Genomic DNA, 46769 nt, shown 5'->3' on the forward strand with positions numbered 1-46769 from the left:
TAATATTTAATTATCCTTACTTTATGGGTTTTGAAAATAATACAATGATTTGATTTTATTAATAAAAATCAAAAACACACAAAATAAAAACATTTTTTACATAAAGGATTTAATTCCCATCTAAGTTTACAATGTTGTACAGTCAGTATCTTTTGAGTTGTTGAATCTAGATGCAATTACCTAAAATCAAAAACACGGTTTACTTCTATGCCATAACACACCTCTTCGAACATAAAGCGATTCATTGTTACCCCTTGAGCTTGGTCTAGATTTACCGCACCATGCTTTTCGTAAAAGCGTCTCGCTTGTTTGTTCTGCTCATAAATCCAGGTATACGCGCTTTGGCAGCCTTGCTCGTAAAGTTTTAATAAACGCGCCTTCAACAGCGCTTGACCCAATCCACGATTTTGATGGCTTGGCAAAATATAACCGCGATATAGTTCACCCGCATTTATTCTCGATACTTTTTGGCTAACTGGATTATACATTCGACGGTAATTACCCGCCGCACCGCAGCCTAATATTTTCCGACCATCAGTTACGAGCAAAGCCGTTTGGGTTGCAGAATTCTTAATGATCTCAGACCAAATTGTTGCGAAAAATTCGACGGTTCCCCCTGCTAGCACTTGCTCTGGTAAAAAGCCACTGAAAGCCGCTTGCCAACTCATTTTGGTCACTAACGCCATTTCCTCTATATCTGCGGTGCTAGCAGTCTTGATGGTAATTTTTTCTGGCAGGTTAAATACGTCAACAAATGCCTTTTCATCTAATTCAGCAATATCCATATAAACACTCAAAATCTACTTTACGTAACAATTAACCCATTATTGTTACAAGTTAAGATTTATACAAATATTTATTCCAACTTTTTGCTGGACTCAGTCGTTATGCAGCGCTTTACTGCACAATCAACAAGCCTTAATTAACATTCATGTCAACTATAAAACCGAAAGCAAATCTCGTTGACTTACCTTACCAAGCTTAAGCTGCTCGTAAGAATGATAAATAGCTTTTTTGCTATCTTGCAGTCGCTGAGTAATATCTTCACCTTCAAGTAACGCGGCTTGCGCAGCTTCTAGCCTATCTTGTGTATCGGTAATAATTGCAGTTAATTTTGCTTTATCTGATCTAATTAGCGTACTGTCTTGCTCAACTTTTTGCTCAAGCATAGTTAACAACTCTGAACGCACTGACACGGTTTTATACTCTTTAAAGTCTAATCCCAGATGATTAAATAACAGCGCTTGATTCATCTCTTCTGGTGCAATTTCTACTTCAATCGGCATCTCTACAATGTTCGTCATCATTTCACGATACATCTCGATGTTATATTCACGGCTGCCTATTTTGTGATTGGAACTCACCAAAGATTCATGGGCTAGCTTTTCAGCGTGCTCAAAATGTTTGGTAAGGTAAGTCGATTGGGTGTTGTTCGGCGTTTTTTCTTGTACAGCCTTTGCGGCTTCCATAAACGAAGGTGTTCCCGAGTGTTTTGCCGCCGAATTAGAAATGTCTTGATCACTCACAACATTATTATTCTTTCGACTATAAAGATCGTTCGAACCATACATTTGTGAATAGGGTGAATTTTGAATGTACATACTCGCTCCTTGTTACATTGACTGTTCTAGTACAGCAATAAGTGCGCCAAGGAAGCGTTATTAACCTGATCTCGGGTTAGTTAGGGTCCAAAGAGTCTTTTAACCACTTTTTTCGATGTAATCGGGTTTTGCCAAACCAAAGTTTGCCGTTCAAGCGCTTAATATTACTGCGCTTGGGGCAAACTTTTTCCGCTATCGATTAATTAACTTTCTCACGCCAACGGATCATCAACATATATACTACGGGTAACACCACTAAGGTAAGTAATAGCGCGCTTGCCATGCCGCCCACCATAGGCGCGGCGATGCGGCTCATCACCTCTGAACCTGTGCCCGAACCATAAAGGATTGGCAATAACCCGATAATAATCGTTGCCACCGTCATCATGACTGGACGAATACGCTTGCCCGCGCCTTCTAAAATGGCATTGTTAATGGCCTCAACTGTCAATGCTTGCGGTTTATCTTTAAGCTCACTAATGGCTTGGTTGAGATACACGAGCATGATCACGCCTATTTCAACCGCAACACCTGCAAGCGCTATAAAACCAACGCCTACCGCGACCGAAAAGTTAAAGCCTTCAAGGTATAGTAACCACAGTCCACCAATCATCGCCATAGGTAACGTCGCCATGATGATTGCCACTTCGCTAAAGCTTCTAAAGTTCAAATAGAGTAAAACGATAATGATCCCAAGCGTGAGCGGCACCACATAAGTCAATTTAGCTTTAGCACGCTCCATATACTCGTATTGACCAGCCCAACTGATGGAGTAACCTGCAGGTAACTCCAGCTGCTCGCTCAGTACTTGTTTAGCGGCTGCCACATAGCTGCCAACATCGACACCGTCTAAATCAATAAAAGTCCAACCATTGATGCGAGCGTTCTCGCTTTTAATGCCCGGTGGCCCGTTTTCAATATAGATAGTTGCCACATCACCTAGGGCAATATTTAATCCCTCGGCGGTGACTATAGGAAGCTTCCGCAGCGCTTCGGGAGAATCGCGTAAGTCTTGCGGGTAGCGCAAACTAACCGGATAGCGCTCTTGTCCTTCAATGGTTTGCGTGACGTCCATTCCACCAATTGCAGTTGCGACCACTTGCTGGACATCAGCAATATTAAGCCCAAATCGCGCGGCTTTATCACGTTGAATATCGACCTTAATATAGCGCCCCCCAGCTACCCGCTCTGAATAGACCGAAGCTGTACCCTCTACCTGACTCAGAATACGTTCAAGATCTTGACCAATCTTTTGGATAGTATCTAAATCTGGACCTGCGACTTTAATTCCAACAGGCGTTTTAATCCCCGTCGCGAGCATATCAATACGCGTTTTGATGGGCATCACCCAAGCGTTGGTTAAGCCCGGAAACTGCACTAGCTTATCGAGCTCTGCTTTGAGCTTTTCAGTGGTCATTCCCTCACGCCACTGATCTTTAGGTTTTAATTGAATAAAGGTCTCAATCATCGTCAACGGGGCAGGATCGGTTGCAGTTTCCGCGCGACCGATTTTACCAAAGACATTTTTTACCTCAGGCACCGTCGCTATCAACTTGTCGGTTTGCTGTAAGATTTCTCTGGCTTTACCAATCGAAATACTTGGATATGTAGTCGGCATATACATCAAATCCCCTTCATCCAAAGGCGGAATAAACTCACTGCCGATTTTATCCATTGGATAAAAGCCAACGACTGTAATAGCTGCAGCGGCTAACAACGTCAGCTTGGGAAAGCGTAATACTTGTTTCAACAAGGGCGTATACGCGCCAACCAACATTCGATTGATTGGGTTTTTATGCTCGGGCACAACTTTACCGCGAATAAAGTACCCCATCAGCACAGGAATAAGCGTAATGGCAAGCCCTGCCGATGCGGCCATCGCATACGTTTTAGTGTATGCCAGTGGTGCAAACATGCGCCCTTCCTGCGCCTCAAGAATAAACACAGGTAAGAAGCTTACGGTAATAATCAACAAACTAAAGAACAGTGCAGGACCAACCTCAGAAGCCGACTTAGCGACGATTTCCCAGCGGTTTTCATCATTGAGTGGCGTTCTTTCCATGTGTTTGTGCATGTTTTCAATCATCACGATTGCACCGTCGGTCATCGCCCCAATAGCAATGGCTATGCCACCAAGGGACATGATATTTGCGTTCACCCCTTGAAAATACATCACGATAAAAGCCACCAGAATGCCAAGTGGCAAAGTGATCACGGCAACCACGGAAGAGCGAATATGAAATAGGAACACCACACACACTAAGGCCACCACCACCAGCTCTTCGAGCAGTTTAGACCAAAGATTATCAATGGCTTTGGTGATAAGCTCGGAGCGATCGTAAACCGTCACCACTTCCACACCTTCAGGTAAGCCTTGTTGTAGCTCAGCAAGTTTTTGCTTTACGCCGTCGATGGTTTTTTGCGCGTTTTCTCCAAAGCGCATGACTACAACACCGCCAACAACTTCTCCTTCGCCGTTAAGCTCAGCAATGCCACGACGCATTTGCGGTCCAATATTGACAGACGCAACATCTGCTATCGTTAATGGCGTGCCTTTGACAGCTTGCCCAAGTGGTATAGCCTCAATATCTTTAACGCTTTGAATATATCCCGTACTTGTCACCATATATTCAGCTTCAGCCATCTCAATCACAGAAGCGCCCGATTCTTGGTTACCGCGTTGCAACGCCTGCTGCACATGCGTAAGCGGAATACCGTAAGCGCGCAGTTTATTGGGATCAACCTGTACTTGATACTGTTTCACCATACCGCCAATCGGCGCGACTTCTGACACACCGGCAACCGATTGCAACTCAAACTTTAAAAACCAATCTTGTAGGCTGCGTAGTTGGCTAATATCGTGTTTGCCGGTTTTATCGACTAATGCATAAAGATACACCCAACCCACCCCAGTGGCATCAGGGCCCAACTGCGGTTTAGCCGCATCAGGTAATTGTGGTGCGACTTGACTTAGATACTCGAGCACACGACTGCGCGCCCAGTAAAGATCCGTTTTATCGTCAAAAATAACGTAAACATAGGAATCCCCAAAGAAAGAATAACCACGTACGGTTTTTGCGCCCGGGACGGAGAGCATTGCCGTGGTCAGCGGAAATGTCACCTGATCTTGCACCACTTGTGGTGCCTGTCCTGGATATGGTGTCTTGACAATGACTTGTACATCAGACAAATCCGGAATGGCATCGACAGGCGTGTTTTTAAGGGTAAATAGCCCAGCCCCCACCAGCATAAGTGTCAGCAGTACCACAAAAAAGCGGTTGTATACTGACCAGCGAATTATTGCTTGGATCATTGCGAACGCTCCTTAGTGGCCTGAGTGCATATTCATCGACATCTCACCTGCAGGTTTGATATCAGTCACCACAAATTCGTCACCCACTTCAAAGGTGAAAGTCACCTTCATTCCTGTCATAAGCTGGCTTAAATCAATGTGCTCAGCTGCAACAAAGTCCATCGTTGTTGCGGGACGGTCCCATTTCTCAATGGCGTCGCGAGAAATATTAAGCACTCGGGTGTCAGGGGTGATGGCGTTTATCACGCCACCCACTGTTGCTGTAGGCAGTGTATTTTCGGTCATACTGCCTTCAGACATAATGTGAATACCTGTCAGTAATACGCTGCCATCATCTTGTTTAGTAGCTTCAAAATGCAAAGTCTGTCCAGCGTTTAATTCTTCAACATCGACACTGTCAGCCACTGAAAAATCCATCACCATTTCAGGCCATTCCCACTCGGGTACAGGTTGATGATCGATATTCACCACTCGACTTTGGTAGTTCACGCTTTGAATTTCTCCTTTAATCCAAACTGACTTAGCCTCTGCAACTGGCGCCATACGCATAAAGTCAGAAGTAATGCTCGATTGAGAATCAATCAGGAATTGGGCTGACGTAACTATCTTGTCTCCTTCGTTAAGGCCATTGAGGATTTCAATGTTTTCATCACCAATTTGACCCAGTTCAACGGCAACCGATTTAAAGCTACCGGGTGCGACTTCAACGACAACACGATTTTGTTTGGCGGTGCGGATCACAGATTCACTCGGCACTTGCAATACGTCATCACGAGAGTCAGCATGAATGTTCACTTGCGCAAACATATTCGGCTTTAACTGCGCATCACTGTTGTCAAACCTGAGCCTTACTCTAAGTGTCCGTGTTTTTTCATTGAGTGAGGGGTAGACGTAATCGACTTGCCCTCGCCACGTTCTGCCGGGTAAAAAGTCTAACCTCATGGAAACGGCTTGCCCCTGAGCGACCAACATAGCATCACGTTCAAATACGTCAGCTTCGACCCAAATTTCGTCTAGTTTGGCGATACTCATTAGCGTTGTGCCTGGCTTTACGTAAAACCCTTCTCGGATCTGGAGTCCATCCAACACCCCAGATTGACGCGCATAAAAGGTAATGCTTTGATGCACTTCACCCGTTTTTTTAAGCGTATTGATAAAGTCATCACTCAGGTGTAATGCCTTGAGCCTTTCGTGCGCTGCGTTTATCAGCGCCTGATTATTACGCTTTCTAGCAATAAGATATTCTTCTTGCGCATTGACCAGTTGCGGCGAATACAAGGTGTACAGAGGTTCGCCTTGTTTCACCGGATCTCCTGCTGCTTTCACGTAGAGCTTTTCAACCCATCCCTCAACTCGAGGGTGAATGTGAACTAAGCTATCTTCGTTATACTGAACATACCCCACAGTACGGATCTGGTGAGACATCGCTTGACGCATGGCCACCGCAGTACGAACGCCCAAGTTGTTTTCAACGTGAGGCGCTATCTCCACAACCCCCTCACCAAATTTTGCATTCGCAGACTCATCTTCGTACACAGGTACAAGGTCCATTCCCATCGGAGACTTACCTGGCTTATCACGACGATAGTTCGGATCCATAGGCGCGACCCAATAAAGTGGCGCTTTCTCAGCGTTTTGCGCTATCGCAGATTCGTTACTTGAAGAGAGGTTCATCCCAACTAGCACGCCTGCCGTTAATGTCGTGACGGCAACCAGCGTCATTTTTAAGTTGTTATTCATGGCTTACACCCTCTTCAATTTGAACCAAATAATAGTTACTGCGTACCACCGCTTTTAACAATGCAATATCAATGGAAAGCGCTGATAACTGCGCATTCAGTTTCGCGATGCGCGCCCTCACTACCTCGGAAAAGTCGCCATCGTCATTGGTATAAGCGGTCAATGCAGCTTCGGCTTGTTCAGCGCTTTGTGCCACAATTGATTTTGCGTATAGCGATTGCCTTTCTTGCAATCGTTGGATAGTTTGAATTTCTCCATTTAAGTTTGAAAACAGCTGCTTTAGCACCAGCAACCGATCGGTTTTACTCGCCTCAACTTGTGCGGTCGCTGCCGCTTTTTGTTGGTCTTGTTTTCCATCTGTGAATAACGGAACGTCGAATGACACACCAACGCTGAAAAAGTCAGTGCGAGACATCTGATCCGGCGCATCATCCCGATATGCGTAACTCGCATTGACGGAAAACTGTGGTTTATATGCCTGCTCAGCTAACTTTACCCCTTGATTGGCGCGGTATGTATCAACGTCGGCGGCAACAACCAACGGATGATGAGTCAAATGTTGTACTACAGCTTGGCTATCAACTGGACGTTGCTGCATCAACTTTGGCGCAATTGAGCGGATCAACGGCAGTGTCACTTCGTTTTGTTCAAGGACACTCAGTGCATTTGAATTAGTGAATGCATCATTTAATAGCCATTGCGAAAGCTTTGCCTTAGCGGTGTTAAGCTGCTGATAAGCCGCGGAACGCTTGTCGTCTAATTGCATCACCTCAAGCTGAGCACGGATCACATCTTGCTGACGTGTTGCACCCAGCGCATTGGAGTAGCTAGCATTGGCTATTTCTACCATTTGGTCGAACAGCACACTATCGCGTTCAATCAGTTCTAACGTCTTTTTGGCTTGCACAATATCAAGCCACACCTGAGAAACATCGCGGCGCACTTGCGCTTTTCTATCCGCTTGTAAAATCGGTTGCTTTTTAGCGTCAAGTGCCAATTGCTGGCTCTTAATTTCGAGGCTATCTCCTCGTGGTAACATCTGCATCACGCCAACTTTAAGCTGAGTCATCCCCTCTTGATTAAACTCCCAACTATCAACAGGCAGATTCATCATACCGATGGACACCTGAGGATCAGGATAGCTTAGCGCTTCGCGGCTCATAGATTGCATCGCAGAACGCTTGTATTGACTAGATTTAAGCCAAGGATCGTTACTGATAGCAGCATCTATCGCTTGCTCTAACGTTGCAATATTGGCCTGTGCTATCTGTGGCAGTATCAGTGTTGCGATAAACAGGGAAACTTTAATTGTCATTAGAATTGCTCCTCATAGCTGTCGATTTCAGCAAAAATCTCATAGCTTCCATCTTTTTTAAGTAGCAATACTTGATAAGGCATAAAACGCTCGCCAACTTCCATACCAGGCGATCCAAGTGGCATAGCCGGCACACTCAAGCCGATATTTTGTGTGTCTTGAGTTAACGTTTCGTTTTGCAAAAACTGTTTAATAAACTTAGCAGGAACATGCCCTTCAAAAATAAAACCATTTTTAGAAACCCCGGTGTGACAAGATTGATAATTTTGCTTAATACCAAACTTACTCTTAAGTGAGCCAAGATAATTTAAATCGGTGGCTTTGTGCGCGATACCTTGCGCAGTTAAATGGTTTAACCACAGCTCACAACAGCCGCAGGTTGGGGATTTAAAGACTTCCAATTCTATATTGGATTTACCGTATGCCACGGCACTCATTAGCCATAGCATCATCACTAAATAAAACTTTTTCATGCTAACCTCGCATGCAATACCAATTACGTTAGTGCAATAGGTATCAATCAATTCGTTGAAAATTACGCCAAAAAAGACGATTAATCGTACAAAACTTTGAAATTAAGGCAGATCCGCCCTGAGGTTAGGCAAGTATTGGGGGTTTATAAAGAGAGCGAGGATAGTCGCTAAGCTGACCACTTGTGAAACTTAATTTATCGTTTTTCAGTACAATAGGCGCTACCCACTCTCTTGGCGAAAACGCTGCAAGATTTGTGGAGCACATATGTGTGGGGCAAGTACAATCGCTGCATTGTGCTGTGTTCTGAGGGTCACAACAATCCATCTCAACCATCATTTCATGGTGATGAGGCTCTGCCGTTTGCACGTTACTTTGAAGCATTTGATGACTTGTTTCATGACTGGTAGCGCCATGCATTTCACATGCTGCCATAGAGGCAGCCGCGTTTTGACCACTTAGTGTAGCCACCACGAACATTGTGATAAGTAAACGTAAGAATACTTGCAAGGCACTTTTCCAAATCAAATAAGCAAAGTAATAATAAAAATCTAACCAAAGAAATGCAAGTAAATAGACCAACCTCGTTATTATTTTCTTTCATCATTGATATACTAAAGCCCAATTCTAAAAAATTATTCCGACTCAAGGATATGAACGTTATGAAATTTGCTTCAGTAGCTACTATTTTGGCGTTAGTTGTTTCGAGCAACGTCAATGCCGCAGACTATGGAGACTATGGAGACTTTGGTGTCTCAATATATGGTGGCAAAACTTACAGCAGTGATATCAAAACTTCGCGCCATCAAAAGTATGAATTAGAAGACGATTCGCACTTTGGATTAAGTATCGATAAATATGTACCTGAAGGCCGTTATGGCTTCTACTACGGAAAAACTGAGACCCAACTTACCGCTTATCCGCTAAATAAAGTGGAAATGGAATATCTATTATTTCAAAGTGCGGTGGTACGCCCTCTCACAGACAACTTAGATGTTTATCTAGGCTTACAGCTTGGTGCGACCTTTGTTGACCCTAATTTTATCGACTCTGATACTTTCTTTGCATCAGGGTTATACACGGGTTTTGAATACAACCTTGGCGCAGGTTTTCATCTCGGTGCTGAAGCACGATGGATTGCAACTATCCTCAACAACAACTCTAAAGTCACTTGCGATGTCGACCCAGAAACCCAAAATACCTGTAGCTGGCACTTCGACAATGAGGTAATGAGTCAATATCAAGCGAGCGCAACATTAAGTTATCGCTTTTCACTGTAATTATTACGAGCGGGTTTTAATATACAGTAAAACTCAACAACCCCTGGTAAGTCGCTTTACAATAAAATCAGCAAAAATACTCACCTTTGCAGGAATATGGCGAGTTGCTGGATATAGCATCCACAGCTCGCCTGAATAGTGAGTCTCAAATTGCCATTCAGGTAATACCTGTATCAACTCCCCTGACGCCAACGCATCTTTAGCTACAAACATAGGTAAGCTTGTGATCCCAAGCCCTTGCAGCGCAGCATCTAACCTCACTCGAGTATGATTTGCTTTATAGCGCCCGTTAACTGGAGTTGTGAGTTTTTGTGTGCCTTTTCTGAATCGCCACTTAGCATCAGCATCCGTTTCCCCCAAGGCAATACAGCTGTGTTGTACTAGTTCTTTAGGGTGAGTAGGAATTGAGTGGGTCGCAAGATATTTTGGTGATGCCGCCACTATATGTTCTATTATCATTACGCTTCTACCGATTAAGCCTTGTGGAGGCTCGTTGGTAATTTTAAATAGAATGTCTATTTCATCACGGATCAAATCCAACGCGTTGTCATCTAGCACCAAATGAACGTCAATATTTGGAAATTCGCCTAGAAACGCCATCACATTTGGGTGAATTAGCGAATGTGCGACCGCTTTTGGCGCTGCGATTTTTACTGTTCCTTGTGCCGTTTGATGATAGCTTTCACAAAGCGAGATGACGTCTTTGGCGGCTTGTTCCAATTGAGTACAGTGCTCATATACAGCCCTTCCTGTTTCGCTCAATCTTAAGCTACGTGTGGTGCGTTGAAGTAAACACACCCCCAATTGCTGTTCAAGTAGTTTTATGGCACGACTCACTGACGACGGCGAGATACCTAATTGCCGAGCACTTTTGGAGAAGCTTCCAGTATTCACTACCGAAACAAAAATCGACATTTCTTGCAGTAGTTCAATATGTTTACTGGTCGTCATAGCTCTCCCATTTGTGCGCTCTACGCAAAAGTTATTTCTATTTTTAGATTATTATCTTCCTAGGAGAATGAAAATACAATGTTCTCAATTATTCAATATTATATTGGGAGCTTATTATGGTGCAGTATTGGCCAGAGTTTGTATCATTAGCCATCATTCATTTTGTTGCAGTCATCTTGCCAGGCCCTGACTTTGTTATTACAGTCAGACAAAGCTTAAAATACGGCAGACTACATGGCGCAATGACAGCCTTGGGAATTGGCGCTGGGCTTAGTGTTCATATCTTATATACCTTACTTGGTGTCGGCGCACTGATGCAGGCCTCACCTTGGGTTTTACAAGTAGCTAAATTAATCGGCGCTGCGTACCTTATCTACATTGCTATTCAACTGCTCAAAAGTGCGGGAACAATTCAACTGGATGCAGAAAATGCCCAGGCTGATGTAAGCTCACAGTCGCTCAAAAAAGCCTTTAGTCTTGGTTTTTTAACTAATGCAACCAACCCAAAAGCAACCCTGTTTTTCTTAGCCGTAGTGACCAATGTCGTCAGCCAAGGAACTCCGTTACATATTCAACTTTTTTACGGCGCTTGGATGTGCAGTGTTAACGCTTTATGGTTTATCTGTGTCAGCTTATTATTCTCAGCCCCATCTTCCCGCGCTTGGTTCTTGAACAAGATGAACCTAGTTGAAAAAGCACTTGCTGTTTTGCTTATGGCCTTCTCATTAAGGCTGTTGATTGCTTAACACATGTAAGCCAAATAAGGGTTTCCGCATCATGCGTTAGCCCTCATTCAATCACTAAGATATGGATATTAGGGCATCAACGCTTCCCACCAGCTGCTACTTGATAGCGTTTCTGATAGCGTCAACACTTCACCTACAACAGGTGTTACCAGTGCCACTTGATTTTGCTCTGCCGCGATTTTCACTCTTGCGAGCGGATCAAACCAAGAGTGAAAAGCCAAGTCAAAAGTACCATTATGAATGGGGATCATATGCGTTCCTCGCAGATCTATATGAGCTTGTACGCTTTGCTCTGGCGTCATGTGAATATCAGACCAATCTTTATCATAGGCGCCAGTCTCTACTAAGGTTAGGTCAAACGGGCCAAGCCGTTCACCTATTTCCTTAAATCCAGCAAAATAACCAGAGTCTCCACTAAAAAAGATATTTTTGTCTGCTGTGCGAATAGCCCACGCTCCCCAAAGGGTTTTATTTGCATCTCCAAGTCCACGTCCAGAAAAATGCTGAGTAGGTGTAAAGGTGAGTGTTAACTCAGCGGTTTCTTCAAACTGCCACCAGTCAAACTGCTTTATTTTCTCGGCGGGAACTCCCCACTTTTGCAAATCACCTTCTACGCCCAAAGGTACATAAAATGCCCCCACTCTGTCTGCTAATCGCTTTACGCTTTCCTTGTCTAGGTGGTCGTAATGGTTATGTGAAATCAACACCTTATCAATTTGAGGCAATGATTCAATAGTAATAGGTGGTTGATGAAAACGCTTTGGACCAATAAATGAAAATGGTGATGCTCGTTCAGCAAAAACGGGGTCAATCAGAAGATATTGCCCTTGCGCTTTAATAAGTACTGATGAATGACCCAGTTTGATAACGTGAGTGTGCGTATCAGAAAGTGCCTTTAAATTCGCCTCGGTGAGCACTTTTACTGGCATATCAACCTTCGGCACCGCATTGACTTTTTGCTCGGTAAAAAAGCGCCAGAAAATTTCCAGCGTCTTACCTAGGCTCGTTTTATTCGTTTCATGAGTATTATGAAATTTACCATCACCATATTGAGTTGATGAATACCCACTTTGATTTACCGCAGCATTTAAATTAGAAGCCATAACTCCTCCCACTCCTATCAGTAAGACCACAATCAAGCCAAACCATGTTCGCTTTTTCATATAACCACCAAAAGTAAACTACACAGTGTAGTTTACACATCAAGAATAGAAAGTAAACTAAGCAGTGTAATTTATTTTAGTTTTGCTAAAATGCGGAGTATCCATTTGTTGATATTCCCTTGCCTGTAATAGATAAAATGAAACAATCAGAAAGAAAGCGACTGCAAATTCTAGAGGCTGCCCAACAGTTATTTGCTCAGCACGGTGCTCAAAATACCAGTATGGATCTCATCGCAAAGCACGCTGAAGTGTCTAAACGAACGATTTATAATCACTTTGAGACTAAAGAGCTACTACTGTATAACGTACTTGAACACATGATGCTTCAAGTTGACCAAGGTGATATTTATCAATATCGACCCGATGTCTCGATTGCAAAACAACTTCAAGAAATCGCTTTACGAGAAGTCAATCTGCTCACCTCTGAATCATTTATCAAAGTGGCTCGCGTGGCATTTATCGAGTTGTTGCAAGACTCTACATTGGCTGCGCATTTCAATAACAGTAAAGTAGGTTGTATGCGTTATTTAGAAACGTTTTTAGCCGATGCTGTCGCTAACAATGCACTGTATATCGAACATCAGGCATTCGCAGCACAACAGTTCTTATATCAACTCAAGTCTTTTATCTTTTACCCACGGCTTTATGGATTTGATCTCACAAATACGGAGGAAACGGACTTTATTGTAGAGCAAAGCGTTGCGCTTTTTATGGCGAGATATGGGACTGAACAACGCGCCCAAGATTAATGATAGGGTATGCTAATACAAGGATTTAAATAAATTTCATACCAGCTTGCATAAGGCTATATTTCAAACAAAAAAGTTCCCTGATATAGTCATCCATGCTAACAAGAGTAAGGAAATCAGATGAGCGAATTAATTGCAATTGGTAAAAACATTTGGATCCACAACGGCCCAGCTGTACCATTCTTTGGCATGCCATACACTACCAGAAGCACCATAGTAAAGCTTTCCTCTGGCGCATTATGGGTGCACTCTCCTGGAAAATTAACGGAAGGATTACTGAGTGAATTGACGCAACTTGGGCAAGTGGCCTACCTAATTTCTCCAAATAAACTTCATCACCTATTTATGGGAGATTGGCAGGAAAAGTTCCCACATGCGATAATGTTTGCTTCTCCAGGTGTCGACAAAAAACGGCCTGATCTTACTTTTCAGCGCCAACTGGGCAACATGGCAGAACCCGAGTGGCAAGGAGATATTGAGCAACTCATTTTTAAAGGCAGCGCGGTGATGGAAGAAGTCGTATTCTTCCACAAAGAGAGCTGTACATTAATTTTGACAGATCTTATCGAGAACTTTCACCCTAACCACTTCTCCGGTTTTAAAAAAGTATTAGCGAAAATCACTGGGATTATTAGCCCTAACGGTAAAACGCCCATAGACTGGCGAACTTCATTTGTGTTTGGGAAGCAGCAGGCCCGAGCCTGTTTTTCAAAGATGGCTGCTTGGCAACCTCAATATATCGTTATTGCCCATGGTGAATGCATTGAAACAGGCGCTGGAGCATTTTTAAACCGCTCATTTTCTTGGCTGGGTATCAATAAAGCCGCGTAAGATGCAGTGCAAAATAACAGAATATAAAAAGCGCTGTCATGTCAATGAACAGCGCTTTTTGTTACTTAATCTAAGATTTAGATCAGGAGTTCATTGCTTTAAGGATCCCCTGAAGTTACATTCCTCAAATTACATTCCAGCTGGATATGCATAGCTTGCTTGTAGACCTAGCGGAATACCAAGCATCCAGTAGATCAATAAGAAGATGCTCCAACCAATCAAAAAGGCAATTGAGTAAGGCAACATCATCGCTATCAATGTACCTATTCCTGTCGACTTAACATATTTCTGGCAATAAACCACAACCAGCGGGAAGTAAGGCATAAGCGGAGTGATTATATTTGAGCCAGAATCACCAACACGATAAGCCGCTTGTGTTAAATCAGGTGAAATACCCAATTGCATTAACATCGGAACAAAAATTGGCCCCAGCAACGCCCACTTCGCAGAGCTTGACCCTACAAATAAGTTTACAAATGCGGTCAAGAAGATAATACCAACTACAGTAACATAGCTTGGCAGCGCCAATGCTTTTAATACTTGAGCCCCTTCAATGGCAAGCAGAGCACCCAAATTTGAATGGCTGAAGGCACTGATGAAAAGTGCACAGAAAAACGCCATAACAATATAGTAAGACATGCTATTCATGGCTTTAGTCATGGCATCAATCATGTCTTTTGAGGTTTTAAACGTACCGACAACGAAACCGTAAACCGCACCAGGGATCCAAAACAGTAGGAAGATAAGTGGTACAATTGATTGCATTAACGGCGCACTAAAATCAGTTAAAGCGCCCGACGGGCTGCGTAGTGCTGAATCTTCACCGCTTGATGCATAAACCAATAATGCAATACCTGCTAACATCACCATAGACGCCACCACAAAGCCCTTTTTTTCTTTGCTTGTGATCTCATCAAACGAAGGCAAGCTCTCTGTATCGCCGTCAATTTCTGTCGCTTTTAGCCTTGGCTCTATGATTTTATCAGTGATATACCAACCTAATAAAATAATGAATAAGCTCGATGCTGAGGTGAAAAACCAGTTGTTTAGTGGGTTAATCGCGATTTCTGGATCGATGATCTGCGCTGCACTTTGGGTAAAGCTTTGTAGCAACGGATCGATACCTGAAGGAATAAAGTTCGCGCTAAATCCGCCGCTTACGCCAGCAAATGCCGCAGCAATACCCGCAAGAGGATGTCTTCCCATCGCATAGAAAATAACACCGGCAAGCGGAATAACTAACACGTATCCAGCATCTGTCGCCGTGTGGCTTACAATTGCAATAAGAATAATAGAAGGAGTTAGTAGTGCTTGAGGCGTGCGTTTAAGCATGATTTTAAGGCCAGTATTAATATAGCCAGAATGTTCGGCAACACCCACACCTAGCATAGCAACTAGCACCACGCCTAATGGTGCAAATCCCGTGAAGGTTTTTACCATCGTTGCCATAAATCCGGCAAGCGCATTTGGGTCTAATAAATTGTGAACGACAATCGCCTGATTGGTTCTTGGATCAATAGCGCTAAATTCTACGCCTGAAAATAACCAAGATAGCAGCCAAATCAGCAACATTGCTGATAAGAAAATGATTGCAGGATCAGGAAGTTTATTCCCCACCCGCTCTATCCCGTTTAAAAACCGGGTGATCGCAGAGTTTTGCGAGTTCGCTTGTTGTGTTTCGTGCATACCATTGCCCTAAGAAAAAAATTGCTTAACCATAACTTAATATTTACATGTTAAGCAAGAAAACGTGCCTATTGACGAGACACTTTGCCGAATTAGTAGTCGACTTGGTATTTTTTTGTCTCAAGTCAGTGTTCAATAAAGAATTTACGCTATGCTTTTTATATGTCTGAAATTAAGGATTTTTAGATGATAGATCTAGACGACAAAGTGTTAGCTGACGTCAAACATGGTTTTAATTTACCACCGAAGCCCGCGCTGATAAGCGAATTGCAAGCCGCCCTTGCTTCGCCGGATCCAGAGTTAAACGATGTCGCCACGATCATCGCTCATGATGTCAGCACCGCAGCTGCAGTGTTAAAAATCATCAACTCGCCCCTATACGGCTTGGCAAGAACGGTAACGGATGTAAAGCAGGCTGTCGTCTTTCTTGGCTTAAACTCTATCAGTAAGCTTGTGACTGGCTTTTTGCTCAAACAAACCTTTGACCAACGTAAATGTTGTATCAGTTTGGAGCGTTTTTGGGATAACGCGTCAGACATCGCAGATAGCATCATGGTGATTGGTAACAAACTGAAATCGCGTGTTCCTATCGAAAACTTGCACTTACTAGGCTTATTTCACGACGCAGGAATTGCCGCTATGGCGGTAAATTACCCCGATTATATGGAAACGCTCATTGCCGCGAACAAAGATTACGACAAGCTGTTAGTCGAGCACGAGGAAGAAAAGTACGAGACAAATCATGCTATTATCGGCTACTTCCTCGCAGCTTCTTGGAATTTACCGCAAAGTATTTGTCAGATGATTTTATGTCATCATGACCCTGAATTTTTGGGAAGCTGTAAAGACGAAGAGCAGAAATTAGCTTTCGCCGCTCTAAAAATGGCGGAAAATTTTGTACATATCAATAAACGTTTTGTTGCCGCGCCTGATTGGCATTTAATGAAAGCAGATGTCTTGAAGGTTTTAAACTTAGATGAAGACGATTATCAGGACATCAAAGAAGACCTAGATGAATACTTTTTAGAACAGGATGAGTAACCGACTAGTTATCCCACACTCAACACCACCTGTGAAATGCGACTCAACGTCATTGTTGCGGCAATTCTTAAAACTTCGTAGACTGGCAGCAAAATTAAAATAACAAAGACTTAAGGAATTTACATTGCCGGCGCTGCTATCTCTTAAAGGCAAATTTGCCATCTTTGGGCCTGGAATATTAATGGCAACTGCTGCTATCGGTGGTTCACATCTCGTTTCGTCAACGCAGGCTGGGGCACTATTTGGTAGTCAATTGATCTGGTTAATTGTTGCTGTTAATTTACTCAAATATCCCTTTTTTAAATATGCAGTAGAGTACACAAGCCACTCTAAGCATAGTGTCGTCGAAGGTTATCACGCACATTACCGCTTCGGATTTAAGGTTTTTGTGCTACTCAATATTTTCGCAGCCATTGTAAATACTGCAGGTGTGCTATTACTTACCGCAAGTCTCTTGAGCTACTCGCTGCCATTTCCAATAAATATTGAATTGTTAAGCTTTATACTTTTGGCTAGCTGCTTAGCAATCTTATTGGTTGGGCATTACAAAATACTTGATGTGACTAGCAAATGGGTAATGATAATTTTGACCATTTCCACAGTTATGGCACTTGCCATTGCGGCTCATAATGGGCCTGCCCATCCGGCCCCCATTGATCCAATATCCCCTTACGACATCGCGCTACTGGGCTTTTTAGTTGCGTTGATGGGTTGGATGCCCGCTCCAATCGAGATTTCAGCCATTAATTCCTCTTGGCTAAAGACGAAGATGGCTAAACAACCGCTAACAAGTAGCCAGATCCTACTGGATTTCAAGGTGGGATATTTTGTTACGCTGGGTCTGGCGGTCGTTTTCTGTTTACTCGGTATGCTAATGCAATATGGTCAAGATAAGCCTGTGGAACTCGCTGGTGTTGCGTTCTCACAGCAGCTCATTGATATGTATGCCAATACGATTGGCGAATGGGCCAGATGGCTAATTGCTGGCGTCGCATTTTTATGTATGTTTGGAACAACCATCACGGTGTTAGATGGCTACTCCCGAGTGCTTAGTGAATCGCTTCAGTTGTTACGACCGAACACAACGAAAAAGAGTTACACACTCATTCTATTGCTACAAGCAGCGCTTGGTATGGCCGTAGTGCTGTTTTTTAAAGCCGACTTAAAGAGCATGCTAATGTTTGCCATGAGCTCAGCGTTTGTCACTACTCCTATCTTTGCTTGGATGAATTTAGGATTAGTGAAAGGTGAAATCTATCGCCGTCAACCAATTTATACCAAGGTTCTAACCGGACTGGGGCTGATTTATTTAGTGGGCTTTGCACTGTTATTCATCTATTGGCGATTTTTGATGTAAAGCCAAAAGAGGCTGAGTAGCAGATGCAAATTAGACTTCTAGGGCCTGTTTATCTTTCAAGTTTGTTTTTGCAGCAGCTTGATTGGTGTTTATACAAGGCAGAGCCTGCGTAGCATAGTTGCTCTATGTAAGTCTGGCGATAACACAGTAGAAATGCCAATCAAGCGCTGCCCTTTGGGTTCACCTGAGTGCGCTCTGTTCATTGTTGCCCAACTTTTGCCTAGATTACTAGGCGGCAAGTCGAGCGTCGCGATCAAAGCACACTCAGGCGAACAAAAATCAAACAGCAAAGGTCAACAGGCCCTAGCATCTGCTACACTCAAGCGAGGTGCATTTATTTTAGATTTTGCACCTGCTCCCAAATAGAAACTACGTGCGCTTTGTCATCGTCATTTAGCTCTCCATTTCGATATGCTTTTACTAAGCTGCTCTCAACTTTGGCATTTAACTCATCAATCGAAAGATCTGCTTCCTCTACTTGTGCATAGCCTACCGCTAAGTCAAAGTGACCGCGTAAATAGCCGCCAGCAAATAGTTCATCATCGCTCGCTCTATCAACAAGCTCATCAAAAAACTGCTGCGCTTTCTCTACATATTCTACTAAAGACATATTTATTCCTAAATTATTCTTGATGGCCTATGGCGTACATTACATGGTCATTGAATCCAGTGATCACTTTAATAAATCCAGCTAAGGACTCATCAAGTTGTTCGTCACCGGTATCAGCAATTAAAGGACGACCATTTAAGGCCTTTAATTTCGATTTTGTAGCGATAAGGATAATATTATCTTTACCGATTTTTTTGATGAGGTTAGGGCTTAGCTGCTGATTACCGCGGCCAAAAATGTGTCCTTGCCCACCAATTAATGTGATCACTAGCTTTGTTTTGTCATCAGCAAGCGACAACAATTGCTGCGCGGTTTGGTCTTGCGCGATCAGCGCTTGGTCCCTTACAACATCAACACCAAGAAGTGTATTATCAAGTCCCATCTCTTCCATCACTGCTGCAACGGTAGAACCAGATCCCATGATATAGGTTTCGTCTTCTTCCATTTCGGCAACCACATAGGCGGCGATATCTGCTAACACTAATTCATCGCTTTCTTTGCCACCGTTTTTCACCGCTTGCACATATCTCAGCTCGGTCGGCACTTGCATTTCACCAAATCGTTTAGCACGCACAGTCCCTTCACGAAATGCAGCTTCATCAATGTCCATCACATCGGCTTCGCCAATGGAGACAAGCTCTCCGGTAACCAAAAGTTCAACAACTCTACCAGCTGCTTTTGGCGTTATCGCGTATACGCCGCTATGAATTTTGCACCCAGCTGGGATCCCAAGTACAGGACATGAATCACCCACCGCGTGGCAAATGTTGCGAGCAGTGCCATCGCCACCAGCAAACAAAATCAAATCGACACCGAGCTGTTGCATCATTTGCGCTGCGGTCTCGGTATCTTCAGGACGAGTTACCATGCTTTGAGTTTGATAAATCACTTGGGTATTAAAACCTAGCTCTTTTGCCGTACGCTCCCCCATCTCACCGTTAACGGTAAATATTTCGATGTTTTGTTGATGTGGAAGCAATTGTGTTAAAGCCGTTTTTGCTCGCTGATTAGCGCGAGGCTCTGCACCTAACGCCAATGCTTGTTGAGCTGTTTCTGCGCCATCGCTACCTTTCAGTGCAACGCTCCCACCAAGCCCAGCCAAAGGATTAATGATAAGTCCAAGCTTAAATTGCATCGTCAAACTCCATGCTTAGCTCTGTCGGGATATCCCAGTTAAATTGCTGCTGGCGTAAAGGCCAAGGTGTATTATAAAAATTGCTTAATGCGTTGAGTAGTTGAGTCGTTCTGGTATTAAATCCGCTTTCTAATAAAGCAAGCACTTGCTGATGCACCCGTTGTTGAAAACTGAAACGGCAAGTTTGTTCACCGTTGAGGTTATCAACGGAAACATTAAATGAAAAACCAGCTGCGACGCTTAACGCCCACTCAATCGCTTGTGGTTTCACTTCCACTTTTTCAAATTCGAGCTGCTGCGCTTTATCTCGTCCATCAGGACAATACCAGTAGCCGTAATCTTCGAGTTGACGACGCGCTTCACCCGCAACAAGCCAGTGCGCAACTTCATGCAAAGCACTAGCATAAAAGCCATGAGCAAAAATAATGCGATGATGAGGGTATGATTCATTTGCAGGTAAATAGATAGGTTCGTCGTCGCCCACTACCAGCTCAGTGTTGAGCGTGTGCAGGAATAACCCATTAAAAACAGCAATGAGGTCTTCTATTTTATGCATCAACATCCGCCACAAGTCTAAACTGGGCGCAAATTGTAAGGTTTTTAGCGGCTAAAGTAAAAGATCTCGTTTTAGACTATGCCTTTTTGTCCAAAGAGCTGCGTGGCGCGATATAAAGCGAAGCACGATCTCGACCTGACTTTTTCGACTCATATAGGGCTAAGTCAGCTTCTTCAAAACATCGTTTGTGATTAAAGCTTTCACCAATAAGCTCATATCCTGCCACGCCAATGCTGAATGTCAGTCCAAAACTGGTGAAACGAGTAAATTCATGTACCAGTCGTTGTGCAAAATTAAGCGCAGCATCCGGTCTAGTCTCGGGGCAGATAATTACAAATTCATCACCGCCCCATCGTCCAATATGGTCGCTTGGACGTGCTTGCTCTCTTAGAAACTGCCCAACTTCCTTCAATGCATTATCACCATCTTGATGTCCTGCGGTGTCATTAAGCTGTTTAAAATGATCAACGTCGATTACCAGTAGCGATAGCGCTCGATGATAACGTATGGCCCGCTGTACTTCTTCTTTCAGCAGCGCTTCAATCTTTCTACGATTCATAACCTGGGTTAAGAAATCCAGTTCAGCCCGGTTCTTCAATTCTTGTTCTTGACGTAAATCTCGGATCACAGCAATAAAAACATCATTTTTAGAGACGGACACCGTGGATAACGCGATATCCACAGGGATCTCTACACCTGATTGGTGCCGCCCTACAATTTTTAGACCATCATGCGTCACCCTACGCATGGTAGAAGTGCCTTGGAACTTCTCTCTGTCCACTACATGTTTACCGGTATACCGCTCTGGAATGAGGTCTTCAACCTGCATACCTAATAGCTCTTGAGGCTGATACCCAAATAAATCTGTACAGGCCTTATTGACCTCTGTAAGCCTACCGTCTTTATCGCAATATAAAATAGCATCAGGAGTAGAGTTGAATAACTTTCGCTTTTCGTTGATAAGTTTAACCACAAAAATGAGCGTAAAAATGTTTAAGCAAGCAAACAACAAGACTATTGGTAGTAGCAACAATACACCGGTGCTACTCAACTCTTGGGTTTGAGCAAGCTTTACCGATTGGTTTTGCTTTGCAAACTCAAATTTCTTTCCAATCGACTTACGCAAATAATTAAATGCAGCTTCTGCGTCCGTGTCATCTACTTTCACTAAACGATCCACAGCCTCAGAGCTCAGCCTTCTCGATGTGAATTTTGACTTAGCAAGCGCAAGCATTTGTGTATATTCATCAAAGGTGTGTTGAATAACGGCTAATGCCTTTGTCTCTTGGCTGCTTAGCGCCGTACTTTGCAATTTTAGGATTGTCGCTTTGGTCGCTTCAACATCAGCTAAAGCCTGTTCGTAATAAACCTCGTCTTGGCGTAGTACATAATTTTTGAAGTGATGAATAAAGCCGTTATAACCAAAGCTACGCTCCAGCTCAGCTAGCAGTTCAGCACGTTTAATTGCAACTTCCGTTTCTGATTGCCATGACTGATGAAATGAAGAAATGGAGTGGTTTAACAAAGTGGACCAATAAAATAGACCACCACTCACCAAAATAGTAAAAATAACTAACCCGCTGATCTGCAAAAAGATACGTTTATTCATATACTCTGCTGTCCAAATTCAGCAAATCCTAGAGCGCAGTAAGCAAAAGAAGAAATTAGAGGCCGTCTAGGTGCTGTAGAATCCATGTCGATGGTACAAAAGTTACATACCATTACAGCTACTAAGTCTAGACCAGAGAACGAAAAAAGCCGCATTACAGCGGCTTACAGATAGGATATTTTCAATTAAGATAAATTGGTATCGTTACTCGTAATAAGCTTTGCCTTCTTCGGCCATAGCAAGTAGCGGCTCCGCAGGTGTAAATACAGGGTTGTCAGCTGCATATGTTGATAGCTCTGAACACACCTTATTGGCGCCTTTTTTGTCCATATAACTAAAAGGGCCGCCCAAGAATGGAGGGAAACCAATACCGAAAATAGCGCCGATATCACCATCTCTCGCATTACGAATAATACCTTCGTCAAGACAGCGCGCAGCCTCATTGAGCATCTGCGCAACGCAGCGGTTCGCAATTTCCTGTTTATTCAACTTAGGAGAAGGCGTGACACCGAGTAACTCATAAACCGACTCGTCCACTTGCTTGCCTTTTTTACCTTCATAGGTATAGAAACCACGACCAGATTTGCGACCTAGACGTTTGCTATCTATCATACGTGCAAAAGCATCCGGCGCCTTAAAGCGAGCACCTAATTCTTTTTCTAGGATTGGCGCTATCTTAGAACCAATGTCTACACCTACTTCATCAAGAAGCGCAAGAGGACCAACTGGGAAACCAAACTCAACCAAGGCTTGATCGATTTTCTCTATCGGCTCACCGGCAAGCAAAAGACTTGCCGCTTCGTTGACATAAGGTGCCAGAATACGGTTTACGTAAAAACCAGCTTTGTCTTTTACGACGATTGGTGTTTTCCCTTGCTTACGAGCAAAAGCCACAGTGCGCGCAATAACCTCATCACTGGTGGTGTCGTGCGGAATGATCTCCACCAGCGGCATTTTTTCTACTGGTGAGAAATAATGCAAACCAATTACGTTTTCAGGACGCGTCGCTTTTGCCGCGATTTGGCCGATTGGTAATGATGAAGTATTACTTGCAAATATCGTACTCTCACTACATTCGCGTTCAATATCCGCCACCATCGACTGTTTAAGGTCTAAGTCTTCAAATACGGCTTCAATCACCATGTCTGTGTGTTTAAAACCAGAGTAATCTGTTGTCCCCGTGATCATATTCAAAGTTGACTGCATCTCTGCCTTTGAAATAATACGACGCTTTTGGCGTTGCGTTAGGATCTTATAGCTGTAATTTAATGCGTTGCTAATGCCCTGATGCGCAACATCTTTAATACGTACCGGAGTGCCTGCTTTAACCGCACTAACATGGGTAATACCTGCGCCCATTAAGCCACCACCTAGCACTGCAACACGCTTCACAGGAGCAAGATCTTCACCTTGGAAATCCTTTTTCATTTCCGTTGTTGCAAAGAAAATCCCACGTAGCGAGCGCGATACTTCAGACATCACTAAATCAGCAAAACCCTCGGCTTCGGTTTTATAACCTTTAAGCTTGTCCAGCTCTACAGATGCACGTACCGCTTTGATGATAGCGAGCGGCGCAGGATAGTGACCACCCGTTTTCTTCTCAACATTTTCTTGTGCTTTTTTGAAAATGATATTGCGTCCGAACGGGTTAGACTCTAGCAATTGGCTAATTTTGTCTAAATTTGGTTTGCGAGGCTTAGGCTTACCTTTTCTGGCAAGCTTCACCGCTACGTCGAGTAAAATACTGTGCGGCACGGAATCGTCAACTAAGCCCGCTTTTTTCGCTTGCTTAGGTCGAACTTGTTTACCAGTTAGCATCCATTCAAGTGCTTTTTGAATACCAACTAATTTCGGTAGACGCTGTGTACCGCCACCGCCTGGCAATAGACCAAGCTGTACTTCTGGAAGACCCAATTTAGTCTTGCTGTCTTCAGTACATACCCGGTAATCACACGCCAGCGCAAACTCCAAGCCACCACCCAGTGCTACACCGTGGATCGCGGCAACGGTCGGGAATGGTAAATCAGCCAATTTAAAGAAGGTTTTATGACACATTTCCGAAATCGCTAACGCATCTTCACGGGTTTTCGCGCTGTCTAGCATTTTAATGTCTGCACCCGCGATAAAATTATCGTCTTTACCACTGATAAAAACCATACCCGTTACGTCGTCTTGCTTACTCTTTGCGATGATCTCTAATAATTCATCAGCAAATGTATCACGTAGGGTGTTCATTTTTTCGCCCGGCACGTCGATGGTGACGATGGCGACTTTATGGTCGTTTAATTCATAAGAAAATACTGACATTATGCGCTCTCCAATACGAATGCTGCTCCAAGACCACCTGCAGCACAGGCTGTTGTCAATGCAAGGCCACCGCCGCGGCGCTTAAGCTCATGTAGGCTTTGCGTGATCAAGCGTGCGCCAGTTGCTGCGAATGGGTGACCATATGCAAGTGAACCACCAAGCACGTTAAACTTATCCATGTCGATTTCGCCAATTGCTTTACTGCGACCGAGTTTTTCTTGCGCGAATTTGTCTGAGCCAAACATTTTCATATTGGACAGCGCTTGCGCTGCGAAAGCTTCATGCATTTCTATCAGGTCAAGATCAGCAAGGGTAATACCCGCTCGGTCAAGTGCTACAGGCGTTGAATGTGCAGGACCCATCAACATATCTTCGTGTACGCCGATAGCAGAGAAGGCGAAACTACGCACATAACCTAAGATGTCATAACCAAGCGCTTTAGCTTTGCTTTCGCTCATCATTAATACTGCCGCTGCACCATCGGTCAGTGGCGTTGCATTTGCTGCTGTTACTGAGCCGTGCTGTCTGTCAAATACAGGCTTTAACTTGGCGTAGCTTTCCAATGAAGAGTTTTCACGGATGTTATTATCTTTATCAATAAAGCTTTTGTATGGCTCAACATGGGCAGCCATCACTTCATTGTTTAATAAGCCTTCCGACCACGCTTTTGCAGCTAAGGTATGTGAGCGGTGCGCCATCGCATCTTGATCTGCACGGCTGATCCCGTGAGTCTTAGCCATTTGCTCAGCGGTTTGCCCCATTGATAAGCCAGTTGAATATTCTGCAACTGCCGGTGGCACTGGCAGTAAGTCTTTGAGTCTTAGCTTTGAGAAAATCTGTAAACGCTGCTTAAGCGTACGTGCTTTGTTCAAGTCAACAAGACTACCTGCAAGCTTTTTGCTCACGCCGATCGGTAGCACTGATGAAGAATCCGCACCACCAGCAACACCCACACTCACTTGGCCTGAAATAATGCTCTCTGCAACGTTAGCAATCGCTTGGAAACTGGTTGCGCATGCACGTGATACAGAGTAAGCATCAACAGAAACTGGCATGCCAGTGCCAAGCACGATTTCACGCGCAATGTTTGGTGCTTCCGGCATTTGTACAACTTGGCCGAATACCAGTTGGTCGATTTCTTTACGATCGAAGTTCAAACGCTCAAGCATTTCGTTGACGACGATTTTACCTAAATCTAGGGCTGGAACGTGGTGAAAAGCGGTAGCTTGCTTTGCGAATGGCGTACGCAGGCCGCTCACGATAGCGATTCGGTCGCCTTTTGATGTTTTTAGTATGTTTTGTTCAGACATGAATTTTGCTCTCCCGCTGACAGGTCTGACCTGTTAATTTCCTCCGATTCTAAACAACCAAATCGAAGTTGCCAATAGCAAAGCACGAAATGGCTGCTTTTTAAACCGTGAAAACCAACTTTAGATGCTTTTTCAAGCAATCTCAAAGTATTTGAAATTGTTATTTAAAATTTATGAACTTTTCTAAAATTATGGGTCTAATCAACTTGATTATTCATTCCGCGTCCATATAACTATTTTTATTTTTGTCGGCTTAAAAGGCAGTCTCATGGCAGTAAACGAGTTTTCTCAACTAAAAGAATATTTAGATACCCAAATTTTAGGACAAAGTGCACTGACCGAATCCTTGCTTATCGCGCTTTTAGCAGATGGTCATTTATTGGTTGAAGGCCCCCCAGGTCTAGCTAAGACCCGTGCAGTAAATGCGCTGGCTAAAGGCATTGAAGGGAGCTTCCAACGCGTCCAATTTACCCCTGACTTATTGCCTTCTGATGTAACTGGTACAGATATCTATCGCCAACAAACCAATGAATTTGTATTTGAGAAAGGCCCGCTTTTTCATCATTTGATTTTGGCTGACGAAATCAACCGAGCGCCAGCCAAAGTGCAATCAGCGCTACTAGAAGCAATGGCCGAACGCCAGATAACCGTTGGCAAAACAACGTATCCGTTACCTGAGCTATTTATGGTAATGGCAACACAAAACCCGCTTGAACAAGAAGGTACATACCCGCTACCGGAAGCGCAGCTTGACCGCTTTTTACTCCATCTGAATATCGATTATCCGGATGCAGAAACCGAGGTCGATATTTTGCGCCTCACTCGCGGCGAGGCGCTGGAGGAGTATCAAGCAACCTTCACACCTATTAGTCAAGCAACCCTATTTGAGGCCCGTAAAACCGTACTAAGCATGCACCTTGCCGAGCCTCTGGAGCAATATCTTGTACAATTAATTATTGCGACCAGACAGCCACAACGCTTTGATGCAACGCTTGCAAGCTGGATTGATTATGGTGCGAGCCCTCGAGCTACAATTGCGCTTGATAAATGTTCTCGTGCTCATGCGTGGCTACAAGGCAGAGACTTTGTCACCCCAGAAGATATTCAAGCTGTGGTGCATAACGTGCTACGTCACCGTATCGTGCTGAGTTATGAGGCACAGGCGGATGGGATCACCAAAGATCAGGTGATCAGTAAGATTTTAGAATTGGTTGCTGTTCCATAATACTATGAACGACATCAAGCAGTTTAATTCAGCCAGCTGGTTTAATGAAAGCCACAGTAATGGTGTCGAACTCGGCCTGAAAGAGCTACTTTTTTATAAGTCCAAAGCGCATTTACTTTCGCTCAAACCGAGAGGAAAAGTGAAAAGTGCTCAATCAGGACAATACCTTGCACCGCATAAAGGTCGAGGTATGGAGTTCGCTGAAGTCAGACAATACCAATATGGTGATGATATTCGTGCGATTGACTGGCGAGTTACCGCGCGTACCGGTGAAGCACACACGAAACTCTTTCAAGAAGAGAAAGAACGCCCCGTTTTTGTATTTTGTGACTTTTCCTCAAGCATGCTATTTGGTTCAAAGCTGTTACTTAAGTCGGTGCTTGCGGCGCACTTAGGCATTTTGGTGTCTTGGGCTGCATGCCAACGCGGCGACCGTGTTGGTGGTGTGGTATTTAATGACAGCAATCACCACGAGCTAAAACCGATTGCTCGCGACCGAGGAGTGCTTGCGCTAGCTCATCAGTTTTGTGCCCTACACGAACAAGCATTAATTCAAAAAGAGACTCACTCCTCGGGGGATCGTTTCAATGAGAATTTAAAACGACTTGTGCATCTAGCCAAACCCGGCAGCCTGATTTATCTCATTTCGGACTTTACGGAGTTGAATGATGAAAGCTTTAAATTGCTAGAGCGCACCGCTCGCCATAACGAAGTAATTGGTTGTATGGTGAGCGATCCTTTTGAGCATCATCTGCCTGAATACAGTCAAGCGATTGAGGTCTCAGCTGGTGAACAAAACTGGACATTGCCCTTGATGGACAAGCAATTTAGAGACAAATTCTCGCAAAATGCGTCTGACTTTTTCAATCGAAGATTAGCGCTACTTAAGCGCTCTGGTATGTCGTTAAAAAAGTACGACGCGTCATTACCAATCGAATTACAAATCATGAGGGGTTAAATGCAAGTCAATCCACTCGACCAGCTTAATGATGTGGTCATCCCTCAAAGCGTGAGCTGGTGGCCATTTTCTTATCCAATGTGGGGAGCCATTTGTGTTCTACTCACAATATTTGGGGCTACGTGTTGGCTATTATATCGTCGCCAGCAATTTTTAAAAGCAAAAAAGGAAGCCGTAAAACTGAGTCATTCGCAGGATAATGCCCAAGCATTACACACCATACTCAAACGTTTAGTAAAACATTATTACGGTGATACCGCTGCGAGTAGATCGGGCCAAGAATGGTTAACACTGCAAACAAAACTCACACGCGTTGAACTCACTCAGCAAGAGCTTGACTCGTTATATGCTCCGACTCAAGACCCCGCACTCAGCGATAAACTATGTCGTGCGATCAATACCTTCAAAGTGAAGGAGCGTCTCGATGTTTGAGTTTAGTTGGCCCCTTGCCTTTTTATTGTTACCTCTGCCTTGGCTAATTGCGAAGTTTAAACCGAGTATCGCGCAGACCAACATCAATATTCGTATGCCAAGTGCCGCAAAGTTACAACTCGCGAGCACAAATCAACTCAATAAGCGCATAAAAGTAAGCCTAGTGGAAACACTCATCTGGCTACTACTGGTAACCGCAGCGGCAAACCCGACTTGGCTTGACGACCCAATCGTTGTGCCAAACGAGGGCCGCGATATTATGCTTGCCGTTGACTTGTCGGCTTCAATGACAGAGCAAGATATGGAATACCAAGGTCGCTTAGTGGACAGATTGTCTGTCGTCAAAGCCGTTGTTAGCGACTTTATCGAAGCGCGCCAAGGGGATCGTCTGGGGCTTATTCTTTTTGGTGACACCGCGTTTTTGCAAACGCCACTCACCCGAGATTTAGCGACGGTTAGCCAAATGCTTAGTGAGGCACAAATTGGTTTAGTTGGACGCGCCACAGCGATTGGCGATGCTATTGGTTTGTCGGTAAAGCGTTTTGGTAAACGTGAACAAAGTAACAAAATCTTGATTTTGCTGACCGACGGTCAAAACACCGCGGGCAACCTTCAACCAGAAGAAGCACTGATCTTAGCCCGAGAAGAAGGCATAAAGATTTATACTGTTGGTGTTGGCTCAGATGGTAGACGCGGTTTTGGTTTATTTGGTTTTAATTCTATGGCTGGTAGTAGTATCGACGAGAAAACGTTGCAACATATCGCCAAAGAAACTGGTGGGCAATATTTTCGCGCAAAAGACGTGGAAGGCCTACAACAGATCTACGCTATGCTCGATGATCTAGAGCCGATAAGTGATGAAACACAGACTTTCCGTCCTAAGATTTCACTGTTTTATATTCCTCTCCTCGCGATACTCGGCTTGCTTTTTGTGGCTCAGCTAAGTCTCGTATTAAGAACAAAATTAAGAGGGTAAATAATATGATGGAATTTGAATTTATTCGCCCACACCTGCTTTGGTTGCTTATTCCTTGGGTGGTATACAGTGCATTGCAATGGTCTAAAAAGTCCAATCAAAAATCAGCGCAACTTATCGCACCGCACCTGATGAAGGTGGTGATGGGAGCCGATGGTCAAAAACACCAAAAACAAAGTAACTCTTGGCTTGGTATTGTGTTCTTTTTGTTAGCCATTATTGCGGTTGCGGGACCAAGTATTGAAAAACAAGAAGTACCGGTTTTTAAAACTCAAGCACCTAGAGTGTTAGTGTTGGATATGTCTTATTCTATGTACTCAACCGATCTCGCGCCAAACCGCTTAACCCAAGCGAGATTTAAAACTTTAGACATGCTAAAGCAATTTAAAGAAGGCGAAACAGGTTTAGTTGCCTATGCAGGCGATGCTTTTACCGTGTCGCCACTCACAACTGATGTCACTACTCTTGAGAACTTGATCCCAAGCCTTCGTCCAGAGATCATGCCCTCAAAAGGCTCTAACGTATATGCAGGTATCGAAGAAGCCGTTAGCTTGTTAACAGGTGCAAGTGCAACCTATGGTGACATTATTTTGGTAACCGATGGACTTGAACAAGAAGACGCAGAAGATGTACAAAAGCTTCTTTCTGACAGCTCATTTAAGCTGAGTATCTATGCCTTAGGTACGGCGCAAGGCGCACCAATCAAATTACCTGAAGGCGGCTTTTTAAAAGACCAATATGGTCAGATAGTGGTGCCAAAGTTATTCCCGACTCGACTTGAAAAACTCGCTAGAGTAAAAGGTGGAAAGTTTGCCAGCTATACTGCTGACAGCAGTGACATAGAGACATTTAAGCCTAATTTGGGTGCAAATACATCGGTGCTTAAACGCGACCAAGAAAGTGCTAAGTGGCGAGTAGATGCGGGAATATATCTGTTGATTGTACTTATTCCACTCGCACTGTTATTGGTTCGAAATCACGCAGTTATGCTCAGTGCTTTGGTTGTTTTTGCGATGTTGCCACAGCAAAAAGCGCTGGCGAATGAATGGACACAGTGGTTTAAAAATAGCGACCAAAACGCGCTGCAGGCCTACCAAAATGAAGCGTTCGATGAAGCTGCTCTTGCCGATAATCCGGTATTAAAAGGTGCAGCCCTATATAAAGCTGGAGATTACGAAGGAGCGGTAAAAACACTCGAACAAACAAGCTCAGTAGAAGGCCAATACAATTTGGGCAATGCGCTAGCACGGCTTGGTAAGTTAGACGACGCAATTTCTGCCTACGAAAAAGCCTTATCCCTAGATCCTGATTTTACGCAAGCGAAGGATAATAAAGCGTTAGTCGAAGCGTTAAAGGATCAGCAAGAGCAGCAAAATCAGCAAGACCAACAAGGTCAGCAGGACCCAGCAAGACCAACAAGGTCAGCAAGACCAACAGAATTCACAAGCAGGAAGTGAGTCAGAACAAAACAACAACGAGCCAGAGCTAGATGCTGCCCGCCAAGACCAGCAAGCAGCCAAGGAACAAACTCAAGAGCAAAAACAACAGCAAGCGCAAGCCGCACCTACGCCCGATCCCGAGCAATCACCGCAGGATGAAGAAAAGGCACAGGCTGCAATGATGCAAGATAGTCGGCCACTTACCCCTGAAGAAATTGAGAAAGCGCAACAGCTTAATCAACTGCTTAGAAAAGTACCCGATGATCCGGCCATATTATTGAGAAATAAAATGCAACTAGAAGCACAACAACGCAAACAAAGACGTCTACCAAGAGGAGCTGAAAAATCATGGTAAAACGCATTCTATTTTTTCTGTCTTTGTTGATATTAAGCCACGCCTCGTTGGCATTGGAAAATCTCACAGCCAGCGTAGACAAAAACCCAGTGCTCGCAGGTGAATATTTCACGTTGTCGATTATCGCTGAGGGTAAAGTCAAAGGCACCATTCCTGATGTTTCGGTGCTTAGTAACGACTTTATCACCAGCCCGGTGAATACCAGCTCAAGAACCAGTATCATTAATGGTAGCGTTTCAAGCTCCACTACCTGGCAAATGCAGCTCGTTGCTCGCACTCCGGGTACTTACACCATTCCTGCGTTGGAAGTAGATGGTGAAACGACCCAGCCGATCGAAATTAAAGTTGTTGCTCGTGATGATGAGCAGCAAAGTGAAGATATATTCGTAAAAACCGAACTCAAGACAAAAAATCTCTATGTTCAACAGGCTGCGCTTTATACCGTTAAGCTCTATGTAGGAAAAGAACTACTAGATGGTCAACTGAGTGCCCCAATCTCAGATGGTGCTAATTTCACACAATTGGGCAAAGCCAATGAAGAATACGAAGTTATTGACGGTCGACGCTACATGGTGCTCACTCGCGAATATATGATCCAACCACAAAAAAGTGGTGACTTCAGCATAGAGCCGCCGATCTTCAACGGCCAGATCAGAGATGGCTATCGTAGAATGGCGACTTCTGCGGTTGGCAATACCATTGACTTTTCAGTATCTCCAATTCCAGCTAACGCTGCTGATAACTGGCTACCCAGTGAATATTTGAATTTTTCTGAAGAATGGCAGCCCAAAGATACCGAGTTTATGGTTGGGACGCCCATCACGCGAACACTAACACTCACTGCAGTAGGTGTTACTAAAGAGCAGCTTCCTGACATTCAGCTTGAAGACGTTAATGGCTTTAGAATTTATCCAGACGCGTCTGAACGTAAGCAAATTACCCGAGATGGAAAAGTCATCTCACAGTTAACTATTTCTTTTGCTTACCTACCGCAACTTGCCGGTGATTTTACTCTGCCCGAAGTAAAACTACCTTGGTTTAACACCATCACTAAACGTGAAGAGTTTGCGACATTACCAAGTAAGTCTGTCAGCGTGATTCATGACCCAAATCAGCCTGCCTTACCACAGGCCGCTCCAATCACGCAACCGCTTTCAAGTCCAAGCGTAAATCCATCAACGGCTACGCAAACCAACGTGATCACAGAGCAAATTATCCCGCTGTGGATGTGGGGACTCGCCGCTTTCGGATACGTATTATGGCTAATAACATTACTAATATGGCGCCTAAGGGCAAAACCTGCCTCAAACCCACTAGTCAATACGGTCACTGATGAAAATCCAGCACCTTTTATTTCGTTTGAAGAAGCGGTTAAGCAAGATAACCCAGCGGGCTTTTATCAAGCGCTACTGCGCTACACCAAACAACAAAATATCACCATGACACAATGGCTAGCACTTCAACCCAGCTCATTGCGAGCACAGGTACAAACGCTACAAAGCTCGCTGTATGGAGGCAATAGCGCAAAAGTAGACTTGTCTCAACTATATGGTGAAATTAAAACCAGTGTAAAAAGCACTGTTCACGCAAATAAAAGCCAGAATTTAGGCAATCTATATCAATAAGCGCCTCAGGGCGCTTTTTTATTGCAAGACGAACTAGATTTGTTAGTAAATAATTAACAGATCCATTATGCTTGGTGTGAGATACACTCCCAAAATCAACTAAAATAAAATACGTTTTTGTTGAAATAAACCTGCAAAAAGATAGGTCTCATAGATATGGCCAGTAAACAACATCACTACGAGTCACTGGTTCGGATGTACCACAAAGAGCTATATAAGTTCGCTTATTGGTTGTCTGGCGATCCGACAATAGCAGAAGACTTAGTACAAGAAACTTTTTTGCGGGCTTGGCGCGCACTCGATTCATTACAAGATGAAAATGCAGCAAAGCCTTGGTTATTAACTATTTTAAGACGAGAGAATGCACGTCGTTTTGAGCGCAAGCAATTTGACTATGCGGAGGTTGAACAAGATACGCTGGTCGACGATACCAGTTCGGCTTTGGATGATGCAATGGAGCAAACCGTTGTGCAACGACAAATAGCCAACTTAGCACCAGAATATCGTGAACCACTGCTACTGCAAGTGGTGATGGGATGCTCTGGGGATGAAATCGCCGATATACTTGAGCTGAATAAAAACACGGTGATGACAAGGTTATACCGTGCTCGCAACCAGCTAAAAGACGCTTTAACGACTGAATATGAACCAATAAAGGGGGCATCAAACTGATGGATGAACTCGAATTTCGACGCCGCCTCGTTGCTGATCCTCATGATGAAGAGGTCAAGAAACAGGCCAAACAGCAACCTGAGTTGCAAGCACTGGTCGAAGAAATGCAAGCTTTCGACGATTTCTTGGGAAAATCACTCGATATTGATGTGCCTGAGGGGTTGGCTGATAAGATAATTGCAAAGCAAAAGGAGCTTGAAACGGAAGAACACAAAGTAGTGAAAATGTCTTGGTTTAGACGCGCTACTGCACCATTTGCGATTGCCGCCAGTGTATTTTTTGCCGCCGTGGTCTTTTACTTTGGTGGTTTTGGACACCCTGTCGATACCGGTGAACATGCGCTTGCTCATGTGTATTACGAAGAAAATGCACTGCAAAAGCAAGAAACAGTGTCACTGCAAACCGTGAACGAGAAGCTCGCGATGTTTGGGGGTAAGTTCGACAACTTACCGGGTAAAGTGGTTTACGCGACATTTTGTAACTTTAAAGGCCAAAAAAGCCTTCACTTGGTTATGCAATCCGAGTTTGGTCCACTCACGGTTTTTGTCGTGCCAGCTGGTCAACAAAGCACGATTGACGGCAAAGATAGTTTTGGAGATAGCCGCTTTGAAGGCTTAATTGCTCATGATGGTAAAGCCAACACCATACTGGTGGCAAACCGAGGTACGCCGATTGAAACCTTCCAATCAGAAGTGACAAGCTCACTACGCTGGTTATAACGCCACCGCCCCACTCTTTGGGGCGGTGTCTCAATATCCTTACTAAACCTCTCAAAATACAAATTTAATTGAGGTACATACCTATTTAAATAGCCATGTTAGTTCTTTACAATGGCGGCAGTTATTTTGGTATATAGGAACTTTATGAAACATTTCATTGTGTTACTTTCCCTTGTTTCTTTTTTATTTACAGCCAGTTTTAATGCTGAAGCAAGAAAGAAGTTTGGTAGTAAGAGCTCAGGAAAAACCCAGCAAACACAAACAACCCAGCAAAAGCAGCAAACTGATACACAAGCATTAAATGCAAAATCGACTACGACACCTAAGTCAAGTAAAAAAGGCATTATGGCCGGTGTACTTGGCGGATTACTAGCCGGTGGTCTAATTGCCGCAATGCTTGGCGATGATTTTGAAGGATTTCAATTCCTTGAAATGATTTTGCTTGCCGCTGCTGCCTTTTTAATCTTCAAATTGGTTAAAGGCATGCTTGCAAAAAAACAGCAGCCAAGTTATGCCGGTGCGCCGCATATGGGTGGCTACAACAATACGCCACCACCACAACAATTTCAAAACCAAGGATCAATTGGCGGTGGTTTTGGCGCAAGTAGCGTGCCTATGAACCTGCCTAGAGATTTTGATATCAACGGTTTTTTACAAGGCGCAAGGCAACATTATCAAACCATTCAAACCGCTTGGAATAACAACGACTTTTCGACGGTTTCTGAATACTTGAGTCCAGAGTTGGTTGAAGAGTTCAAACGTGAGCGAGAGCAGCAAGGCGACGTTAACACTGAAGTGATGTTTGTTGATGCTGAGTTAGTCCGTGCAGATACACACCCTGACGTTTGGGAAGTTAGCATTAAGTTTACTGGCAAATATCGTGACCTCGGCGACATGCAAGAAGAACCTATCCACGAAATATGGCACTTAGAGCGTAAAACGACGGGGGATGCCCCCTGGTTAATCGTTGGTGTTGAAGAGCTAGCGGCCTAATTCATCAACTTTAGTAAAAATTACACTCAACTTGTTTATTCACCAAGTTGAGTGTTTATTTGCAGCACTGCTCTATCCTCACCCAAACACACTTCAATATCTGCGATGTTTGGTAAGCTTTGCATCCCCCATACCGAAAGGCGTTGAAATGGCTGGATGAATTGTCTAACTTGCTCATCACTCATCCCCTTTCCAGTCGATGCTTTGAGCATATGCTCTTGTTGCAGGCGCCACTGATATACTCTGTCGAAGCTCATTCCATTTAAATAAATGAGACTATCTAATTGTGAAAAAATAGCTTGATACTCTTCACATAAAATGTGATTCACTTGTAAGCGAAACGAACCGTCTTTATCAAACTCTTGCTCAAATTGATTAACGGGAGATGCTAACGCATCGCTAGGCTGCGGCTCCACTCCCATACACCATCCCTCGATAATAAGTACCTGTAAACCCGCATCAACTTTTCGCCATTTTGATTTTGGCAACTTCCTATCTATTGATTTATCAAATACAGGTAAAGTCAGTGCTGCGCCGCGTTTAAACCTGTCTATAACATCTTGTAATAGTTGCAGATCATGAGTACCAGGCAAGCCTCTTTGTTGAAACAGCGGATGAAACTTTGAAGCAAGCACTGCCCGCTCTTCTGGGTCTAAATAAAAATCATCAAGCGACACACACTTACAGGTAATGCCAACCTCCCTAAGTTGTTTACAAAGAGAATAGCTGAGTGTTGATTTTCCAGAGCCCTGAACGCCAGACACCCCGATAACTAGTGTTTTTTTAGAATTAAATATTCCAAACCCTATTAGACTTTCGGCTAATTCCATATTTCTAAGCATTATTTTTCAGACTAGTAACCTTATGATTAGTATAGACTTAAATAAAACAAAAACACCACAACAAAAATAAAGTTACATTAAACTTGAATAATTTACATTAATAAATTATTTTTACCCTTCATTGATACATAAGCAATAGTACCAATATGGGTACTATTGCGTTTTTCACACAAAAACAATAAAGGAAATCACAATGAAACCACTGGGGAAGATACCATTTGCTAAGAGTACTCTCTGCCTTAGCATGCTGGCTGCATCAGCAAGCTTTTACGCAACCGCGGAAGAGCAACCAGAAGACGGTGCTAAAGAACAAATTGAAAAAATTACCGTTACCTCTCGTCGTAAAGAAGAAACCATCATAGAAATTCCAATGCAGGTTTCTACTATCTCAGCTATGGACATCGCTGATCGTAACTTAGTATCAGCAGAAGACTTTTATAGAACGCTTGCAGGGGCTGCTTCTCCTAGAGGTCAACTTATTTTGCGTGGCCTGAGTGGAGGTAACACTGCATTTCCAGATACAACCAGTGTTTTTGTCGATGATGTTCCTTTCACTTTTGAAAACTTAAATGACGTAGAGCGAGTTGAGGTTTTACGAGGACCACAAGGTACACTTTATGGCTCCAATGCTATCGGTGGTACGGTGAGGATCATCACTAAAAAACCTGTACTTGATGAGTTTGAATTTTTCGCATCTACACAGATTGGAAGTGAAAAAGATGTAGATGGTCTACATCGTAATATTTCAATGGGTGTTAACATTCCACTTGTTGATGATACATTAGCACTACGTGTAAGTGGTAATACAGAGCATGAACGTTACCAAATGGTTAACATGAATACAGGTGTTCAGGGTAACGCAGATCGAGGCTTTATCCGCAGCCAACTATTATGGCAAGTAGACCCAGAAACTTCTGTTACTCTCGGCTACGCACATACGACATTCAGCGACACAGGTACAACAACAGGTGACCGTTCTACACCAGGTTATTATTGGGACTACAGCTTAACTGCCAATGAGGAAGCGGCTTATGGGTATGATGTCGACTTCTTTAAAGTTTCTTGTCCTGAAACTGCAGAGCGTCCTCAATGTAACGCGGGTAACGCGCCAATCGCTAACAAGGGCGTACCACAAAAATACCAAGTGTGGGACTTAATGGACCCATGGTCTGATGCCACTAATGACCTTTTCACTTTAAATATTCAGGATGATAACTTCCTAGATATTGCGTCTTTAACTTACGCAGGCTCTCACCGTACTTATGAAGAAGACAGCATTCAAACTGCATGGAGTCGCTTAGATGCGTCAGATATGTTCCGTACTTGGATCATTGACCATCGCAAATATGAGCGCGTGACTCACCAACTGCGTTTCCAAAATATTGATGTAAACTCGCCTCTATCTTGGACTATCGGCGCTTACTATGACGAAGTTGAGTACGGCTATGATCCAGACTACCAAAACCAATATCATGAAAAAGGTGACAAAGTATCTGCGTTAGCACTTAATTGGTGGGGTGCGGATGCGACACAAATTGGTAAAGATACATTTGGCAACCCGCAAAACAACTGGAACCTTACCAACATTCGTGATTACTCAGAAGAACTCGCTTTCTTCGCGGATGTTGCATACGAATTTGATTTAGGTGATTCCGGTAGCCTTGAAGTGAATGGTGGTGTACGCCGCTTTGAACTTAAAGATGGTTCTCACTACACGCAAGAAGGTATTTGGGCAACTTCTGAAGATAATCTAAGTGGTGAAGAATCAGGTAACCGCTATAAGTTCAGTGTTTCTTACCGTCCAAGTGAAGAAATGTCTGTATATGGTTTATATTCAGAAGGATATCGACCAGGTGGTAACAATGGTCCATTAGCAGCTTCATGTGAGGCCGATCCACTTGCTAAAAACCGTAAAGACCGTTACACCTCTGATGCTATCGAAAACTACGAGTTAGGCTTGAAAGCAAGCGTACTTGACAGAAAGGTTGATTTCTCAGCCGCTATCTATCGCATCGATTGGACTGATATTAAAACTTCAGTATACATGGACACGTGTGGTTTCTCATATACAGCTAACGGCGGTGAAGCTAAGTCTGAAGGTTTTGAGTTTGAGTCAACGGCTCGTTTAACTGACGACTTAACGATGTCATTCAACACGTCGTATACAAGCTCAGAGATCACAGAAGACAATGATTCTATCTCCGCAAGTGCTGGTGATAAGATGACTATGGTACCAGAATGGAATGCATACCTAGCGCTTGATCAAAATATTCAATTGTTCGGTAAAGATGCTTACATCCGAGGCGAATACTCTTTCTATGATGAATATAAAACACACTTTAATGTTCGTGATGAAGACAAAACACCAGCATATAGTGTCTTTAATTTATCAGGACGTATTCAGCTAAGTGATAGTCTAAAACTAAGTGTATTCGTTAATAACCTATTTGATAAAGAAACTGCTACCTATATGCGTGCTCGCTCTAGAAACGCCAATAATTCAGCAGCTCAAGAGTATATTAACTACCTAAATGGCCGCACAATCAGTCTACGTGTTGATTATACGTTCTTTTAAGTAATAAAAAATGTGCCACCGTATAGGTGGCACATTCATTCTAGAAACACCTACCCCATCAGCTAATTAAAATTCTTAATATACTGGATCACTAAATTTCTGCCCTGTTGTGGCACATGACCGTCAATCAATCTTGGATCAAATACGGTGTATTTTTTATCAAAAAGATTTTCAGCTTTCAGTTGAATTTTAGCGTTATTATCCAAATTGAAAGAAACGGTGCCGCCGATGAGGTAGTAACTTGACTGCTCGAAATCATCGACAATTGACTCAGGGGGAGCAGGTATAAATGTTGTGTCTCTCCAAATTGCATTTAAAGTTACTTCTACCGCCTCTCTTTTATGAGTAAAGGCAAGTGCAGCAAACTTTTTAAAACTGCCATTTAATGGCTCGTCAAATAACTGGGTGTATGCGCCTTGTATCCAAGTTGTGCCACTCAGATTAAAATTAGCATTAATTTCAATACCCTGCATGCTCGTCTCAAAAACGTTATCAAATGTAAACTCCGCTTGTTCATCATCTATTGGGACTAGATTAATGAAGTCTTCAAGCTCATTATCAAATAACACTACATCAAACTGTTTAGACTCATCTTGATAGTGCCAAACAAGCTCTGTGGTTTTTACATATTCTGAAGTTAACTCCGAATTACCTGATGTAACATCATCGTTTGAATTAAGTTCGTTGCTCACAGGGGTACGAAAAGACTCACCATATTGCAACTTAAAAGTGTTAGCCTCATCGTAACCATAAACGAACGCGAGTCTAGGCGATAACTTATCATCTATGTCTTTTACTTCGTCATATCGTGCACCCGCGAACATACTCAGTTGCTCGCTAAACCGATACTTTGCTTGAACGTACCCAGCATATGAATCAAAGTCTTGTCGCAACGGATAAAAAGGGGCGTAATCAGATATGGTTTGAATACCACCTAAATAAGTGTGGTTATAGATGATGATATCACCGACACTTTGATCGTAATATGAGGTTCTAACGCCAGCTTTACTTTGTTCTTCTTTTGATAGCTCAACGCCAAAGTTCCACTGTAACCGGTCGTTTTGTTTAAAACCACCATCTAAGTTATAAGTTAAGTCTCTGGATTGCCAAGCTGGACCAACTAAGAAGTCCCCACCTTGCGTGATACCAATTTCTGCTGCTGTAACGATGAGTCCTGCACTTTCTATATTATGCTCAATAAAGCTTAGCTTATGCGTTAACTCTAGCTGCTCAGTAACTTGCCAATGATACTCAAATGTTGCTGCATAGTTCTCACTTTTATGCTCGTTTTCAGGGGAATAACGGGAAAGATTTAAAAACTCATCAAGTTGAGTACGGTTAAACCTTACTTGCCATGTTAACGCTTGATGGCTACCTCCAAATACAACAAAAAGTGATTCTAACGGGTCTTTTACAGCACCTCCAAAATAGCTATCCCCTGAGCGTTTATTAAATGCTACATTGGCATAGAGCCGTGTTTCATCCGACACTTGTCTTGAAAGATTCAACGCTGCTTGCGCACTACCGTGTTCACCATAACCAACAGAAAGCTGATTATTACGCTTTTTGGTAATAATATTCATCACGCCAAGAAAGGCGTTACTACCATATAGGGCGGAACCGGGACCTCGGATAAATTCAACTTTATTGATAATCTCAATCGGAATGTAAGGTGTGTAGACTGATGCTTTACCAAATGAGGACTCATTGAGCCTTTGGCCGTCAATCATCACTAACACATGTCCAGTATCCAAGTACACACCGCGAGTATGCTCTTTTGGCACAGCGCCTACCCAATCACCTCGAGTAGATTGAAAACCAGGTACAAAGTTCATCAAATCATAAACACTGTCGACACCTAGGCTATTTATTTGTTCTGAATTAAAAACAGTAATACTAGAGGGAACCGATGCTCTCGTTTCGTCGGTTTTGGTTGCGATAGACACATTTACATTCAACAGCTCTTCAAATGAAAGCTGATAAAGGTCGGAGTCCGTAGCTTCTGGTTCAGCGACTACCGCAAAAGGAATTAATAATGGCGTGACTTTAATTAAAGCGCTTAAGTTTTTCATATTATACGAGCTCTATGTTCCCACACTTCACTCGTAGTGTTAGATTACTCTAACCTACGTAGCAGCATATGATTAACTTAATAATACTTGCTCCTAGCCACTACGCAAGTTTTTGATTAGCCTTTTCTTTTAGACTCTAAGCCGATGCCAACTTTCTCGCTTTGAAATATTTAAATAAACCAATTAAAGACGCTGCGATCCAAAATAGCTCAATCACAAAGCTTGCAAGGTTAAAGTTATAACAAAGACTAATCAGTAGTAGGATCGCACCACTTAAATTCATTAAGTTATACGTTAAACTATCGGGAGATGCCTTTTCCAGCTGTAGCATAAAGAATGCACCAACAACCAAGAAAGTGCCTGTCATACCGATGATATCGAACATTAAATCGATCATGTTTTTTCCATTTAGCAAGACCCAAGAGGCTGGCCCAGTTCCATGGGAAGGGTCATTTTCATTCGTTGAAACAGCAAAGCCAAACGGCGAGATAGTAACAAATTGGAAAATTCAAGACAGGACATTTGTCTGATAACAACAAAAAGTGAGCAATGAAAATTTAAGTAATGACTACTTGAAGGTGACCTTGCCGCCAATTATTTTCAGTGCTGGCGCACCTCTCACTAATGTATCGCGGGCAAACTCTTGCTCACAATGAGGGCAGTTTATTTGGTTGGTGGTAAAATCTTGGGTGATCCGTTCTTTAAAACATTTAACTAGGCTGCCCTTGCCTCCCTTACGATACTTAAATAGCTGCTGGCGGCATCCAGCACAATAAATATCGACGGTTCTAACAGGGCCTTTTTTATTGGGTTTTGCCATACCGGGTTAGCTCATGATCCTAAGTACAAATGCAATGAGCGTAAACTGTAACACATGATAGCCACCGTTGACTAAAAACAGTTTCATCGGGCGCTGCTCAAATATATAGCTTATTCCTAGTGAGCAGGCGACGAAAAAGACTCCTACACCAAGCCCAACTCCGGTAGCCGCTAGCAAAGAGAGCGATAGATCAAGCATTACTGCCATAAACACAGCGGATAACAAAGACAACAAAAATGCGACGCCAAAAGTCATCTTGGGATCGCTCGTTTGTAGGTCAAGTTCTGTCAGTCCACATCCCTCCATCCAGGCTTTTTGAAACAGCATAGGAGAGTACCAAATACCACCTAACATAAAGGAAGACAAAGCGGCGAGAATAATTGCCCAAAGGTTTAATGCTTCAAATGAGAGTATCATCGACTAACTCAGCATATTTCATTTTATTTAATAATGAGTATAAGTGAAAACCTACTTATAAACAGGTTTCTTTTGTAATTTCCTCTGCAGCGTTCTTCTGTGCATGTTAAGTTGCCGCGCGGTTTCAGAGATATTACCTTCATTTGCCTTTAAAACTTGCTGAATATGTTCCCACTCTAGTCGTTCTGGAGACATGACTTCTTCCACAATTTCTTGGCCTTTCTCTCCCAATAGCGTTTGTACTATCAAGCTGGTACTTGCAGGTTTAGTTAAGTAGTCGTCAGCGCCCAATTTTATCGCCTCAACTGCAGTCGCAATGCTGGCATAACCCGTTAATAATACAATGCGAGCATTTGCATTGAGCTGCTTGATTTGTGTTATGAAATTTATTGAGTTGGCCTCGCCAAGTTTCATATCCAATAATATGTAGCTGAAAACCTCTTGTTTACAAGCCACCTGCATATCTTCAATGGAAGTAACATGCTCAACACTAAAACCTTGTTTTTCTAAGCGCCGTATTAATGTTTGTGCATAAGGCACGTCATCTTCAACAAGCAGTAACTTCATCACTCACCCTTGGTAGTTTAATCGTACATTTTGTCCCATAGCTAACATCGCGTTCAATGAGTAAATGTCCGCCAAGCCGTTCAATTGTCGCATGACTAAGTAGTACTGCCATGCCAAGTCCTGATTCACTATTCACTACATTGTGCCCCAGCTGCGCTAGCCTTTCTTCTGCAATTCCCTCACCTCTATCAAGTATGGTGATCACATGTTCAGTCGACTCTGAGGTAAATATCACGTCGATGTCAGTCTGTTTTGCTTGCTCATTTGCTCGCACACCGTTACTAATAAGATTTAAAATCGAAGGCATCAACATAGGATCATCGCACAGTGCCCCCTGAACATTAGTGATATCGAATCGAAAATGCTGCTGTGGAAATTGTAAATTCGTTAATTCTTTTAACTGCTCTGCAAGGTGCTCTACAGTTATCATTTGTTTAGACGCTGACTTTAAATACTCAGTGAATTCTCTAAAGACATTAAGCTGCTCCTTACATTTCCCAAGAGGTTCTGACATTTCTTGAACACATGCCTCTTTTGGATACGACTCCTCCAGCTCTTCGTGTAATAGCGCCAAATGTGCGATTGGCGTGGCGAGTTGATGGGTCGCTTGTGCGGCCGCACTACCTAATGCGATTAATTGCTCTTGCTGTAGCTGCTGCTCCCGCAACAAAGCAATAGCCCGCTCTTTTTTTCGATTTTGCTTTACCAATATGCTCACCACGGTAACAACGACTATGATAGTGAAAGTAAAGTTAACTAACATCCCAAGCAAGTGAGTGCTCATGTCCATATGGTGGACATGTTCATGAGACATTTTTATATAAAGATAGAGATAAGCACCAATCGCCCCAGCCGACACCATCAACATATTGATAGTTGGGATCGTTACTGCTGCAATAACCGTTGGCAGTACCAACAAGGACACGAATGCATTGGTTGCTCCGCCGGTCAGATCCAACAAAATAGTAAGAAACAAGATATCCGCCAACAATTGCATTGTCATGCCAATGGGCGCTGCTTCTTTTGTGTTACGGTAGGCGTAAATACTTAATAGCTGAAATACCGACTCCGCAGCCACCACCGCAGCCACAGAAACAAAATCAAATTGTTTACCAAAAACGACAGCCGCTATCGCTAGCATCACAATTTGGATAACGATTGCCACTGACCGCAACAGCAACAGTTGACCCAATGCAGAATTGGGAGAAAACGCAATTTTCATGAAAATCTAAGAAGCTAAGCTAAGATAAAAGAATTATACCTAATCTAACAAAAATAGGTGTGATCGAGGTCAGTTATATCGCGCTAATACAAACCTCTGCTTCGCTTTTATGGCAATACTGTGAAGGATTTGGTATAAATAAAAAATTGGCCAACTGGTCGGATTAGATTAAGAGACACTATGGTTTATGCAAAAATTACAGGCTGGGGAAAGTGTATTCCACCAGCTAGCATCAGTAATGATGAAATTAGCACTATCGTTGACACCAATGATGAATGGATAAGTACGAGAACAGGTATCAAATCCAGACGCGTTAGCCATGTGAGCACTGCTGAACTTGCAACGGTGGCCAGTCAACACGCTTTGGCATGTGCAGGGCTTGAAGGTAAAGATATCGATCTTGTGCTACTTGCTACCTGCACACCGTCAACTATGGTGGCAAATACAGCTTCTTTAGTACAAAAAAATATTGGCGCTATTGGTGCAGCAGCATGTGATACCAATGCAGCCTGTTCGGGCTTTTTGTATGCACTACAAAATGCCACCGCACAGATCCAAGCCGGTATGATTAAAAGAGCAGTCGTTGTTGCAGCTGAGCGGATGACTTGGTATGTAAACTGGGCAAAGCGTGACAGCGCAGTATTATTTGGCGACGGTGCAGGTGCTGTCGTGCTTGAAGCAAGTGACGAACCAACCGGACTATTAGGCACCAAAACTGGCTGTGATAGCACAGATAGAAGTATATTACACATTCCAAACTATGGTACTGATATGGATCGCTGTGCTGGCACCGGACCTTCTGATCTCTCTTTTGAGGGACGTGAAATCTTTAAGCGTGCTGTAAAAGGTATGAGTGAAGCATGTGATGATGTACTCGACCAAGCACAACTCTCATTAGACGATATAGATGTGCTTATTCCGCATCAAGCTAATCTTCGTATCATTCAAGCTATCCAAAATCGCTTGGAAATTGCAGATGATAAAGTCATGGTTAATATCGACAAGTATGGTAATACCTCAGCTGCAACAATTGCAATTGCACTGTGTGAAGCTGTCGAAAATGGTCTTATTAAGCCACACGCTAATATTATGTCGGCGGCATTTGGCGCAGGATTAACCTGGGCTGCCAGCTATTTGAAATGGGGAGAAAGAACGACCCCAATTGCGGTGTCGGATGCACGTTTACCTGATTGCGATAAAACAGGCCTTGAATTGATCGCACCAGCAGTGGCCGCAAGTCAAGCTCAATAACTAACCTATTCTCCCGAGTTAGGGTTAATTGCTCGATCTTGCCCTTGGGTGGGTGGTAATATTGCAATATTATTATCGCTCATCCAAGGAGTCTACTGTGCTCAAAGCGCATACTGAGATCAGTCAATTAGAACCACAAGCAATTTGGAAGTTTTTTGACCAAATTTGTGCCATTCCCCACCCTTCAAAGCACGAAGAAGCGCTAGCAAGCTTTATTGTTGATTGGGCTAAAAGCAAAAATTTAGACGTACGTCGTGATGATACAGGGAATGTATTCATCAAAAAGCCAGCGACGAGCGGCATGGAAAATCGTAAGCCTGTTGTATTGCAAGCGCACATTGATATGGTGCCACAAAAAAATGACGATACAGCACTCGATTTCGTTACCGATCCAATCAAGCCATATGTTGATAATGGCTGGGTAACTGCAACTGGCACGACGCTGGGTGCAGACAATGGTATCGGCATGGCCTCATGTTTAGCCGTATTAGACGCTGACGACGTTAAACATGGTCCACTTGAAGTGTTGCTAACCGTTGATGAAGAAGCAGGTATGAGTGGCGCGTTTGGTTTGCAATCTGGCTGGTTAGAAGGTGAAATCCTACTTAACACCGATTCCGAGCAAGAAGGTGAGATCTACATGGGCTGCGCAGGTGGTGTAGATGCATCCTTAACTCTACAACTCGCGCGAGAAGCGTTACCTAAACACCATCAAATATTTGAGCTGTCTCTAAAAGGCTTACGCGGCGGACACTCGGGTGTCGACATTCACACCGGCCGCGCCAACGCCAATAAATTGCTCGCAAGATTCTTAAAGCATCATATCGCAGACTTTGACCTAAGACTTATCGAGATCAGAGGCGGCTCCCTTCGCAATGCAATTCCGCGCGAAGCATACGCAGTCATTAGTTTTGATGAAGCGAAAATAAGCGAGTTCCAAGCGCTGATTGAAGCTTATGAAACCATCATTAAGCAAGAATTATGTGCCATAGAAACCGGGATCACATTTGCGCTCAACACTTCAACAAGTACCACATTACCAATGAGCCAAGCTTCCGAAAGCAAAGTATTAGCGCTTCTCAATGCTTGCCCTAATGGTGTTATACGCATGAGCGACGATATTCCAGGCGTTGTTGAAACCTCTCTTAATATGGGCGTAATTTCTACTACAGATAACAGTTTAGAAGTCCTATGTTTGATCCGTTCATTAATTGATTCTGGTCGCAGTGATGTCGAGGGTATGTTGCATTCACTCGCAGAGCTGACACAAGCTGATATTGAATTCTGTGGTGCTTACCCTGGCTGGAAACCTGATCCAAGCTCAGAAGTATTAGCTATTTTCCGTGATATGTATGAATCAATCTACGGTGAAAAGCCACATATTATGGTTATTCATGCTGGTCTTGAATGTGGTTTGTTCAAAGAGCCTTACCCGAACATGGATATGATTTCTTTCGGTCCAACCATCAAATTTCCACACTCTCCCGAGGAAAAAGTAGAAATTTCAAGCGTTGGTCTATATTGGCAGCAAATGAAAGGGATCTTAGAAAATATTCCTGAGAAGCAGTAAAACTAATCCAAAACTAATACCAATTTGACTTAATACTTGCTCAATTTGAGGGGGTTAAATCTGACGCTAGCTGTGTTAAAAATTTATCATTTAGAACAACTAAATAGCAAAATTTTTGCCAGGCTATCGACAAGATTTTCTTACCTCAAAATAGACCACTTAACTAGGGCCTGTTGACCTTTGCTGTTTGATTTTTGTTCTTCTGAGTGTGTTTTGGTCGCGACGCTCGACTTGCCGCCTAGTAATCTAGGCAAAAGTTGAGCAACAA

General features: G+C 43.3%; 41 protein-coding genes and 1 pseudogene. 19 read left to right on the forward strand and 23 right to left on the reverse strand.

All coding sequences use genetic code 11. The features are described from left to right. Window positions 1-176 precede the first annotated feature (176 nt). From BB427_RS10820 to BB427_RS10850, 7 genes are all read right to left on the reverse strand, one after another. Window positions 177-785: a GNAT family N-acetyltransferase gene (locus tag BB427_RS10820; protein WP_069020698.1), complete on the reverse strand. Its 609-nt coding sequence runs from the start codon at window positions 783-785 to the stop codon at window positions 177-179. 153 nt (window positions 786-938) lie between these two features. After that, entirely contained in the window at window positions 939-1601 is a 663-nt protein-coding gene (locus BB427_RS10825; protein ID WP_045988174.1) for a hypothetical protein, read from the reverse strand. Window positions 1602-1800: 199 nt separating this feature from the next. Next, the gene (locus BB427_RS10830; protein WP_069020699.1) at window positions 1801-4914 is read right to left on the reverse strand and encodes an efflux RND transporter permease subunit; all 3114 of its coding nucleotides are present in this window, start codon (window positions 4912-4914) and stop codon (window positions 1801-1803) included. A gap of 12 nt (window positions 4915-4926) precedes the next feature. After that, window positions 4927-6654 carry an efflux RND transporter periplasmic adaptor subunit gene (locus BB427_RS10835; protein WP_069020700.1) on the reverse strand — a complete coding sequence of 576 codons (1728 nt, stop codon included), beginning with the start codon at window positions 6652-6654 and terminating at the stop codon, window positions 4927-4929. Beyond that, window positions 6647-7969 (reverse strand): TolC family protein, encoded by a 1323-nt coding sequence (locus tag BB427_RS10840; protein ID WP_045988171.1) that lies wholly within the window; start codon window positions 7967-7969, stop codon window positions 6647-6649. The genes BB427_RS10835 and BB427_RS10840 overlap by 8 nt, the downstream gene beginning before the upstream one ends. Beyond that, the gene (locus BB427_RS10845) at window positions 7969-8442 is read right to left on the reverse strand and encodes a DUF411 domain-containing protein (RefSeq protein WP_069020701.1); all 474 of its coding nucleotides are present in this window, start codon (window positions 8440-8442) and stop codon (window positions 7969-7971) included. Before BB427_RS10845 ends, BB427_RS10840 begins: the two co-directional genes overlap by 1 nt. 124 nt (window positions 8443-8566) lie before the next feature. Next, window positions 8567-8950, reverse strand: coding sequence for a hypothetical protein (locus BB427_RS10850; RefSeq protein WP_239652612.1), 384 nt, complete (start codon window positions 8948-8950; stop codon window positions 8567-8569). A 152-nt stretch (window positions 8951-9102) separates the two neighbouring features. On the opposite strand from BB427_RS10850, the gene BB427_RS10855 reads away from it, so the two are divergent. After that, window positions 9103-9720 carry a hypothetical protein gene (locus tag BB427_RS10855; protein WP_069020702.1) on the forward strand — a complete coding sequence of 206 codons (618 nt, stop codon included), beginning with the start codon at window positions 9103-9105 and terminating at the stop codon, window positions 9718-9720. Between the two features lie 33 nt (window positions 9721-9753). Here BB427_RS10855 and BB427_RS10860 read toward each other — a convergent pair whose 3' ends face one another. After that, on the reverse strand, window positions 9754-10671 hold the full coding sequence (locus tag BB427_RS10860; RefSeq protein WP_069020703.1) for a LysR family transcriptional regulator: 918 nt from the start codon (window positions 10669-10671) through the stop codon (window positions 9754-9756). Between the two features lie 116 nt (window positions 10672-10787). Between BB427_RS10860 and BB427_RS10865 the strand changes: the two genes are divergently transcribed. Further along, on the forward strand, window positions 10788-11417 hold the full coding sequence (locus BB427_RS10865; RefSeq protein WP_069020704.1) for a LysE family translocator: 630 nt from the start codon (window positions 10788-10790) through the stop codon (window positions 11415-11417). A gap of 68 nt (window positions 11418-11485) precedes the next feature. Here the strand turns inward: BB427_RS10865 and BB427_RS10870 are convergent, their stop codons facing one another. Further along, window positions 11486-12520: an MBL fold metallo-hydrolase gene (locus BB427_RS10870; protein WP_069020723.1), complete on the reverse strand. Its 1035-nt coding sequence runs from the start codon at window positions 12518-12520 to the stop codon at window positions 11486-11488. A 197-nt stretch (window positions 12521-12717) separates the two neighbouring features. Between BB427_RS10870 and BB427_RS10875 the strand changes: the two genes are divergently transcribed. Both BB427_RS10875 and BB427_RS10880 read left to right on the forward strand, forming a co-directional pair. Continuing rightward, window positions 12718-13329 (forward strand): TetR/AcrR family transcriptional regulator, encoded by a 612-nt coding sequence (locus tag BB427_RS10875; RefSeq protein ID WP_010377743.1) that lies wholly within the window; start codon window positions 12718-12720, stop codon window positions 13327-13329. A gap of 120 nt (window positions 13330-13449) precedes the next feature. Then, entirely contained in the window at window positions 13450-14160 is a 711-nt protein-coding gene (locus BB427_RS10880) for a DUF4336 domain-containing protein (RefSeq protein ID WP_069020705.1), read from the forward strand. Window positions 14161-14289: 129 nt separating this feature from the next. Here BB427_RS10880 and BB427_RS10885 read toward each other — a convergent pair whose 3' ends face one another. Continuing rightward, a complete protein-coding gene (locus BB427_RS10885) occupies window positions 14290-15846 on the reverse strand; it encodes an AbgT family transporter (protein WP_017216614.1) in 1557 nt (518 codons plus the stop codon). A 186-nt stretch (window positions 15847-16032) separates the two neighbouring features. Between BB427_RS10885 and BB427_RS10890 the strand changes: the two genes are divergently transcribed. The 3 genes from BB427_RS10890 (at window position 16033) to BB427_RS24895 (ending at window position 18610) form a co-directional block, all read left to right on the forward strand. Then, window positions 16033-16887, forward strand: a complete 855-nt coding sequence (locus tag BB427_RS10890) for an HDOD domain-containing protein (protein WP_045990399.1) — start codon at window positions 16033-16035, stop codon at window positions 16885-16887. A 124-nt stretch (window positions 16888-17011) separates the two neighbouring features. Beyond that, complete coding sequence (locus tag BB427_RS10895; protein ID WP_069020706.1) at window positions 17012-18244, forward strand: NRAMP family divalent metal transporter; 1233 nt, start codon at window positions 17012-17014, stop codon at window positions 18242-18244. Between the two features lie 153 nt (window positions 18245-18397). Then, a complete protein-coding gene (locus tag BB427_RS24895; RefSeq protein ID WP_069020707.1) occupies window positions 18398-18610 on the forward strand; it encodes a hypothetical protein in 213 nt (70 codons plus the stop codon). On the opposite strand, the gene BB427_RS10905 is transcribed toward BB427_RS24895, so the two are convergent. The 6 genes from BB427_RS10905 to fadI all read right to left on the reverse strand — a co-directional run bounded on the left by BB427_RS10905 (window position 18579) and on the right by fadI (window position 25771). Next, window positions 18579-18854 carry a YfcL family protein gene (locus BB427_RS10905; RefSeq protein ID WP_010377735.1) on the reverse strand — a complete coding sequence of 92 codons (276 nt, stop codon included), beginning with the start codon at window positions 18852-18854 and terminating at the stop codon, window positions 18579-18581. The two genes, BB427_RS24895 and BB427_RS10905, sit on opposite strands and share 32 nt — an antisense overlap. Window positions 18855-18867: 13 nt before the next feature. Further along, on the reverse strand, window positions 18868-19989 hold the full coding sequence (locus BB427_RS10910) for an ATP-NAD kinase family protein (protein ID WP_069020708.1): 1122 nt from the start codon (window positions 19987-19989) through the stop codon (window positions 18868-18870). Next, window positions 19979-20545: an elongation factor P hydroxylase gene (locus tag BB427_RS10915; RefSeq protein ID WP_045990526.1), complete on the reverse strand. Its 567-nt coding sequence runs from the start codon at window positions 20543-20545 to the stop codon at window positions 19979-19981. Before BB427_RS10915 ends, BB427_RS10910 begins: the two co-directional genes overlap by 11 nt. A gap of 76 nt (window positions 20546-20621) precedes the next feature. Continuing rightward, on the reverse strand, window positions 20622-22154 hold the full coding sequence (locus tag BB427_RS10920; RefSeq protein ID WP_069020709.1) for a sensor domain-containing diguanylate cyclase: 1533 nt from the start codon (window positions 22152-22154) through the stop codon (window positions 20622-20624). A 204-nt stretch (window positions 22155-22358) separates the two neighbouring features. Next, window positions 22359-24461: a fatty acid oxidation complex subunit alpha FadJ gene (gene fadJ, locus BB427_RS10925; protein ID WP_069020710.1), complete on the reverse strand. Its 2103-nt coding sequence runs from the start codon at window positions 24459-24461 to the stop codon at window positions 22359-22361. Further along, the gene (gene fadI / locus BB427_RS10930; protein WP_010605222.1) at window positions 24461-25771 is read right to left on the reverse strand and encodes an acetyl-CoA C-acyltransferase FadI; all 1311 of its coding nucleotides are present in this window, start codon (window positions 25769-25771) and stop codon (window positions 24461-24463) included. The genes fadJ and fadI overlap by 1 nt, the downstream gene beginning before the upstream one ends. A 268-nt stretch (window positions 25772-26039) precedes the next feature. Between fadI and BB427_RS10935 the strand changes: the two genes are divergently transcribed. From BB427_RS10935 to BB427_RS10975, 9 genes and pseudogenes are all read left to right on the forward strand, one after another. After that, entirely contained in the window at window positions 26040-26996 is a 957-nt protein-coding gene (locus tag BB427_RS10935) for an AAA family ATPase (RefSeq protein WP_010377722.1), read from the forward strand. A gap of 4 nt (window positions 26997-27000) precedes the next feature. Continuing rightward, the gene (locus BB427_RS10940; RefSeq protein WP_069020711.1) at window positions 27001-27954 is read left to right on the forward strand and encodes a DUF58 domain-containing protein; all 954 of its coding nucleotides are present in this window, start codon (window positions 27001-27003) and stop codon (window positions 27952-27954) included. Next, window positions 27955-28386: a DUF4381 domain-containing protein gene (locus BB427_RS10945; protein WP_069020712.1), complete on the forward strand. Its 432-nt coding sequence runs from the start codon at window positions 27955-27957 to the stop codon at window positions 28384-28386. Beyond that, window positions 28379-29362: a vWA domain-containing protein gene (locus tag BB427_RS10950; RefSeq protein WP_069020713.1), complete on the forward strand. Its 984-nt coding sequence runs from the start codon at window positions 28379-28381 to the stop codon at window positions 29360-29362. The genes BB427_RS10945 and BB427_RS10950 overlap by 8 nt, the downstream gene beginning before the upstream one ends. Window positions 29363-29370: 8 nt before the next feature. Beyond that, window positions 29371-31156: pseudogene (locus BB427_RS10955) on the forward strand (VWA domain-containing protein). Further along, entirely contained in the window at window positions 31150-32781 is a 1632-nt protein-coding gene (locus tag BB427_RS10960; protein WP_069020714.1) for a BatD family protein, read from the forward strand. The pseudogene BB427_RS10955 and the gene BB427_RS10960 overlap by 7 nt, the downstream one beginning before the upstream one ends. 156 nt (window positions 32782-32937) lie before the next feature. Continuing rightward, window positions 32938-33453: a sigma-70 family RNA polymerase sigma factor gene (locus tag BB427_RS10965; protein ID WP_010605216.1), complete on the forward strand. Its 516-nt coding sequence runs from the start codon at window positions 32938-32940 to the stop codon at window positions 33451-33453. Further along, window positions 33453-34172 carry a DUF3379 family protein gene (locus tag BB427_RS10970; RefSeq protein WP_069020715.1) on the forward strand — a complete coding sequence of 240 codons (720 nt, stop codon included), beginning with the start codon at window positions 33453-33455 and terminating at the stop codon, window positions 34170-34172. The genes BB427_RS10965 and BB427_RS10970 overlap by 1 nt, the downstream gene beginning before the upstream one ends. Window positions 34173-34316: 144 nt before the next feature. Then, window positions 34317-35165: a Tim44 domain-containing protein gene (locus BB427_RS10975; protein WP_069020716.1), complete on the forward strand. Its 849-nt coding sequence runs from the start codon at window positions 34317-34319 to the stop codon at window positions 35163-35165. Between the two features lie 35 nt (window positions 35166-35200). Here the strand turns inward: BB427_RS10975 and BB427_RS10980 are convergent, their stop codons facing one another. After that, complete coding sequence (locus BB427_RS10980) at window positions 35201-35995, reverse strand: kinase (protein WP_069020717.1); 795 nt, start codon at window positions 35993-35995, stop codon at window positions 35201-35203. A 205-nt stretch (window positions 35996-36200) separates the two neighbouring features. Between BB427_RS10980 and BB427_RS10985 the strand changes: the two genes are divergently transcribed. Further along, window positions 36201-38582: a TonB-dependent receptor gene (locus tag BB427_RS10985; protein WP_010379253.1), complete on the forward strand. Its 2382-nt coding sequence runs from the start codon at window positions 36201-36203 to the stop codon at window positions 38580-38582. Window positions 38583-38644: 62 nt separating this feature from the next. Here BB427_RS10985 and BB427_RS10990 read toward each other — a convergent pair whose 3' ends face one another. The 6 genes from BB427_RS10990 to BB427_RS11015 all read right to left on the reverse strand — a co-directional run bounded on the left by BB427_RS10990 (window position 38645) and on the right by BB427_RS11015 (window position 43680). Then, a complete protein-coding gene (locus tag BB427_RS10990; protein ID WP_069020718.1) occupies window positions 38645-40654 on the reverse strand; it encodes a TonB-dependent receptor plug domain-containing protein in 2010 nt (669 codons plus the stop codon). 136 nt (window positions 40655-40790) lie between these two features. Beyond that, window positions 40791-41051, reverse strand: coding sequence for a CBU_0592 family membrane protein (locus BB427_RS10995; protein ID WP_010379248.1), 261 nt, complete (start codon window positions 41049-41051; stop codon window positions 40791-40793). A 171-nt stretch (window positions 41052-41222) separates the two neighbouring features. After that, window positions 41223-41474, reverse strand: coding sequence for a hypothetical protein (locus BB427_RS11000; RefSeq protein ID WP_010379245.1), 252 nt, complete (start codon window positions 41472-41474; stop codon window positions 41223-41225). Between the two features lie 6 nt (window positions 41475-41480). Beyond that, entirely contained in the window at window positions 41481-41891 is a 411-nt protein-coding gene (locus BB427_RS11005) for a DUF1761 domain-containing protein (RefSeq protein WP_045987898.1), read from the reverse strand. Between the two features lie 51 nt (window positions 41892-41942). Further along, entirely contained in the window at window positions 41943-42458 is a 516-nt protein-coding gene (locus BB427_RS11010; RefSeq protein WP_069020719.1) for a response regulator transcription factor, read from the reverse strand. Continuing rightward, on the reverse strand, window positions 42439-43680 hold the full coding sequence (locus tag BB427_RS11015; protein WP_069020720.1) for an ATP-binding protein: 1242 nt from the start codon (window positions 43678-43680) through the stop codon (window positions 42439-42441). The genes BB427_RS11010 and BB427_RS11015 overlap by 20 nt, the downstream gene beginning before the upstream one ends. 180 nt (window positions 43681-43860) lie before the next feature. On the opposite strand from BB427_RS11015, the gene BB427_RS11020 reads away from it, so the two are divergent. Together BB427_RS11020 and BB427_RS11025 are read left to right on the forward strand one after the other, a co-directional pair. After that, entirely contained in the window at window positions 43861-44931 is a 1071-nt protein-coding gene (locus BB427_RS11020; RefSeq protein ID WP_069020721.1) for a ketoacyl-ACP synthase III, read from the forward strand. 97 nt (window positions 44932-45028) lie between these two features. Next, complete coding sequence (locus BB427_RS11025; protein ID WP_069020722.1) at window positions 45029-46501, forward strand: aminoacyl-histidine dipeptidase; 1473 nt, start codon at window positions 45029-45031, stop codon at window positions 46499-46501. The last annotated feature ends 268 nt before the right edge of the window (window positions 46502-46769 follow it).

Source organism: Pseudoalteromonas sp. BMB, assembly GCF_001709235.1.
GTDB classification, from domain to species: Bacteria; Pseudomonadota; Gammaproteobacteria; order Enterobacterales; family Alteromonadaceae; genus Pseudoalteromonas; species Pseudoalteromonas maricaloris.

What these genes read in the sequence shown, in the direction of transcription:
- BB427_RS10820 (WP_069020698.1), bottom strand. Translation starts at nt 785, where the DNA reads ATGGATATTGCTGAATTAGATGAAAAGGCATTTGTTGACGTATTTAAC.
- BB427_RS10825 (WP_045988174.1), bottom strand. Translation starts at nt 1,601, where the DNA reads ATGTACATTCAAAATTCACCCTATTCACAAATGTATGGTTCGAACGAT.
- BB427_RS10830 (WP_069020699.1), bottom strand. Translation starts at nt 4,914, where the DNA reads ATGATCCAAGCAATAATTCGCTGGTCAGTATACAACCGCTTTTTTGTG.
- BB427_RS10835 (WP_069020700.1), bottom strand. Translation starts at nt 6,654, where the DNA reads ATGAATAACAACTTAAAAATGACGCTGGTTGCCGTCACGACATTAACG.
- BB427_RS10840 (WP_045988171.1), bottom strand. Translation starts at nt 7,969, where the DNA reads ATGACAATTAAAGTTTCCCTGTTTATCGCAACACTGATACTGCCACAG.
- BB427_RS10845 (WP_069020701.1), bottom strand. Translation starts at nt 8,442, where the DNA reads ATGAAAAAGTTTTATTTAGTGATGATGCTATGGCTAATGAGTGCCGTG.
- BB427_RS10855 (WP_069020702.1), top strand. Translation starts at nt 9,103, where the DNA reads ATGAAATTTGCTTCAGTAGCTACTATTTTGGCGTTAGTTGTTTCGAGC.
- BB427_RS10860 (WP_069020703.1), bottom strand. Translation starts at nt 10,671, where the DNA reads ATGACGACCAGTAAACATATTGAACTACTGCAAGAAATGTCGATTTTT.
- BB427_RS10865 (WP_069020704.1), top strand. Translation starts at nt 10,788, where the DNA reads ATGGTGCAGTATTGGCCAGAGTTTGTATCATTAGCCATCATTCATTTT.
- BB427_RS10870 (WP_069020723.1), bottom strand. Translation starts at nt 12,520, where the DNA reads ATGGCTTCTAATTTAAATGCTGCGGTAAATCAAAGTGGGTATTCATCA.
- BB427_RS10875 (WP_010377743.1), top strand. Translation starts at nt 12,718, where the DNA reads ATGAAACAATCAGAAAGAAAGCGACTGCAAATTCTAGAGGCTGCCCAA.
- BB427_RS10880 (WP_069020705.1), top strand. Translation starts at nt 13,450, where the DNA reads ATGAGCGAATTAATTGCAATTGGTAAAAACATTTGGATCCACAACGGC.
- BB427_RS10885 (WP_017216614.1), bottom strand. Translation starts at nt 15,846, where the DNA reads ATGCACGAAACACAACAAGCGAACTCGCAAAACTCTGCGATCACCCGG.
- BB427_RS10890 (WP_045990399.1), top strand. Translation starts at nt 16,033, where the DNA reads ATGATAGATCTAGACGACAAAGTGTTAGCTGACGTCAAACATGGTTTT.
- BB427_RS24895 (WP_069020707.1), top strand. Translation starts at nt 18,398, where the DNA reads ATGCCAATCAAGCGCTGCCCTTTGGGTTCACCTGAGTGCGCTCTGTTC.
- BB427_RS10905 (WP_010377735.1), bottom strand. Translation starts at nt 18,854, where the DNA reads ATGTCTTTAGTAGAATATGTAGAGAAAGCGCAGCAGTTTTTTGATGAG.
- BB427_RS10910 (WP_069020708.1), bottom strand. Translation starts at nt 19,989, where the DNA reads ATGCAATTTAAGCTTGGACTTATCATTAATCCTTTGGCTGGGCTTGGT.
- BB427_RS10915 (WP_045990526.1), bottom strand. Translation starts at nt 20,545, where the DNA reads ATGCATAAAATAGAAGACCTCATTGCTGTTTTTAATGGGTTATTCCTG.
- BB427_RS10920 (WP_069020709.1), bottom strand. Translation starts at nt 22,154, where the DNA reads ATGAATAAACGTATCTTTTTGCAGATCAGCGGGTTAGTTATTTTTACT.
- fadJ (WP_069020710.1), bottom strand. Translation starts at nt 24,461, where the DNA reads ATGTCAGTATTTTCTTATGAATTAAACGACCATAAAGTCGCCATCGTC.
- fadI (WP_010605222.1), bottom strand. Translation starts at nt 25,771, where the DNA reads ATGTCTGAACAAAACATACTAAAAACATCAAAAGGCGACCGAATCGCT.
- BB427_RS10935 (WP_010377722.1), top strand. Translation starts at nt 26,040, where the DNA reads ATGGCAGTAAACGAGTTTTCTCAACTAAAAGAATATTTAGATACCCAA.
- BB427_RS10940 (WP_069020711.1), top strand. Translation starts at nt 27,001, where the DNA reads ATGAACGACATCAAGCAGTTTAATTCAGCCAGCTGGTTTAATGAAAGC.
- BB427_RS10945 (WP_069020712.1), top strand. Translation starts at nt 27,955, where the DNA reads ATGCAAGTCAATCCACTCGACCAGCTTAATGATGTGGTCATCCCTCAA.
- BB427_RS10950 (WP_069020713.1), top strand. Translation starts at nt 28,379, where the DNA reads ATGTTTGAGTTTAGTTGGCCCCTTGCCTTTTTATTGTTACCTCTGCCT.
- BB427_RS10960 (WP_069020714.1), top strand. Translation starts at nt 31,150, where the DNA reads ATGGTAAAACGCATTCTATTTTTTCTGTCTTTGTTGATATTAAGCCAC.
- BB427_RS10965 (WP_010605216.1), top strand. Translation starts at nt 32,938, where the DNA reads ATGGCCAGTAAACAACATCACTACGAGTCACTGGTTCGGATGTACCAC.
- BB427_RS10970 (WP_069020715.1), top strand. Translation starts at nt 33,453, where the DNA reads ATGGATGAACTCGAATTTCGACGCCGCCTCGTTGCTGATCCTCATGAT.
- BB427_RS10975 (WP_069020716.1), top strand. Translation starts at nt 34,317, where the DNA reads ATGAAACATTTCATTGTGTTACTTTCCCTTGTTTCTTTTTTATTTACA.
- BB427_RS10980 (WP_069020717.1), bottom strand. Translation starts at nt 35,995, where the DNA reads ATGGAATTAGCCGAAAGTCTAATAGGGTTTGGAATATTTAATTCTAAA.
- BB427_RS10985 (WP_010379253.1), top strand. Translation starts at nt 36,201, where the DNA reads ATGAAACCACTGGGGAAGATACCATTTGCTAAGAGTACTCTCTGCCTT.
- BB427_RS10990 (WP_069020718.1), bottom strand. Translation starts at nt 40,654, where the DNA reads ATGAAAAACTTAAGCGCTTTAATTAAAGTCACGCCATTATTAATTCCT.
- BB427_RS10995 (WP_010379248.1), bottom strand. Translation starts at nt 41,051, where the DNA reads ATGATCGATTTAATGTTCGATATCATCGGTATGACAGGCACTTTCTTG.
- BB427_RS11000 (WP_010379245.1), bottom strand. Translation starts at nt 41,474, where the DNA reads ATGGCAAAACCCAATAAAAAAGGCCCTGTTAGAACCGTCGATATTTAT.
- BB427_RS11005 (WP_045987898.1), bottom strand. Translation starts at nt 41,891, where the DNA reads ATGATACTCTCATTTGAAGCATTAAACCTTTGGGCAATTATTCTCGCC.
- BB427_RS11010 (WP_069020719.1), bottom strand. Translation starts at nt 42,458, where the DNA reads ATGAAGTTACTGCTTGTTGAAGATGACGTGCCTTATGCACAAACATTA.
- BB427_RS11015 (WP_069020720.1), bottom strand. Translation starts at nt 43,680, where the DNA reads ATGAAAATTGCGTTTTCTCCCAATTCTGCATTGGGTCAACTGTTGCTG.
- BB427_RS11020 (WP_069020721.1), top strand. Translation starts at nt 43,861, where the DNA reads ATGGTTTATGCAAAAATTACAGGCTGGGGAAAGTGTATTCCACCAGCT.